The organism is Eggerthella guodeyinii, assembly GCF_009834925.2.
GTDB lineage: Bacteria > Actinomycetota > Coriobacteriia > Coriobacteriales > Eggerthellaceae > Eggerthella > Eggerthella guodeyinii.
This window is the reverse complement of the sequence record NZ_CP063310.1, coordinates 1,780,723-1,838,055: the sequence shown is the minus strand read 5'-3', so window position 1 is coordinate 1,838,055 and position 57,333 is coordinate 1,780,723. Positions and strand designations below refer to the sequence as shown.

Genomic DNA, 57,333 nt, shown 5'->3' with positions numbered 1-57,333 from the left:
TCGGTCCCCGTCGAGAAGGACGCCTCCGCCGTCGTGCTGCCCGGCGCGCCGCTGGGCGACCGGACGAACATGGCGTTCGCCACGGCCATCGTCACGGCGGGCCGCGGCGCGGGCATCGTGGTGGCCACGGGCATGGGCACCGAGGTCGGGCACATCGCCGGCATGCTGGAAGGCGACGACGAGCTGGACACGCCCATCAAGCGCAAGCTGGCCTTGTTCGGCAAGATCCTCACCATCGTGGGCGTGGCGGCGGCGCTGGCCGTGCTGGCCATCGGCCTCGCCTACGGCCGCCCGTTCGCCCCCTTGCTGCTGCTGGCCGTGTCGCTGGCCATCTCGGTGATCCCCGAGAGCCTGCCGGCCACGGCCACCATCACCATGGCGCTGGGCGTGCAGCGCATGGCGCGCCACGAGGCGCTCGTGCGCCGCCTGCCGGCCGTCGAGACGCTGGGAGGCGCCACCGTCATCTGCACGGACAAGACGGGCACCCTCACCGAGAACCGCATGAGCGTCGTGCGCGTGGCGCTGGGCCCCGACCTCGACCGCGACGAGGCGCTCGAGCCCGCAGCCGCCCTCGAGGAGCACCCCGACCTGTTCGGGTACCTCGCGTTCACCGCCGTGCTCTGCAACGACGCCGCGTTCGCCGCCGACGACGCCGACGCGCCGGGCGCGCCCGCCTTCATCGGCGACCCCACCGAGGGCGCGCTGCTCGTGCTGGCGCGCGACAACGGCATCGACCCCCTCGCGCTGCGCGCCTCCTACCCGCGCCTGGCCGAGCGTCCCTTCGACTCCGACCGCAAGCGCATGTCCACCGTGCACGAGCGCGACGGCGAGACCGTGGTCGCCGTGAAGGGCGCGCTCGACTCCCTGCTGCCTCGCTGCGCCTTCATCATGGACGGCAGCGGCGCGCGGCCGATGACCGACGAGGACCGCGCCCGCGCGCTGGCCGTGGCCCAGCAGCTCTCCGACGAGGCGTTGCGCGTGCTCGCCTTCGCCACCCGCGCCCTGCCCGGCGTGCCGGACGAGGGCGTCGACATCGAGCGCGACCTCGTGCTCATCGGCCTCGTGGGCATGATGGACCCGCCGCGCCCCGACGTGCGCCAGGCCGTGGAAACCTGCCGCACCGCCGGCATCCGCACCGTCATGATCACGGGCGACCACGCGTCCACCGCGCGGGCCATCGGCCGCGAGCTGGACATCTACCGCCCCGGCGACCTCGTGGTCACCGGCGAGGAGCTCGACGAGATGGACGACGCGGCGCTCGACGACGCGGCCCGCACCACCTCGGTGTTCGCGCGCGTGTCGCCGCTGCACAAGCTGCGCATCGTCCGCGCGCTGCAGCACGCCGGCGAGGTGACGGCCATGACGGGCGACGGCGTGAACGACGCGCCCGCGCTCAAGGCCGCCGACATCGGCGTGGCCATGGGCATCACGGGCACCGACGTGGCGAAGGACGCCTCCGACATGATCCTCATGGACGACCGCTTCACCACCATCGTCTACGCCGTGCGCGAGGGCCGCCGCGTGTTCCGCAACATCCAGAAGGTGGTGGCCTTCCTCGTGGCCGACAACGTGGCGCAGATCGTGGTGCTGCTCACCGCCGTGCTGCTGAACTGGAACGCGCCGCTCACCGCCGTCATGATCCTGTGGGTGAACCTCGCCACCGCGTCGCTGCCCGCGCTGGCGCTGGGCGTGGAGCCCGCCAGCCGCCACATCATGGAGCATGCGCCCATGCGCGTGAACAACCTGCTGGACGGCCGGCTCGCCCGGCGCGTGATCTTTCAGGGCGTGTTCATCGCGGCGCTCGCGCTCGTCGCCTTCGTGGTTGGCCAGAACGCCGGAAGCTACGCGCTGGGCTGCACGATGGCGTTCGGCGTGCTGGGATTCTCCCAGGTGCTGCGCTCGCTCAACCAGCGCTCCACCACCGACCCCATCTGGGACCGCGAGGGCGCGCGCAACCCGCAGCTGGGGCTCGCCGTGGCTGCCAGCTTCGCGCTCATGCTGATCGTGCTGCTGGTGCCTCCCTTCGTGGACGCGTTCGGCGGCACGGTGATGAACCTGTGGCAGTGGGCGCTCGTGCTCGGGTTCGCCCTGCTGTCCGTCGTGCAGACCGAGGCGGCGAAGGCCATCGGGCGCTTCCGCGCGCGGCGCTAGGCGCGCGGGTCGCGCCGCGCCGGCGGACGGGCCCGGCGCGGCGTGGAGAGTTTGCGCGGCTGCAAAGCGCGCCGGCCCCGTCCGTCCCCGGAAGGGCTACTATCGTTTCATCGCTGAAACGTTTTCCGAGGGACGGACGAGGAGGAGCATGGACGCCGCCGCAGGCATGCACGATGCGCACGACGAAGGGGATCTGAGGCTCGACTCGACGTTCTTCGTCGCCTTCGACCTCACCCATCGCGCGCTCAAGAGCGGGCTGGCCCAGGCGAGCGACCTCAACGTGACCCAGTACCGCATGCTCGTGAAGCTGCTGGCCGCGCGCCCTGACGGGGTGGCGCAGTCGAGCCTCGGCAAGCTGCTCGACCTCAAGCCCAACGTGGTGACGCAGGCGATGAACGCGCTGGTCGCCGCCGGGTTCGCCACGCGCAGCGGCGACGGCGCGGACGGGCGCGTGCGCACCGCGCGCATCACCGAGGCGGGCGTGGGCCACGTGGCCGAGGCGAACGCCTCCATCGTCGAGCGCCTGTACGCGCTGTTCCCCACCGAGGACGCGGTCTACCGCGGCATCCTCGAAGCGTCCATCGCCGCCGGCGCCAGCATCGACCCGCCGCTGTCCGGCGACGCGTCGTCGCGCTACGCCGCCTCGCGCGCGCTCGTGTCGCTCGAGCTGGTGAAGCGCGGGATGGAGGACGCCCTGCGCGCCACGTGCGGCGCGTCGCTCAACGAGTGCCGCGTGCTCCAGCGCCTCGGCGAGGTGGACGAGCCGCTGCGCATCGGCGACCTCGCCACCCAGCTGCAGATGACGGCCGTCACCGTGGCGCGCGCGGTGGACCGCCTCGTGGAGCAGGGCTGGGCGGTGCGGTTGGCCAGCCCGCGCGACCGCAAGGCCGTGTTCGCGGCCGCCACCCCCCAGGGCGAGCGGCAGCAGAGGGTCGTCGCGCGCACCGTCGACCTGCTCGCCCGCACCCAGCTGTGGAGCCGCCTGGACGGCGAGCAGCGCCGCGCGCTCGCGCGCACCTGGCGCGTCGTCATCGCCGACGTCCAAGCCCGCAAGGAGGCCGACCGCAAAGCCGCCCTCGGTCAGCTGCACCCTATTGAGTAAGGAAGCGGGCCCGGCACGGCACGGCCCGCGGCGCGGGGAGAGGCACGCGGCTCGGCAGGCCCGCCCCTCTCGCCTCCTCCTTCATTTTTACCGCCAATGGCGGTAAAATATTGGCGGTAAAACTAAAGGAGGAATCCCATGCCGTACGAACCGCCCTTCGAGTCCACCGATGAGATCACCGCAATCGCCTTGGATATCGCCGAGATGGTGGGGCGGCTCGCTCCCGATTCCGCCCTATCGTCTTCGCCCGTCCTGCACCGCAAGCTGCGTATCCAAACCATTCATTCCTCCCTGGCAATCGAGCAGAACACGCTCACGATGGATCAGGTGACCGATATCATCGACGGCCAGCGCGTCCTCGGTTCGCCCGACGAAATCCGGGAGGTTCAGAATGCCAAGCGAGCGTATGATCTGCTTCCTGCCTGGGATCCGCGCAGCATGGACGACCTCCTCGAGGCCCACGGCATCATGATGGAAGGCCTGCGCAAGGACGCAGGAACGCTCCGGATGAAAAACGCAGGCGTGTACGACGGAGATCGTCTGATCCATGCAGGAACCCCCGCATCCTACGTGCCCGAAGTCATGGCCGACCTGTTCGGATGGATAGGCTCGACGGAGCTCCATCCGCTTTTGGCCTCATGCGTGTTTCATTACGAATTCGAATTCATCCACCCGTTCTCCGACGGAAACGGTCGCGTCGGAAGGCTTTGGCACACGCTATTGCTAGCACGCTGGCGCACCGTACTCGCCTGGCTACCGGTCGAAAGCATGATCCGCGAACGTCAAAGCGAGTACTACGCCGCATTGAACGAATCGAACGCAACCGGATCTTCGACGGCTTTCGTCACCTTCATGCTCTCGGTTATCCATGATGCGATGAAACCTTTCTGCACGCAGGAAAGCAGGGAGGAGGCGCTAGAACGCAGCATCTTGAGCCTCATAGCCGCTCATCCCTCGGCCACCGTCGCCGAAATCGCCGAAGCCGCAGGGATGGCGAGACGCACGACGGAACGCACGATCGCCTCGCTCAAAGAAAGCGGACGCGTCCGGCGCGTCGGTAGCCCGCGCGCCGGACGCTGGGAGATCCTTTAAGAGAAGCAGGAGCGAGAAGCACCCGCCCCGCAAAGGACGATTCCCGATCAGGCCTTCTTCGCCAGCGCGGCCATCCCGAACATGATGGCCAGGTTCGCGACGACGTCGGCGGCGAACCAGCCGCCCACGGCCGCCAGGCTGATCGACGCCGCGTTGATCGCCGAGAACGTGCCCACGGTGAGCACCATGACCACGAGGCCGCACACGAGGGCCGCCAGCACGAGGTTCCAGCCCGCGCGCTTCTCGTCGCGCGCCCGCGCGAGGCACGCGCACACCGTCATGGACGCCGCGCCCAAAAGCGTGCCGAGGAACGCCGCGAACCCCACGAGCGCAAGCACGAGCACCGGCGCGGACGGCAGCTTCGAGCTCATGGAGCCCACCTGCACGGCCGACAGGATCCCGCTCACGGTGACCAGCAGGCACACGATGGCCACGAGCGCCGTCGCCCAGCCCCACAGAAACGCCGTCGCGGGCCTGCCGGCGCCGTCGCTTCGGCGCGCGAACAGCAGGCCGTACAGCGCGACGCCCGCCGTGGACACGACCATCGCCAGCGACGCCGCGTACATGAACGCCACGAGCGCCGACCCGGTGAGGATGGAGCACACGACGTCCAGGATGGGCACGTCGGCCGCCGAGATGTAGTCGTAGGAAAGCGTGCCGGTCAGATCCATCACGGCCAGCCCGATGCGCCCCACGACCGTCACCGCGAGCGCGATCAGGAACAGCATCGCATAGGGGCGGGCCATGCCCTTCAAACGCTGCATCATGCTACTCCCCTCCCTTCATCTCGTTGGCGACCGCGTACGTGCCGCACAGGTACCCGCCGCAGAACGCCAGGCTCACGTCGCCCAGCAGCGATCCCAGGATGGGGTCGCCGATATAGCTGTTCTCGCCGCACGCGCCGCCGGCCGTGTGCCACCCGGCGTACAGGCCGGGGATCACGGTGCCCTTCGTGGATACCACCTGCATCTCGTCGTTGATCAGGAGGCCCGCCTTCGTGCCGTACAGGTTGCCGCCGATGCGGCAGCCGTAGAACGGCGGGGCCTTGATGGCGTGCAGCCACTCGGGCGGCATGGGGTACAGGTAGTCGTCCTCGCCGCGCTCGCACGCCTCGTTCCACCTCCCCACGGCCTCGACCAGCACGCCGGGGGCGAACCCCAGGTCGCGCTCCAGCTCCTCCAGCGTGTCGCGCTTCTTAAGCACGTCGGCGTCGATGGCGTCCTGCACGCCGTGGTGCCAGTCGCGGTAGTGCTCGGGCACCTTGTCGATCTGCTCGAGGTCGGGCGTGATGAGCTTGCGGCAATGCTCCTGCGCGAAGCCCGCCAGGTGGTCCTCGTAGTGCGCGTCGAAGATGATGTAGGAGCGGTGCCCCGGCGGGGTCATCTGGATGGTGGCCAGGTCGCCCAGCGCGTAGATGGCGTTCGCGCCGTCCTCGCCCACGCGGCTGTCCATGTAGCGTAGGCGGTTGCCGCAGCGGTCGACGGTGAACCACGGCTGGCGCGACAGCTGCGTCATGCCGTCGTACAGAAAGCGCGCCCACTGGCCGCCCTCGGCCTCCCAGTCCACGCCGCCGTCGAAGCTCGCCGAGCTGTTGAAGCCCGACACGTCGGCGTTCACGCCCAGGCCCATGCGGAAGCACTCGCCCGTCTCGCCCGCCGTGAGGTAGCTGCTGGCGCAGCCCATGGCCGCCGTGGGGATGTAGCGCTGCAAGAGCGCCTTGTTGTTGCAGAACCCGCCCGCCGTGAGGATGACGGCGCGCTCGGCGTGGATGTACTTCTCCTCGCCGTAGCCCTCGCGCACTGCCACGCCCACGATCCGCCCGTCGCCGTCCTGCACGAGCGCCTCGGCCGGGCTTTGGAAGAGGTACTGCACGCCGTGCTTCTGGCCGAAGCTGAACATGGCGTCGGTGGCGTCCTTCATCTTCAGCACGTGGTGGTCGAGCGTCGAGTTCTTCGGCGCCACGTACACCGGCACCTCGCCCAAGCGCCAGCGCACGCCGCAGTCGCCCATCCAGTCGATGCACGTGCCGCCCGCCTCGGCGATGCGGTAGATGAGGTGCGGGTCGGCCGCGTAGTGGTACTCGTCGATGGCCCAGTCGGCCAGCTTGCGCGCGTCGAACGGGTAGGACGGGAACGCGAAGCGCTTGGACTCCTGCAGCTTCGAGCCGCCGAGGATGGCGCACATGCCGGCCTCCTGGGCGTTGCCGCCGTGCAGGCCCATGGCCTCGACGCAGATGGTCCGCGCGCCCTGCTCGGCCGCGCGCGCCGCCGCGTTCAGCCCGCCGCCGCCCGCGCCCACCACGCAGATGTCGCACTCGTAGTCCCAGGCCGCGGGCACGGCCCGCGGAGGTATGGGGCTCGCGTCGTCGGCTGGGAAGGCCGCGCCGTTGTGCTCGCGGTACGTGCCGTCCGACCACGAGGCGTTCGTGGCGGCGCTGTCGGGCACGGCCACGTCCTTCGAGCCGTCGGCCGCCCAATCGCCGATCGCGCCCTCCTGCACGGCGTACGCGGCGCTCGGCATCGCCGCCGCAGCCGCTGCGGCGCCCATCGCCGCGCCCGCCTTCGTCAAGAAGTCGCGCCGGGACAGCGCCGCGTGCGCGCGTCCCCGCTCAGGTGCCTGCTCCGTCATCGGGACCCCTCCTCATCCTGCGTTGCGCCCGCGGCTTCCGCCTGCGAAAGCGCGTCCTCCACCGCCTGCCTGACGCCCGCCGTCGTGATGGTGGCGCCGCTCACCGCGTCGATGTCGGCGCCCTGCGCGGCCTCGATCATGGCCGCGAACCTGCCGTCGCGGACGGCCTCGTAGCCGCCGCGGCTCTGGCTCTCGCCCTCCTGGGTGGTTTCCAGGCAGGCGATGCGGTTGTCCTGCACGAGCAGCGTGACGGTGATGGAGCCTTCCATCCCCTTGCCCGTGCCCGTGTACACGCCGTCGGCGAGGGTGCCCTCGGCCTTCGCGGCCGGGTCCGCCTGCACCTCCTGCGCCCACGGGTCGTCCAGGCGCATGGCCAGCTGCTCGGCGCTCGCCGCATCCTTCGAGCCCGATCCCTCGAACCCCGCGCCGCAGCCCGACATGCCCGCCGCGAGCACGGCGGCCCCGCATACGGCCGCTGCCGTCTTCTTCATCATCGTTCCTCCTTCTCGCGCCCTACCGGGGGCTTTCCCAGCCGTCGGGCACCGCGTAGTCGTGGCAGGCGTTGCAGTACATATACGACGACCCGTGCGCCCCGTGGCAGTTGCTGCAATCGATGGCCTCGCCCTGGTGCGATGCGTGCGGGTTCACGCCCGCCTCGCCGCCCCAGTCCTCGGTGGCCGCCTTCACGTCCTCCCACTCGTGGCAGCCGGCCGTGGCGCACATCGTCTTGTCGGCCGTCACGCCCTGCACGGTCAAGCGCCCTGTCTCGTCGGTGGCGAAGTCGCCGCGCACCCAGGCCAGCCCCTCGGCCACCTGCTCCTCGACCTTCGCCTCGTGGCACTCCAGGCACGTGACGTCGGCGCGCTCGTGCGCGTTCGCCATGAGCGTCGCGTCGTCGAAATAGCCGTCCACGTAGGCGTCCATCGGGTCGTGGCAGATGGCGCTGCAGAAGCTCGGCTGCTCGTGCCACGTCCAGAACCCGACGCCCGCCGCCAGCACCACCACGGCCGCGACGCCGACGACGATCGGCCAGCGCCTCCGCTTCCCGCTCCGCTTCGGCTCCCCGGCGGCGCGCTCTGCGTTCGCGTCGGCCCCGTGCGCCTCCGTTCCCGTCTTCTCCTCCATGCGTCCCTCCTCCGTTCCGCGTCTTTTACTTCACTTGTGTTTCTTTTTTATTTCATTGTTGAACTTCTTGTGCATGCTAGCATCTTTCGCCGAAGGGCGAAACCCGCCGTTGACACCGGCTGACGTTCCGTCAACGAAAGCCCGCCTGCCTATCCCCTCGCCGGGGGGCGTCCTCTGCCAAGTCCTTGAGTTATGCACCCTTTCGGAAGCAGAAACCCCCATTAAACCCTCGGTTCCCGAGTTATGCACCCTTTCGGAAGCGTCCGCAGAGCCAACGACGCATTTCGTCGGATTCCCACCAGGGGATTTGCATGTCCAGCACCTTCATCGGTTCAACGAGCAGCTTCTTCGCCTGCCACGAGGGTGCAAAACTCGAGAACCCGGAAAGGAGGGCGCTCAACGGCGCACAAGCAGGCGATGCAGCGCTATGCGTCGCTCGGCCCATCTATCCCATTCCGAACCGAACTTCTTGCCAAGGGCGTCCGCCACCAACAGGGCCACGCGTTCGAATTCGTAATAATTCCTCGCCTGTCCCCACGTCAGGCTCACGACGCGTGTTCCCAGATGCTCTATCCCGTTGCGGCGGACGGCGTCTTCCGCCATCTTCCGCTCGCCTCGGTGATGCTTGTCGCTTTCATACTCGACGGAGATATTCGCCTGCGGCCAATACAGATCAGGAAGATACGCCGATTGCGGCAATGCTCGCCGGTCCTTTCGCGCGACCTCGAACCGACGGTTCAACTGGGGCCTCGCAAGCCCGAAGCCTCCCATGCGCGGATCGAGGACCATCGTCTCGGCCGCGTCGGTTTCCATCGGGGACAGGGAATCGTCGCACACGTAGCGCACGGCGCGCTTCAAGGCGGCCGCACCGCGCAGCCCTTGAGCCCGATCCGCGAACGAAGCGAGGGACGCGACGCTCGCGGCAGGCGGCATCGCCACCGTTTCGCCGGCTCGCCCCCGGGGCAGCCGGTAGTGGCCGCACAGTTCGTACAAGAGCTCGACGAACAAGGGAAAGCTGGTCGAGCTAGCCGCTTGGACGCAAGCGAGCTCGGGCGAGGATACCATGACGTCGCGCGACGCGCGCACGAACGACCCTTCCGGCAGTGCGCGCGAACACACGTGGAAGGCCGCCCGAGGACACCGCCTCCTCGACAGCGCACGAGGCACGAGAAGGTGGACGGGCAGCGAAAGCCAACCCAACCCCGCATCCGCGAGCGCGGCGAGATCGGCGACGCGAAACCCGGCGTCCCCAACGTCCGGCGAGCCGAAGGGCAAAACCGCCCGCGCACGGCGCGCACGGGTGGGAGGACAGGTTCTCCAGTATTCCAAAGCAGACGCTCCGGCAAGGTAAAGGGTCACGGCGCCATCCTTCCGCGAGATGTTTTCATTCGTGGCATTTTACCTGTTCATACGTCATTTTTCTACCATATCACGCGCTGGATCCGCGCTGGATCGACGTCGAAAACGCGCTGGATCGACGTCGGAGCCGCGCGAGGAAATCGTCAGATCCGCGCTGGATCCGCATCCGATGCGCCGTGCGTGGCGCTTGCAGCCGCTCCACGCACCTCGGTTCCCGAGTTATGCACCCTTGCGGCAAGCGTAAAATCTCCCCGAAACGCTGCATGAGCTGCAACGCTGGCCAAACTCGCAGGTCGAGCATGCGCCAATCTTCAGCAATGCTCGCAACCCTGATGAAAAAGGGTGCATAACTCTCGAACAAGGCGAAATTAGGGCCGTTTCGCTGTCAGCAGGGTGCATAACTCGGGAACTTGTCGTCAACCGGGAACGATGCGCAAGAAGCCGCGCTCGACAGACACCGTTCGAAAGACGCCGCGTAAGGAACGCCCTCCTCCGCGGCGGCCGAGCGCGGCGCCGACGCGTTCTCCCTGTTGACGGATTGTCGAAAGTGTCTATTGACGCTCTGTCAACGAGGGGCGTATGCTGCGCTCATCAGGGGATCGAAGGCAAGCGGCAAGGAGGGCAGCATGGAAACCGCAAGCGACCGAGCGCGCAACGCGGCGTCGGCCGAACGGCGCGCCGACATCGTGGCCGCCGCCCGCGAGCTGTACGAGGAGCAGGGGCTCTCGAAGACCTCCGTGCAGGACATCACCAACCGCGTGGGCGTGACGCGCTCGCTGTTCTACCACTACTTCCCCGACAAGGACGCCGTCACCTCGGCCGTGCTCGACGACTACGTGGCCGACTTCCTCGAGGCCACGCATTACTGGAACGCGCAGCGCCATCCGGGCGACATCGAGAGCGCCCTCACGAGCGTCGTGAAGCTCATGCGCCTCGGCGTGTTCGAGCACGACGCGTTCCGGCGCTCGCTCGCCTCGCGCGAGAACGCGGCGCTCTACATCGACTTCGTGAACCGCGTGGCCGACCGCATCGCCACCTACATCGTGGAAACCACCGTGCGCGACTACGGCGCGCTGCACGAGATCCGCATCGAGCACGTCTACGAGACGTTCTACGTGCTCATCCTGGGGATCGTGGGATACCTGCGCATGCACCCGGACGCCGACGACGAGGTTCTCAAGGACATCATCGCCCAGACGCTGCACATGGACCGCGGCGCGGGCCGGAGGGGCGCGGCCGAAGGCGGCTAGAACCCGCGCGGAAGCGATCCGCGCACGGCGGCACCAACCATCTCATCTGCGGAAAGAGCAGGCCGGAAGGCGGCCTGTGCGAAGCATACTCTACATAAGGAGGGTTTCCATGTTGTTCCAAGTCTACGGGGAGAACGCCCTGTACCAGTGGCTCGGATGGGCCATCGTCTTCATCGGGTTGATCCTGGTGAACGAGATCGCGCGCCGCACGAAGGCAGGCGGCGTGTTCTGCTTCATCGTGCTGCCCATCGTGCTGACCGTCTACTTCGTGGCCATTTCCATCGGCGCCGGCGTCGGCCAGGAGTGGGCGCTCAACAACCCCACGCACGTGCACATGAACAGCTGGTTCCATTACGCGAAGCTCTACGCGGCCACCATCGGCTGCATCGGATTCATGGCCATCAAGTACTCGTGGGGGAAGATCGGCAAGGCGCACTGGTTCAAGTGCTTCCCGTTCGTCATCGTGGCCATCAACATCCTCATCGCCGTGGTCAGCGACTTCGAGAGCGCCATCCGCGCCTGGGGCACCACCTGGGTGTCCACCGAGGGCATCACGCTGTACGGCGGCTGGCACAACGTGTTCAACGGCCTGGCCGGCATCATCAACATCGCGTGCATGACCGGCTGGTTCGGCATCTACATCTCCAAGAAGCGCCAGGACATGCTGTGGCCCGACATGACGTGGGTGTTCATCATCGCCTACGACCTGTGGAACTTCTGCTACACGTACAACTGCCTGCCCACCCACGCCTGGTACTGCGGCCTGGCCCTGCTGCTGGCCCCCACCGTGGCGGCGTTCTTCTGGAACAAGGGCGGCTGGATCCAGAACCGCGCGTTCACGCTGGCCTTCTGGTGCATGTTCGCGCAGGTGTTCCCCGCGTTCCAGGACTACAGCGTGTTCAGCGTGCAGTCGGTGAACAACCCGAACGTGAACCTGGCCGTGTCGGTCATCGCGCTGCTGGCCAACATCGCCGCGTTCGCCTACATCATGTACCGCGCCAGGAAGCTCAAGGTGAACCCGTACATGAACGAGGTGTTCGTGGGGACGAAGGACTACGACAAGGCCATGGCGCGCCGCGCCACCCCCGCGGAGCTGGCCGAGAGCTAGGGGCTCGTCCGCAACCCGCACGCACCGCGCATCCTCGAACGGCCCGCCTCGGCGGGCCGTTTTCGGCTCCGGCACGAAATCGCCGCCGCCTCTGCGACCCGCGATCCGCCGTGCCAAGGGGAGGGGCTCCTGCTACAATGGAACGTCGTGCAACCGTACGCCGTTTCGCGAGAAGGAAGCCATGCAGTCCATACCCCAGCTCGTCACCGACCTCGCCCTGCTGCTCGCCGTGGCAGCCGTCGCCACCATCGTCTGCAGGCGCTTCAAGCAGCCGCTCGTGCTGGGCTACGTGGTGGCCGGGTTCCTCGTGAGCCCCGCCATCGGCTGGATCCCCAACATCGTGGAGACGGCCGACGTGTCCACCTGGTCGCAGATCGGCGTGATCTTCCTCATGTTCGGCCTGGGGCTGCAGTTCAGCGTGGTGAAGCTGACCACCGTGGGGCGCTCGGCGCTCATCACGGCGGCCGTGGAGATGTCGCTCATGATCGTCGCGGGGTTCGCCTGCGGCACGCTGCTGGGCTGGTCGGCGTCCACGAGCCTGTTCCTCGGCGGCATGCTGGCCATCTCGTCGTCGAGCATCATCGTGAAGACGTTCGGCGAGCTGGGGCTGCGCACCAAGGCCTTCGCCCAGCTGGTGTTCGGCGTGCTCGTCATCGAGGACATCGCGGGCGTGTTCCTGCTCGTCGTGCTGTCCACGGTGGCGGTGAGCGCGGCGGTGGACGGCGGCGCGGTGGCGGTGCACATCGGGCGCATGGCGCTGTACCTCGTGGTGTGGTTCGCGCTCAGCGTCATCCTCGTGCCGAGCGCCCTCAAGCGCCTGCGCTCCGAGCTCAACGACGAGATCCTGCTCATCGCGTCCATCGCGCTGTGCCTCGGCATGGTGGTGCTGGCCGACGCCATCGGGTTCTCCTCGGCGCTCGGCGCGTTCCTGGCCGGGTCGATCCTGGCCGGCACCGTGCAGGCCAAGCGCGTCGAGGCGCTGTTCAAGCCCATCAAGGACCTGTTCGGCGCCGTGTTCTTCGTGTCGGTGGGCATGCTGGTCACCCCGTCGGCCGTCGTGGGCAACCTCGGCGCCATCGCGGCCATCTCGGCGGTGGCCCTCGTCGGGCGCTCGCTGTTCTGCGGGCTGGGCGCCCTGCTGTCGGGCGCCACGCTGAAGACCTCGGTCATGAGCGGCCTCAGCCTGGCGCAGATCGGCGAGTTCTCGTTCATCATCGCCTCGCTGGGGTCGGCGATGGGCGTGACGCCGAGCTTCCTCTACCCCGTCATCGTCACCGTGTCGGTGGTGACGACGCTGGCCTCCCCCTTCCTCGTGAAGAACTCCGAGCGCGTCTACCTCCTGCTGGTCCGCATCCTGCCCGACCGGCTGTTCGCGCTGCGCCGCAAGCATCTGGGACGCGCGCAGGAGGACGAGGGCGAGCCGAACCTGTGGGTGGACTACCTCAAACGGTGGGCGCTCAAGCTGGGGCTCGTGGTGCTGGCCGGCGTCGCCTCGGTGGAGGTGCTCATGAAGGTGGCCCTGCCGCTGCTGTCGGGCTTCGTGCCCGCGGCCGTGCTGAACCCGCTGCTGGCCGCCGCGGGCATCTTCGCGACGGGGCTGTTCCTGTCGAACCTCTTCTACACGGGGCGCAAGAACGAGTTCGGCGTGCTGTGGATGAAGAGCCGGCGCAACCACGCGCCGCTGGCCGCGCTCATGCTGGCGGGCGCGGCGGCCTCCTGCGGCGTGGTGGCCTACATCGTGCATGCGGCCGGCGCGCGCCAGTCGGTGTGGATGTTCGCGCTGGCGGCGATGTGCTCGCTCTTGCTGGCGCGCTCGCGCACGCTGCACTCGTGGTTCCTCAAGCTGGAGACGAGCTTCGTGGGCAACCTCAACGAGTCCATCCTGGCCGAGCGCCTGGCGAACGTCGACGACGAGGAGCGCGCCCATTGGGTGGAGGAGCGCCTGTACGTGGTGGAGGTGGAGGCGTCGCGCACGCTGCGCCGCCTGGGAGCCGAGCGCTCGAGCGACTTCCTGTTCGGCATCGCGCACAACCTGGACCTCATGGCCATCGAGCGCGACGGCGCGCGCATCGGCGCGCAGGCCCTCGCGCGGCTCACCAAGGAGGAGCTGACGCGGCGCATCAACGACCCGGCCGACCCGCTGGGCATCCGCGAGGGCGACGTGCTCACCTTCCTCGGCACCGAGGACGAGGTGGACGCCTACCTGCAGACGCTGCTCAAGGAGGACTCCATCGACGAGGACGACGCCGTGAGCGCCCCGTTCGAGGAGTACGCCGCCGCGCACCCCGGCAAGCTCGACCTCGCGTGCGTGTCGCTCGACGTGGAGGCCGGCTCGCCCTTCGCCGGCAAGACCATCGCCGCCGTGGACTTCAAGGACGCGTTCGGCTGCCTCGTGGTGGCGCACGAGCACGAGAAGCTGCTCAAGATGAAGCCGAGCCGCAACACGCGCCTGTTCCCCGACGACCGCATCTGGCTCGTGGGCGAGACGGCGGCCGCGCGCGCCCTGGCGGAGCCGACGCAGGCCGCGAAGGCCGCCGAGCTCGCGCGCCCGGCGTCGGAAGCCGTCGCCGAAGAGGCCGTCGCCTCGGCGTCCTGAGCGACGCGGGCGCAAAACGGCGCTCAGGTGTCCGGCACCGGCTTCGTCTTGCCGCACACCACCTTCACGCCCACGGGGAGCCCGTCGTTGTCCACGGTGCCCGCGCCGTCGCCGCCCTCGGCGTCGACGGTGGCGTACGGCCACGACTCGATGCCGCCGAAGTCGCGCACCTGGGCGTAGCCGAGCGCGGCCAGCTTCGCGCTCGCCTCGGCCGAGCGCACGCCGGTGCGGCAGTACACGAGCACGAGCGCGTCCTTGTCGGGAGCCGCAGCGGCGGCCGACTCGGCATCGATGGCGTCGTGGGGCAGCAGGCGCGCGTTCACGATGTGCGACGCGTCGTACTCCTGCTGCGTGCGCACGTCGAGGACGACCACGCGGTCCGACGTCATGAGGTCGTGCGCCTCGGCCGCCGTGACGGCCTGCACGGCCGGCGCCGCCTCGCCCTCGCCCGCATCCGCGGCGCAGCCGGCCAGCGCGAGCGCTCCCGTCAGCGCGAGCGCCGCCGCGCACGACGCGGCCGCCGCCCGGCTACGCACCGGCGCGCTCCGCCTCGGCGCGGCGCGCGGACGCGAGCATCGTGGACATCGGGAACGTCGCGCCGCGGCGCACGGCCGTGATCTCGGCCATCACCGACAGCGCGATCTCGGCCGGCTCGCGGCCCTTGAGGTCGAGCCCGATGGGCCCGTACACGCGGCCGACGGCCTCGTCGTCGTAGCCCTCGCACACGAGCTGGCGGTAGCGCGCGAGCTGCGTGGTGTAGCGCCCGAGCGAGCCGATGTAGAACGCCGGCGAGTCGAGCGCGGCCGCCAGCGCGGGCACGTCGATCTTCGGGTCGTGCGTGAGCGCGCACAGCGCCGTCGACGCGGTGAGGCGCAGCGTTTTGAACGCCTCCTGCGGCCAGGCGTGCACGAGCTCGTCGACGAAGGGGAACCGCTCCTCGGTGGCGAACGCGCCGCGCGGGTCCACCACCACCGTGCGGTAGCCCAGCATCTTGGCCATGCGCGTCAGGTGGATGGAGATGTGCACGCTGCCCACGCACACGAGCTGGGGCTGCGGGTTCGCGCGCGCGAAGAAGAACGTGCCGGCGCCCGTCCGCACGAGCCCCGCGCCCTCCGTCGGCGCGCAGGCGCACGCGCCCCGGGCCGCCTCCGCGAGCGCGTCGCGCCCGAGGCGCTCCTCCGCCTCGCGCGGCGCGACCACGCGCCACCCCTCGCAGCCCGGCGCCGCGAAGGCGCGCAGGCCCACGCGCCCTTCGGCCGCGGCCGCGTCGGGCGACACGAGCAGGAAGCTCGCGCCCGCGCCCCGCGAGGCGGGGCCGCCTGCGCCCGCGCCGTCCTCGTCCGCCGGCTCGACGAGGCTCACGCGCACGTACGGGCGCTCCGCGTCGAGTTCGGCGCATTCGGCCTCGAACAGCGCCCGGTCCAAGCGCGACACGAGCACCTCGATGTTGCCGCCGCACGACAGCCCCGCTTCCTGGGCGCGCGCCGTGGAGGCGTGGAAGCGCTCGAGGCCGGCGTCCTGCGCGCCCTCGAGGCAGTCGAGCGCCGCCTGGACGACGCTGCCCTCGATGCAGCCGCCCGACACCGACCCCGCGATGCCGCCGGCCGCGCTCACCGCCATCACCGATCCCGGCGCGCGCGGCGAGGACCCCCAAGTCTTCGTCACCTGGGCCAGGGCCACGTCGCACCCCACCTCGAACCACCGTGCCACGTCGGAGCGTATCTCGCGCATGGCGACTCCTTTCTTCTCGTCCGACGCCGCCGCGAGAGGCATCGCCCCTCGCGGCGGCGCGAAGCCGACCGCCCTACCGCTCGGCGTGGCAGGCGGCGCATTCCTCGTTCGCCAGGTTCTGGCCTGCATGGCTCGACGGCTGCTGCGCCGCGGAGCTCGAGCCGTCGTGGCAGCTCAGGCAGTCCGACCCGTTGTTGCCGTGGCCCATGGCGGGCGGCTCGCCCACCATGCCGAAGTTCGGCACGTAGTCGCCGTCGCTCGCATCCACGATGCCCTCGAGCGGCTCGAGGTTCTGCGAGGTCACCGCGCCCACGCTGCCGCCGGCGATGCGCTCCTGCTGCAGCTCTTCCTCCTCCGAGCCCTCGATGGCCTTGCCGTTCGTGTGCTCGGCCTCCACCGCGGGGTCGAACGCCTGGTACGCACCCTCCACCGCCGTGTCGTTCGTGGCCGGCGCGCCGTTCGCAGCGTCCTCGCCCGCGCCCTGCGGGGCGCAGCCGGCCGCCGCGAGCGCCAACACGAGCGCGCAGGCAAGCGCCCCGAGGCGCGCGGCCCGGTACTCTCTCGTTGCTTTCATGGTTCCTCCGTTTCTAGCGGGTTCTCATCGATGTCCCGATCGTCCAATGTCTTCGCGATGTCCGCGAGCTTCTCCTCGTCGAACCCCACCGTCCGCCGCTCGATGGGCGCCACGGCTTCGTCGTCCAGCAGCCCGGGCGCGAACTCCCCGGACGCGTCGAACGTGATCACCTGCACGGGCCGCCGCGAGCGCGCGGCGTTGATGCGCTCGACGAACGCGCTCACGTACGCGGGATAGCTCATGTCGTGCGGCTCGAGCACCTCGCACATGAGGTCGATGGGCGTCTGCACGCGCTTCTGCCTGTCGACCGTCACCGCCACGTCGTCCACGCTGCCCAGACGGTACAGCAGCAGCACGCGGTGGCCCATGAGGCCGGCGGTGTTGCCCCCGGCCGAGCTGTCGCGGCGCCGCTCGATGCGCACGCCGTAGTAGTCCAGCTCGCGCGCCGCCTCGCTCTTCATGGCGAACACGCGGCCGTCGGCCGTCTCGAACACCGCCTCGGGGATCCGCCGCTCCGGCGACGTCACCTGGGAGGCGGCCCGCACCTCGTCCGTGCGCACGGCGCGCACCTCCTCGGTGTCCGACGACAGCGTCGCGTAGAACCTCGTCGGCTCGAGCGCCGCCACCACGCCGAGATAGGCCCACGCCTCGTAGGCGTTGCGGAACAGCGACGAGCAGAACGGCGGCAGCGCGCGACGCGCGGCCGCCTCCAGCTCCTCGGGCGACGACCCCTGCCCTACCGCGTCCAGCACGAGCGCGAACGCCGGCTTGGCGAGGGTCTTGTCCGCATCGCTCATGAGGCTCTCCAACGTGGGCGCGAGGTGGAACGCGGCGAGGCCGCTTCGGTCGAGCACCCGCCCGCGCATCGCGGCGCAGCGCCGCGCGGCCTCGCGCACGCGCTCGGCCTCCGGCCCCAGCACCGCCTCCGCCAAGCCGCCCTGCACCTGCTCCACCAGCTCGTAGAACCCGGGGCGCGCCTCGGGGGGCACCGTCAGGCTCCTCGGAGCCAGCCGGATGCCCTCGTGCGCCGCCGCGTAGTCCCGCAGCCGCCCGTAGGCGTCGCGCCACCCGCGCTCCGACGCGCGGGCGCCGCCGTTGCCTTCGTCCATGTCGCACCTCCCGTCGTGCGCCGCTTAGGCGATGTCCATGAGCGTGCGCTTCACCAGCGTGCGCGCGATCTCCACCTTGTAGGCGTTCTTGCCGAGCGGCTTGCACGCCGCCACCGCGGCGTCGCCCGCCTGCGCGGCCGCCTGCTCGCTCACGCCGCCGGCCACCGCGGCCTCGGCCTCGGCCGAGCGCACGGGAGCCGGGTACACGCCGCCCAGCACCACGCGCACCGCGCCGTCGCCGCCCTGCGCCACCGCGCAGTTCACCACGGGGAAGTCGATGGACTTGCGCAGCGCGAACTTCTGGAACGCGCTCTTGGCCGCCTTCGGCACCTTGAACTCGGTTACCACCTCGCCATCCTCCAGCACGTTCGAGCGCGTGCCGTTGGCCTTGAAGAACTTCTCGGCAGGCACCTCGCGCTTCGTGGTGACCACGGTGGCCCCCAGCGCCACGAGCGCCGGCGCCGTGTCGTGCGAGCTGGCCGCGTAGCAGCCGTCCTGGTCGCCGAAGATGGAGTGGTAGCGGTTGTCGCCCACGCGCGCCGGGCACCAGTCGCCGCCCTTGCGCTTGCAGTGGAAGCGGTCGTCGGGCGTGCGGAAGTACCAGCAGCGGTGCATCTGGCACGCGTTGCCGCCGATGGTGCCCATGTGGCGGATGGTGGGCGACGCGGCGCGGGCGCAGGCCTCGGCCAGCGCCGCGCAGCCGTTCTTCACCGCGTCGCTGTCGGCCACGTCGGCCAGCTTCGCCAGCGCGCCGATGCGCACCGCGTCGCCGTCCTCGGCGATGCCGTCCATGTCGGGGATCGTCTTGAGGTCGATCACCGTGTCGGGGTACGTCGGCAGGATCTCGTCCTTGAGCGTGCCCAAGAGGTCGGTGCCGCCCGCGATGAGCGCGGCCGTGCCCGACGCGGCGCTCGACGCCGCCTCCTTGGCCGAGGCGGCCTGCTGATGCTTGTAGTGTTTCATAGGTGCTCCTCCTCTACTGCTCGATCTTCCCGAGCACGGCCAGCACCTTGTCGGGCGTGTAGGGAACCATGTCGATGAAGTCTCCGCCGGTGGCGTTCTGGATGGCCTGGCCCACGAGGCCCGGGTTCGCGTGCGCGTGCGCCACGCCGGTGGAGCCGTACGCGCCGCCGCCGCAGCGGGTTTCCACGGGCACGGGCTCGATCTTGGGCTGGTCGAGGATGGTGGGCACCTTGTAGTCGTACATATTGCCGTTCAGCAGCACGCCGGTGGCCTCGTCCCAGATCAGCTCCTCGCGCAGCGCGCGGCCCGAGTTCATGGTGATGGCGTTCTCGATCTGGCCGAGCGCCGACGAGGGCCGGATGACCTTGCCGAAGTCGTGCGCCACCACGTAGTCGAGGATCTCCACGAGGCCCGTCTCGGGATCGACGGCCACCTCGCACATGTCCACGTTCATCGTGCGGATGACGTCGTTCTGGAACGGCACCTTGGGCTTGCCGCAGTACCCCACGGCCAGCTGGCCCATGCCCACGATGGGCATCTGCTTGGTCGGGTCGGCTTTGAGGGTGATGAGCGAGTCGACGAGGTCCACCTCGTCGGCCGTCACGCCCATGGCCGCCGCGCCCGTGGCCAGGATCTGCTGCTTCAGCAGCACGGCCGCCTCCTTCGCCGCCCACGTGCACGTGGAGCCGCGATCGGCCGCGTCGCCCTCCTGCCAGTTGTTGTAGTTCGGGGAATAGTAGACGATGACGTCTTCCAGCTTGCATCCCAGCTCCTCGGCGATGACCAGCTGCACCGCGTCGGGCCAGTACGTGCCGATGAGGGCTTCCGCGTAGGGCATGTAGATCTTGCCGTCCACGCCCATGCGCAGGTTGATGTTGTACGAGATCATGCCCCAGGTCTGCGAGGCGGCGTAGCGGCACGACACGCCGTGCAGACGACCGTCCTCAAGCGTGCGCTCGCCGGCGAGATGCCACTTGCCGGCCCAGTCGAAGGCCTCGCGCGCCGCGTCCATGCAGGCGGTGAGCGACGGGTCGGTCACGCGCACGTTCTTCATGATGACGTCGCTCACGTCCATGCCCAGCACGTCGGCCATCTTGGCGAACGCCAGGTTCACCGGCTCGTACTGCGGCTGGCCGGGGTCGGCCGTGGTGCAGGCGCCGTTCGTCACGTAGTAGGCCATCTCCGAGTACACGTTGGGGCTGACCGTCTGCTTGAAGCCCTGCGCGTTCGGCGGCAGCACGAGGTGCCCGTGCGTCTTGTCGCCGTAGCCGCCGCGCGCGCCCGTCTGGTGCACGTTCTCCGACTGCACCGCCACGAGCGTGCCGTCGTCCTTGAAGCCGATGCGCACGGTGAGGTAGGTCTGGGGCACCGCCGCGTCGAACGACTCGCGCCGCGACTGCACGTAGCGCACGGGCGTGCCGCCCAGGCGCTTGGACAGCACCGGCGCGAACTGCGCGCCGCGCTTCTCCACGAAGTCGCAGTAGCGGGCCGCCATGTAGGGCGACAGGGCGCGGTACTTGTCGGCGTGCGAGCCGGCGCCCATGAACGCCGACACGATGGGGCCGTTCGAGGGGAAGTGCGCGTGGTTCGTCACGTAGCACATCTTCTCGCCGTCGGGGTTGCCCCACGGGTCGTCCGCCCAGTAGGAGAAGTACGCCGGCGGCATGGGGCGGAACTGGCTCCACATGGGGCGGCCGTAGTCGACGACCTCGATGTGGTCGGCCTCCTTGAAGCCGTCTTCCACGCAGCCCTGTTCCCACTCCACGGCGGCGCCGAACGTGTTGCCGGTCATGTTGGAGTCGGGGTTCATCTCGGGGCGCAGGATGGGCGCGCCGGGCTTGGCCGCCTCGCGCGCGTCGAGGATGAACGGCAGCACCTCCCACTCCACCTTGATGGCGTCAAGCGCCTGCTTGCACACCTCCTCGTTCACGGCCACCACGACGGCGCCCACCTCGTCGCCCTCGAACTCGGCCTCGTCGCCCAGAAGCGGGCTGCCGCCGAACTCGAAGTACGCCGGACGGTATTTCGGCATGCTCGCCAGTTCCTCGTCCTCGTAGGTCAACACGAGCTTGACGCCCTCGATCTTCTCGGCGTCGGCGATGTCGAGGCTCTTCACCTTGGCATGGCCGTAGGGGCAGCGCAATGCCATCGCGGTCAGCGTGCCCTCCATCCACAGGTCGGTGGGGTACTTCGCCGCGCCCGACACCATGTCCCACGACTGGCGTCCCGGATGGTCCCAGGTGCCCACCACCTTGAAGTCGGTGCGGTCCTGGTTGGTGCCCTCGGGCTCCCACACGCTCGTCTCGCCCATCAGTTGCCTCCTTCGATCGCGGCGGCCGCTTCCTGGATCGCCTGCACGTGGCGCGAGTACGTGCCGCAGCGGCAGATGTTGCCCGCCAGCTCGGCGCGGATCTGCTCGTCGGTGGGCGCGCCGTACTTCTCGATGATGTACTTCGCCACGGTGAACTGGCCGGGCGTGCAGTAGCCGCACTGCGCGGCATCGTGCTTCGCGTACGCCTCCACGAGCGGGCGCCACTTCGCGTCGGCGGCGATGCCCTCCGACGTCTCGATGCGCTTGCCCTCGCACTCCACCGCGAGCGTCGTGCAGGACAGCGCGGGCACGCCGTCGACGAGCACCGTGCACGACCCGCAGGCCCCGCGGTCGCACATCTGCTTGGCGTTGCCGGTCAGGCCCACGGCCTTCAGCAGCGTCTCGCGCAGCGTCCAATGGGGCTCCACCTGCACCTTGACGTCCGTCCCGTTGATGGACAGCGCCGCGCACGTCGGCACGGCCGCCTGCGGGTGGGTCTCCTCGAAATGCTTCACGAGGGCGTCGTAGTCGGTGGTCTTCTGCCCGCACAGCGGGCAGGTGTACACGAAATCGGTGACGGTGATCGCCTCGGCATGAGCCTCGGCCGGAGCCCCCAGGATCGAGCCGATCCCGAGTCCCGCCGCCCCCGCCGCGAAGCCGGCGAACCCGCCGACCTTGAGAAAGTCACGGCGCGACACGTCGTTGCCCATGAGCCTCTCCTCCTTCTGTCGTTTCATACGTCCCTTGCAACCGGGCGCACGAGCGCATACCCCCCTCCTGCGCGCCTGGCCTTCCAACGATGACAAGGCTACCGGGCGGCAGGGGGAGGCGCCATTACGCGAAGGGGTAAGGAGCGGGGGTATATCGGGGGAAGTCGAGGCCGAGGGGGCGCGGGAGGCGCCGCCGAGCCGAGGGGGCGGGCAGGCGCCCCGGCGGCGCGCGGCGGCGGGGTGGGCTAGACGACGCCGGCGTCGCGCAGGAGGGCGACCGCCTGCATCTTGGAGTGCACGCCCAGCTTGCCGTAGATGTTCGCCAGGTGCTTTTTCACCGTCTCACGCGAGACGAACAGCTTGTCGGCCGCCTGGGCGATGGTCAGCCCCGCGGCGATGCAGCGCATCACGTCCGCCTCGCGCTCGGTGAGGCGCGAGGCCTCGCCCGCGTCGACGTCGGAATCCAGCAGGCCGCGCACGTAGCCCGCCAGCGCCGGATCCTCGGCGCGCGCGAGGAAGCGCTGCGCGGCGGGGCGCAGGAACGCGAGGTTCTCGGCCAGCGCGCTGTCGAGCCGCGAGGCTCGGGCGTGGCGCGCGGCGCGCTCGAAGTAGGCGTCCGCGCGACCGAGGCGCGCCACCTTCTCGGAGAACGCGCAGGCCACGGCCGAGGCGCGCACGTACACCGAGCGGTCTTCCTCGTCCGCCGCATCGGCGAAGGCGCACGCATCCTCGTAGCGGGCCACCATGTCGAGGCAGTACGCCAGCATGCCGCGGAACACGCCCGTGGTGCGGTTCTCGAACGGCAGCGCCGCCTCCTCGAGGGCGCGCGTGCGGAACGCCCGGCACCAGTCGAGCGCCATGGGATACGAGGGACCCGCCAGAACCGCGCCCTCCTCGTCCATCGCCATCGCCGCGAAGAACTCCTCGCGCGCGCCCGGCGCGCCCGTGCGGTAGCGGATCTTCGCCAGCAGCAGCGCCTCCTCGGCGGCGCTGCCCGGCACGACGCCCTCCGACGACACCACCAGGTAGGTCTCGTGCTCGCGCAGGGCCCGCTCGAGGTCGCCTTCCTCGTAGGAGCACAGCATGATGGACAGGTAGGCGTAGCCCAGCATGGGCTTGAAGCGGCGCTCCTGCTCGGGGTACAGCGCGAACGCGCGCTCGGCGTAATGGCGCGACTCCTGCACGTGGCCGAGGTTCGCGCAGATGCGCGACAGGTTGCAGAAGGCCGAGCTCGACAGGCACTTGTTGCCGTAGTCCAGCTGCATGGCCAGCGATTTCGCGAACGCCGCCTTCGCGCCCAGCAGGTCGAACGCCGCGCTGGACGACGCCTCCACCTGCAGCATCATGCTGCGCAGGTAGAACTCCTCCTGCGGCAGGTACTTCAGCGCCTGCGTCGCGAACTGGCGCATGCGGCCCCAATCGTTCTTGAACGACGCCATGAACGCCTTCTGCACGAGGCACAGCGCGAACAGGAAGTCCTCGTCGTCGTGCAGGCGCGCGATGGCGTTCTCTAGGTAGGCGTTGGCGCGCTCGGACTCGCCCTTCAGCGCGAACGGCATGGCCAGCACCGCGCACAGGAGCGGGCTCGCCATGATCTCGGCCTCGGGGAGGAACGACGCCCAGCGCAGCACGGTGTAGTGGCTGTCGCTCATGTACAGCCGCTTCCAGTTGTCCACGATGATCTGGCGCACGCGCGCGTGATCGCCCCGATCGGCCGCCACCTCCACCGCCGAGTCGAAGTAGCCGTGCTCCTCGAGCCACGCGCACGCGGCGGCTCCCAGCGCCCCGGCGTCGAGGTCGTCCATGCGGTCGAGGCGCTGATGGAGCAGGTCGGCCAGCAGCGGGTGGTAGCGGTACCAGTCCTCGCCTTCCTTGCGCTCGAACCGCTCGATGAACAGGCCGTTGCGCACGAGGTAGTCCACCTGCCCGGCCGCCTCCTCGCGCGACAGGCCCGTGATGCGCTCGGCCAGGGGCAGGCAGAACGACCCCACCACCGACGTGGCCGCGAGGAACCGCCGCCGCTCGGCGGGCAGCACGCTGAACACCTCCTCGAACAGGTAGTCGTTGATACTGACGCGGGCGCAGGCCAGGGCCTCGTCCACCTGCGTCCGCGACCCGTCGCCGCACAGCAGCGCCACGAGCCGGATGCCCGTTGCCCAGCCGGCCGTCGCCTCGTGCACGGCGCTCGCCTGCTCGGCCCCCAGGCGCATGCCCATGCCCGCGAGCAGCGCGCCCGTCTCGTCGGCGGACAGGCGCAGGTCGGCCTCGCCCACCTCGTTGAGCGCGCCCTCCACGCGCATCTTGGCGGTGGGGAACCTGAGCGCCTGGCGCGAGGTCACCACGAAGTGCGCGTTCGGCGGCAGGTGCTTCAGCAGGTAGTGCACGCTCTCGTGGACTCCTGCGTCCCCGTGCACCTCGTGGAAGTCCTCGAGCACGCACACGAAGTCACGCCCGTACTCGGCCATCTGGATGATGAGCGCGTCCAGCGCGGGGCGCAGCTTCGAGAACTCGTCGGGCAGGCGCACGTCGTCGAACGACTGGCAGATGCGCTCGTCGGCGCGGCGCAGCGCGGTGACGAGGTAGAGCCAGAAGCGGTCGAGCGCGGCATCCTCGGCGTCGAGCAGGTACCAGGCGCACGGCACGCCGTCCAGCGTGCGCAGCCACGACACCACCGCCGTGGTCTTGCCGAACCCCGCGGGCGACACCACCGCGGTCAGCGGGCACGAGATCGCCGCCGCGAGCTTCTCGGTGACCGCCGGGCGCTCCACCACGTGCGCGGCCCGCGACGGGACGATGATCTTCGACGGCAGCAGTACGATGTCGCGCATGCCGTCGGCCGGCTCGCTCTCGCCCATGTTCTCCCCCTTTTGCCCCGCCGCCTGCCGGCGGCGCCGTGCATCCCCTGGCAGCCTATTGTAGCAAACTCGCCCGCGGGCGTTCGAGCGCGGTCTCGAGCGCCCGCTTGAACACCGAGACCGGCAGGTCGACGCAGCCCCTGCGCGTGCGGCCCACCTCGAGGCCGCCCCACCAGCGCAGCACGTCGTCGCCCGTCAAGGCGGCGGCCTCGTCCGCCGACATGCCCGCCGCGCGCTCCATGAGCACGTCGGCGCTCGCCGTGCACAGCGAGCACGCGTAGCCGTCGAACGCCGCGCGGGCGACCGCCATGCCGCCGTCGCGGCGCTCGAGGGCCACGCGCACCTCGAGGGCGTCGCCGCAGAACGGGTTGTCGCCCGACGCCGCGCCGTCGTAGGCGCCCTCGAACCCCTTGCAGCGCGGGCGGCGGTACCGTTCCACGATGCGCTCGTCGTCGATGCGCACGGCCCTCACGCCCCCCGCTCGACGAGGCGCGCCGCGGCGCGCAGCAGCGCGTCCACGTCCTCGTCGCTCGAGTAGCCCGCGAAGCTGGCGCGCACGCTGGCCCGCGCGCCGAGGGCCGCATGGAGCGGCTTGGCGCAGTGATGGCCGGCGCGCACGAGCACGCCCTCGGCGTCGAGGGCCGCGCTCGCGTCGTGGGGGTGCACGCCGTCCACCGTGAAGCTCACGAGCGAGGCGCTGGCGGGCGACGTCCCGCCCAGCACGCGCACGCCCGGCAGCGCCGCGAGCCCGCGCTGCGCGCGGGAGGCCAGCGCGGCCACGTGGCGCCGGACCGCCTCCATGCCCGCTTCCTCCAGCATGCGCAGCGCCTCGTCCCAGGCGACGGCGGCGGCGATGGCGGGCGTGCCCGCCTCGAAGCCCTGCGGGCCCGGCGCGACCGCGTAGCCGCGGGCGTCCACCTGCGCCACCATGCCGCCGCCCCCGAGCGCGGGCCGCATGCCTTCGAGGGCGCGCGGCGAGCACGCGAGCGCGCCGATGCCGGTGAGCCCCAGCATCTTGTGCGCCGACAGCGCGTAGAAGTCGACGGGCAGGGCGGCGAGGTCCACCGCCTCGTGGCCGACGGCCTGCGCGCCGTCGAGCGCCGTGAAGGCCCCCGCCAGGCGCGCGTCGTCCAGGATGCGGGGCAGGTCGGGCTGCTCCCAGCCGACGACGTTCGACTGCTGCGCCAGCGCCACCAGCTTGGGGCCGCGCTCGGCGATGCGCTCCCACGCGGCGCGGTCGAGCCTGCCGTCCGTCCCGACGGGTATCCAGGCCACTTCCACGCCGCGGCGCTCGGCCAGCATCTGCCAGCACACGATGTTGGCGTGGTGGTTGTCCTCGGCCACGGCCACGACGTCGCCCGGCCCGAGCGCATGCTCCGCCCAGCACAGCGCCGCCAGGTTGAGCGACTCGGTGGCCCCGTGCGTGAACACGACGCGCGCCGCATCGTCCACGCCCAGGTGGGCCGCGAGGCGTTCGCGCGCGCACTCGTAGGCGTCGGTGGCCTCCTCGGCCAGCGTGTGCGCGCCGCGGTGGATGTTGGCGCAGCTCGTGTGCAAAAAGCGCGTCACGGCGTCGGTCACGCGCAGCGGCACGAGGGAGGTGGCCGCGCTGTCGAGGTACGCGAGCGGGCGCGCGCCGTCGCGCCCGATGCGGCGCTCGAGCACGGGGAACTGCGCGCGGTCGAGCGGCGGCGCGCCCGCCGGGCGCCTAGCGTCCACGGAGGATCGCCTCCTCGATGCGGGCGAGCTCGTCGGGCGTGTCCACGTCGTCGAGCACGCGCGCGTCCGCCGCCGGCACGGCGCGCACGGCAAGCTCCGGATGCGCGCGCAGCATCGAGCGCGCGCCCTCGTCGCCCTCCAGCTCCTCGAGCAAGGGGAAGCACGTCCGATCGAACAGGCACGGGTTGCCGCGGCGCTGCGCGCCCTGCGTGACGCAGGCATGGGCGCCGCCCGTCGCGTACGCGCGCAGCAGCGCGTCGAGGTGCGCCGCCTCCACGTAGGGCTGGTCGGCCACCATGACCAGCAGCAGGTCGTAGCCGCGGGCCGCGGCGAAGCGCGCCGCCGTGCGCACCGAGGTCGACTGCCCGCGCTCCCACGAGGGGTTGAACGCCTCGCGCGCGCCCAGCTCCTGCGCCGAGCGCGCGACGGCGTCGCGATGGGCGCCCGTCACCACGACCGTCTCCGCCGCGGCGCACCCGCGCGCGGCCCGCAGCGCCCGCTCGAGCAGCGTCGACCCCGCGAACGGCCGCGTCAGCTTGCACGTCCCCATGCGCGTCGACGCGCCCGCGGCCAGCACGGCCGTGCACGCGTTCGGAACCCGCTCCATCCGCTTCATACGCCCTCCTTCGTCTCGCCTCCACTCTAGCGCGAGGAGGCGGGCGGGCGCATTCCCCGAACGGGGTATTCCGCGGCGCGCGCGACGCTTCCCCTTCCCCCTCCCCCAAGGGGGTATGGTCGGGCGCGCCCGCGGGGAGTAGCGTTGCAGGCGTCGCCGGGAGCGACCGCGGAAGGGGTTGCCGAGAACCCGGGATCGTCGAGAGAGAGGCCGCGCATGCGCATGAGCAGCTGGACGCCGGACGTCATCCGGTTCATGGAGGACGCATCCTCCCACACCCCGTACTTCGACGAGATCGCCGCCGCCGTGCTGCGCCATGCCGGGTCGACCGCGCGCGTCTGCGACGCCGGGTGCGGCATGGGGCAGCTCGCGTTCGCGCTGGCCCCGCACGCGGGCCGCGTCGACGCCGTCGACCGCTCGCCCCGCGCGATCGCCTACGTGCGGGCGCAGGCGGAGGCGCGGGGGCTGCGCACCGTGCGCCCGCAGAGGGCGGACGTCGCCTCGCTGTGCCCCGCCGAGCCCTACGACCTCATGGTGTTCAGCCTGTCCGCCTCGCTCGAGGACGCCTGGGCGGCCGCGCGCGGCCGCTGCCGCGGCACGCTCGTCGTCATCAACAAGATGCACGGCGCGCCGCCCGACCCCGACGCGCGGCGCCCGCGCGTGCACGGCCTCGAGCGCAGCCTGCGCGGCTTGCGCGCGCTCGGCGTCCCCTGCGCCGGCGAAGCGCTCGACCTCGAGTTCGGCCAGCCCTTCCGCTCGCTCGAGGACGCGGCCGCCTACTGCGCCCTCTTCCGCACGCGCGACTTCCCCGCCGGCCCCGCGCCCGCCGACCTCGCCCGACTGCTCGACGAGACGGGCGACGAGCGCTTCCCGTACTACCTGCCCGTGCGCCGCCGCCTCGCCCTCGTCGCCCTCGACCTGGGCGCCGAGCGCGCCGAGCCCTCCCGCACCGCGCTCACGGCGTGAGGCGGGCGCTCCGCCAGGCGGGCGTTATCGGCGCAACTGGACGGCGAAGGCCGTTTGCAGCAGGCCGATGACGAGGTAGCCCGCCGCCAGGGCGTTGCGGAAGAGCAGCAGCTCGGCCGCGCACCATACGACGAGGAACGCCCCGGCGACGAATCCGGCAGCCGCCACTGCGCGGGGCGGGCGGCCCAAGCACGCGAGCGCTGCCGCCGCCGCGCTCGCAACGCCGTTCGCCAGCATCGGAGCCAGCCTCGACCAGGACATCCCGTCCGTGGGCCCGAGCAGCATGAGCACGCTGGCCGCGAGCGCGCACGCCGCGCCCACGGCGCAGATGGCCACGAGGACGCGGTACGTCCCCTTGTCGCACGCGCACTCCGACGCCCCGCGCGCCCTCGCTCCCGTTCCCGCTTCCATCCGCATAGCCGCCGCCTTCCTCGCATCGTTTCCCCGCAGGATACCGATGCCGGGGCGGTTGCGCCAGAAGCCAGGGGTTGCGTTTCCCCCGCAACCGGAACGCGCGCCCGCAACCGGGCCGCGCGGCGGGGTGCAGGCCGAGCGATTCCCGAGCCCCGGCCGCGGAGCCCCATCGCTCGACCGGGACGCGATCCTGCGAGGGCACGCGAATCGCCGAGTTCCAAGCAATTTTGTCGTTTTGCGAACGTTCACGGCGCAAAATGCGGGAACGCCCGAACAGGTAGCTGCAAAACCGCAGGTCGGACGATCGCCGTCCGAACATGCAGGTCGATCGGGCACGTTTTCCCACTCCAAACGTTCGCAAAACGACAAAATTGCTTGGGAACGACGATTTCCCGCGCCTCATCCTCGGCAACGACGACGCGCGTCTCGCAACCGGGCCGCACGGCGGGGCGCCCGACCCTTAGCGGCCCGGAAGGTCGAGCGCCCCGTAGAGCCCGCGCGGGACGCAGTCGAGCCAGAAGGCGACGTACTCGTCCACGCCGCCGAAGTCGTTGGGCTTGATCCAGTAGCGGATGAGCTCGGGAACGAGGTTGGAGTACACGACGGCCTCGAGGCGCAGCGCCGGCGTGAGCCCCCTCCCGTCGCGCCGCTCGAGCGTCTCCTCGATCGCCGCGACCCTGCGCGCGTTCAGCGGCCAGTAGTAGCTTCCCCGCTTCTGCACGAGGTCCTCGTAGTCGACCAGGAAGAACGCGCGCTCCTGCTCCACCAGCTCGAGGCAGGCCTTGACGCCCTCCCGCCAGCCGAGGTCCCGCCCGATCCGGTACAGAGACACCGAGAAGCAGAAGTCGAGGTACCAGTACATGATGTCGTACTTCGAGTCGAACAGCGTGTAGAACTTCTTGCGGGAGATGCCGCACGCCGCGCAGACGGCGCTCACCGTCATGCTGTCGAGCGGCCGGTCAACCGCGTGCAAAACCGCGATCTTGTCCTGGAAATCGGCCGGCACGTCGGCCAACGGTATCTGCATGGGCGTCCCCTCCCCGATCTCGGCCGCACCCCTCGGCCTTCGCCGCCCATTTTGCAGAACGGGGCGGCCCCGTGTCAAGGCGTCAAGGGAACAAACGGCCCGATCTGTTTCCGCGGCGACCCCTCCTCCGCGTCCCCGTTCCTTGGCGGGCCCCCGCCGCCCACCCTACCATGGAGCCGTCGACATTCGCCAACGCAAGGAGGGAAAACATGAGCACGACGAACCGAGAAGACCGCACGCCAACCGGCCGCGCCCTGTCGAGGCGCAGCTTCCTGAAGGGGCTGGGCATCGTCGGGGCCGCCGGCGCGGCGAGCGCCGCGCTGCCCGGATGCGCCGCCAGCCCGTCGTCCAAGGCGGACGCGGAGAAGGCGGCCGCCCCGACGGACGCCGCGACCCAGCGCCTGCTCGAGCGCGGCGTGGCCGGGGCGTCGCTGCCCGACGCGGCCCCCATCGCGCCGGTCGAGCCGCCCGAGACGTGGGACGAGGAGGCCGACGTCATCGTCGTGGGCATGAGCGGCGGCGGGCTCGTGACGGCCGGATACCTCGCCGAGCAGGGGCTCACGGTCATCGGCATCGAGAAGCAGTCGTCCGTGGGCGGGTCGTGCCGCCACGCCTGCTCGTTCGTCAACCCGTTCGGCGGCGCGAAATCGCAGCTGGAAGCCGGGTTCGAGGGCATCTGCAAGGGGGACAAGAAGGCCGGGATGCGCCGCTACCAGTCCGATTGCGGCTACTCGGTGGACGACTCCCTCATGAGCACGATGTTCGATTACGGCGGGGAGGCGTGCGACTGGGTGGTGGAGCAGCCGGGCATGAACCTCGTGTGCCTGGGGAACCGCTGGCACGACAAGGACGTCGTCGAGGGCAAGCAGAACCGCGTCCTCGGCTTCACCAACCCCATCGACACGCTGGAGAAGAACGCGCGGGCCGCGGGAGCCGCCATCGAGCTGAACACCGCCGCCGAGACGCTCGTGCTCGACGACGGCCGCGTCGTGGGGCTGCGCGTGTCGGGCCAGGAGGGCACGAAGCACCTGAAGGCCTCGAAGGGCGTGATCTTCCTGGCCGGCGGCATCGGCATGAACAAGGACCTCATCAAGGCGTACCTGCCGAGCGCCGCCGAGGGCGCGGTGCAGGGCGGCCCCATGCCCTACCACACCGGCGAGACGTTCCGCATGGGCCTCGGCGCGGGCGCCGACTTCTCCGGCTACGACTCCTGGTGCTGCTGGGAGTCGGGCATCGACGAGAGCATCGCGGGCGGCGACGGCCAGTTCTGGCACTACTTCTGGCACGGCGAGCGCCAGCTGTTCCACAACCCGTGGCTCATCATCGACCGAACCGGCACGCGCCAGCCCTACTACGCGCTCACCCGCGAGGAGTACGCGCCGCTCAACCCCGGCGGCGGCATGGGCGACCTCACCAACTCCACCCGGTGGATGTCCGCCGTGGGGCACCACGTGTACAACATCTGCGATTCGAAGTTCCCCGAGGAGATCTTCAAGAAGAACACCACGCCGGAGGCGACGCACGACAAGTGCCGCATCCCCCTCACCGACCCGAGCGTGCTCGTGGACAACGCCGGCCTCGTCTCGGCCGACTGGCTCTCCGAGGTGGACGACGCCGTCGCGCGCGGCGCCGTGAAGAAGGCCGACACCCTCGACGAGCTCGCCGAGATGCTGCTGCTCGACCCCGACGTCGTCAAGGGCGCCGTGGAACGCTACAACGAGCTGTGCGCGAAGGGCGAGGACGACGAGCTGGCGTTCCCTTACGACCCGTCGTGGCTGAGCCCCCTCGACACGCCGCCGTACTACGCCGCCATCATCGGCGGGCAGATCGGCAAGACGCTCTGCGGCCTGCGCGTCAACGGCGACTTCCAGGTGATCGACGAGAAGGGCGCGGCCATCCCGGGGCTGTACGCCGGGTACTCCACGGCGGGCGGCTTCATCGGCGACGGCACCGCCGGCGGATTCTGGAACGGCACCATGTACGGCGGCGTGGGCAGCTCGCTGGTCACCGGCTACATCGCCGCCAAGAAGCTCGCCGAGCTGGAGTAGCGCCGCGGGCGATCGGGGCGGGCGCGACGCGCGCCCCGATCGCCGCGTAAGCCCCTCGCCGCGAGGCGGCGCTTACGCGTTGCGGCGCCTCGCCGCCGCGAGGGCCGCCGCTCCCGCGGCGAGGCCGAGCAGGGCCGCCGGCGCCGCGGGAACCCCGTCGCCGGTGGCGGCGAGCGCGGCAGGGGCCGCGGGCTTCGCGGGCAGCGGCGCGGGCTGCTGCGGCTCGGGATCGGGCTGCGGCAGCGGCGCGGGCTTCTCGGCTTCCGCGACGGCCTTTTCGAAGTCCGCGAGCGCGGCGACGCTGACCGGCGACACGAACGCATCGCTGCGATACGCGTCCGGCACGGCCGCGTAGAGCGCCTGCGCCGCATCGAGCGCCGTGCGGGCGCCCGCATCGGTCGGCTTCGGCAACGCGGCCACGGCGGCCTCGAACGCGTCGATGGCGGCCAGGGCGGCGGTCCGCTCCTCGAGCGTCGCCCGCTCCCCCTCGCTCAGCAGGTGCAGCTGGTTCGCCAGCCGGGGGTCGGCCGCGAGGCGGGCGCGCAGCTCGTCGGCGGCGCGCAGGTCGACGGCGTCCTGCGGCGCTGCGCCCAGCGCCGCGCGCAGGTCGGCCAGCAGCGCGACCGCCGGGTCGTCGGCCGCCGCCAGCTTGAGGGCGGAGCCGTCGAACACGGCCCCTGCGGCGTCCTCGCGCCCGACGAGCGGAAAGAGGTTCGCGTTGGAGGCGTCGAGCCCCGAGACGAAGGCCTCGCCGACGGCCATCGACTCAGACGTCTGCGTCGCGATCGGCTCGCCGCGATAAGGCGCAGGGGCCGACGCGCCGTCGTTGGCCGTCACCGAGGCGCCCGAAGCGCAGAGCAGCCCGCACGAACCGCTTCCATCCGCAAGCTTTCCGGAAAGCGTCGGAGAACCTGAGAGGTTGAGACGCGCCCCCGACTCGACACGCACGGCTTGCGCCACCTGAGCAGTCAGCGTGCCGCCGCTGATCGACGCACGCAGGTTGCCTTGTCGCCCATCGAGGTACAATGCACCGGCCGACCCGGCCGACGCCGTAACGGAGCCGCCGGACATGCTCACCGTGCCGTCCCATGCACCAATCGCCAAATCACCCGACGACGTAACGGAGCCGCCCGTCATCGTCAACGAACACGAGTAATCCACCTGCACCGCCCAGCTTGCGCCCGAGTCTATCGCGCCGCCCTCGATCGACAGCGCAGCCGCATCGCTGCCGTCGGGCGTATACCCCAGCATGAAGAGCGCGTACCCCTTTCCCGGCCCGTTCACCAGCGCGCCCCCGGAACCGGAATCCTTCACGGTCATACGAGCCGTATCGCTCAATATGAAGGTGACCGGCCGCTCCGCCGTGGCCGTATGCCCGTTCAAGTCCAACGTGACCGATGCGGCCTCGTCGAATATGAATGCGCCGACGTTGCTACCGAAACGATCCATGCCTTTGAAACGCGTGTCTTCGAGCAAGGTGATCGTGCACGCGTCCTCCTGCCATGTCTCCGCCTCCCGCAGGCAGTAGTCGAGCGTGCCGACGACAGACGTTCCGTTGCCGAAATCAGCTCTCGCCGCCGGCTCATCGGACAAGGTAGCGATGCCGTAATCGGCCGCGGCCTCCCGAGACGCGGCCCCCGGCGCCACCCGCTCCGCAGCGAGCGCGCCGTCTTCCGCATCCGCCCACGCCGCCTGCGCGCCCGCCAGGGCCAGCGCAGCCGCCATGGCCGCCGCCAGCGCCAACCGGCGCGCGCGGCGCCCCTCCACCGTTCCGACCGTCACCATACGCGTTCGCTCCTCGTCTCGTCCGGACCCCCACCCCCGCCCGAAAAGGAAAGCACCTGCGCAGGCCCGACGGCCCCTCGTGCAGATGCTTCGTTTCGGTGGCGGGGATATTCGATTCAGCCCAGTGTAGCGAAGCGGCCTTTCCCCGTCTCCCGTTTCGCGGAACCGGGCGCCTGCGCGTCGAAACCGGCGCCGCGACGAGGCCCGCCGGAGCGCGGGACGCCTCGGACGGCGCTTCTTCGAACGATGCGCCCTCGAACGGCGCTCCCTCAAGACGCCCCCCCCCTGCACGCAGAAGGGCCCGCAGCGCGTGCTGCGGGCCCATCGATCATGCACGTGAGAAGCGGTCGGCTACTTGTCGCGGCCGGCGTCCATCTTCTCGGCCAGGGCGGCCTGGCCGGCGGCCAGACGGGCCAGCGGCACGCGGTACGGGGAGCAGCTGACGTAATCGAGGCCGATCGTGTGGAACATCTTCACGGAGTCGGGGTCGCCGCCGTGCTCGCCGCAGACGCCGCAGACGAGGTCGGGGTTGCCCTTGTGGCCCAGCTCGACGCCCATCTCCACGAGCTTCGCCACGCCGGGATCGATGGTGGCGAAGGGGTTGTAGGGCAGCAGGCGCTCGGCCAGGTACTGCGGGACGAACTCGGCCTCCACGTCGTCGCGGCTGAAGCCGAACGTCGTCTGGGTCAGGTCGTTCGTGCCGAAGCTGAAGAAGTCGGCCACCGAGCCGATCTCGTCGGCCGTGACGGCCGCGCGCGGCAGCTCGATCATCGTGCCCACGGGGATGTCGAGCTCGACGCCCTGCTCGGCGGCGACCTCGGCGATGGTGTCCTCGGCAACCTTGCGCAGCTTCTCGAGCTCGGCCACCACGGACACGAGCGGGATCATGACCTCGGGCTTCGGATCGAGGCCCTCCTTCTTGAGCTCGGCGCAGGCCGTCGCGATGGCGCGCACCTGCATCACCGGCAGGATGGGGTACACGATGCCGAGGCGGCAGCCGCGCAGGCCCAGCATCGGGTTCGACTCGCTCATGCCGTCGATCTGCTCCATGAGCATGCGCTTCTCGGCGATGAGGGCCTTGTCGCCGCCCGTGGCCTCCAGCTTGGCGATCTCCACGTCGAGGGCGCGGGGGCTCTCGAGGAACTCGTGCAGCGGCGGGTCGAGCAGGCGCACGATGACCGGCAGGCCGTCCATGGCGCGGAACATGCCGAGGAAGTCGCCCGTCTGGGCCTCCAGCAGCTCGTTCACGGCCTTCTCGCGCACGGCCGGGTCCTCGTTGAGGATGAAGGTCTGGATGATCTGCTTGCGGTCGCCCAGGAACATGTGCTCGGTGCGGCACAGGCCGATGCCCTCGGCGCCGAAGCCGCGGGACAGCTCGGCGTCCTCGGGGTTGTCGGCGTTGGCGCGCACGCCCAGCTTGCGGAACTCGTCGGCCCACTCGAGGATGGTGTCGAGGTCGCCCGTCATCTCGGGCAGCACGAGCTCGACCGCGCCCAGCACCACGGAGCCGGTGGTGCCGTCGATGGAGATCATGTCGCCTTCCTTGATGACGATGTCGGTGCCCACGACGCTGGCCTGCTTCTTCTCGGCGTCGATGCGCAGCGCCTCGACGCCGCAGACGCACGGGGCGCCCATGCCGCGGGCGATGACGGCCGCGTGCGACGTCTTGCCGCCGTGCGAGGTGAGGATGCCCTCGGCGGCGATCATGCCGGCGAGGTCGTCGGGGTTCGTCTCCCAGCGCACGAGCACGCACTTGCGGCCCGCTTCGGCCACATCGACGGCGTCGGCGGCGGAGAACACGGCCTCGCCCACGGCGGCGCCGGGGGACGCGTTCAGGCCCTTGGCCACCACGTCGTAGGAGGCGTTCTTGTCGAACTGCGGGTGCAGCAGCTGGTCGAGCTGCTCGGGGTCGACGCGCATGACGGCCTCCTCCTTCGAGATGAGGCCCTCCTTCTCCATCTCGATGGCGATGTGCAGCGCGGCGGCCGCGGTGCGCTTGCCCACGCGGGTCTGCAGCATCCACAGCTTGCCCTGCTCGATGGTGAACTCGATGTCGCACATGTCGCGGAAGTGGTTCTCGAGGGTGACGAACACCTCTTCGAGCTCGCGACCGGCCTCCTCGAGGCCCTCGACGTTCTTGAGGTCGGCGATGGGGCTCGTGTTGCGGATGCCGGCCACGACGTCCTCGCCCTGGGCGTTCACCAGGTAGTCGCCGTAGAACTCCTTCTCGCCGTTGGCGGGGTTGCGCGTGAACGCGACGCCGGTGGCCGACGTGTTGCCCTTGTTGCCGAACACCATGGACTGCACGTTGACGGCGGTGCCCAGGTCGTCGGCGATCTTGTTCTGCTTGCGGTACAGCGTGGCGCGCGGGTTGTTCCAGCTGCCGAACACGGCCTCGATGGCCAGCTGCAGCTGCACGCTCGGATCCTGCGGGAACTGCACGGTGCCGTCCACCACGAGGCTCGGGTACGCCTCGGCGTCGACGTTCTCGGCGAAGATCTGCTTGAACTCGCTCACGAGCTCCTGCAGGTCCTCGGCGGTGAGGTCGGTGTCGGACGCGACGCCGCGGGCGTGCTTCATGGCCGTGATGGCGTTCTCGAACAGGTCGCCGTCGAGGTTCATCACCACGTTGGAGAACATCTGGATGAAGCGGCGGTAGGAGTCCCAGGCGAAGCGCGGGTTCTCGGTCTGCTTGATGAGGCCGTTGATGGACTGGTCGTTGAGGCCGAGGTTCAGCACGGTGTCCATCATGCCCGGCATGGACATGGGGGCGCCGGAGCGGACGGACACGAGCAGCGGGTCCTCCGCGTCGCCGATCTTCTTGCCGATGCGGGCCTCGAGATCGTCGCGGTACTCCTGGATGGTGTCGAGCGCGCCCTCGGGCCACGTGTTGTCCGCATTGGCGTACTCCATGCAGGTCTGGCACGTGATGGTGAATCCGGGAGGCACCGGCAGCCCGATGTTGGCCATCTCGGCGAGGTTCGCGCCCTTGCCGCCGAGGATCGCCTTCATGTTCGTGTTGCCCTCAGTTACGTTGTTGCCCTGCGCGTCTTTGCCGAACGCATACACTCGCTTGACTTCTTCAGTCACCTTTTTCTCCTTAACCCGACGTACCGACTTTACAAAACTTGGGAACCTTGGTCTCAGGCTGAGCCTATCATATCAGCTGATGGAGGATGAGCCCGCTCATAGTAGCGCAAAATTTCCTGCGCCGTTTCCTCAACGGCACGATTTTCGGTGTGAATGACAATACAGCCCAGTTTGCGCATGAGCGCACGGGCGTCCTCGAGATCCTGGTACACGTACTCGGGGTCGGCGTAGCGCGACGCGACGGCGCTCGCCCGCCCCAGGCGGCGCTGGCGGATGCCGATGAGCACCTCGGGCGTCGTCATCAACCCGAACAGCCGCGTGCGGTCGATCTGGGCGAGCTCGGCGGGCGGTTCGGTGGTGGGATCGAGCGGGATGTTCGCCACCTTGTAGCCCTGCTGCGACAGGTAGATGGACGTGGGCGTCTTCGACGAGCGCGACACGCCCAGCAGCACGATGTCGGCCTGGTGCAGCTCCTGCGGGTTGCGGCCGTCGTCGTGGGCGATGGTGAACTCGATGGCCTCGATGCGGCGGAAGTAGTACTGGTCGGCCACGTGGAGGCCGCCCGGCTTCGTGGAGGGCTCGCGGCCCGTCATGCGCGCGATGGCGCCGATGGCGTCGGTGACGAGGTCGACGGCCACGATGTCGGCGCGGCCGGCGGCGTAGTCGGCGAACTGCTGCGACAGGGCGCGGTCCACGAGCGTGTAGAACACGAGCATGCGCCCGTCGCCGGTGTTGCGCTTGTGCACGGCGCTGTGCTCGTCGATGAACTCTTTGATCTCCTCGAAGGTGCGCACCTTCGGCAGCACCTCGATGACGGGGTTCGTGACGCCGAACTGGGCGGCGGCCGCGCGGGCCACCGCCTGGGCCGTCAGGCCCACCGAGTCGCTGATCACGTGGATCGTGGGCAACTCGGTGGAGCTTCCGTAGGCGATGAATTCGTCCATGGCTACTTGGCGCCCTTGGCCATCTTGCCGAAGTCCGCCACGTGGGCGAACACGGCGACGAAACGGTTGAGCAGGCGCAGGCGGTTCTCGCGCAGGGCGCGGTCCTCGTCCATGATGAGCACGTCCTCGAAGAACGCGTCGATGGGCGCGCGCAGGGCGGCGAGCGCCGCGAGGGCGGCCGCGTAGTCGTCGGAGGCGAGGGCGCCCTCCACGCGCGCCGCCGCCTCGTCGGTGGCGGCGAGCAGCGCGCGCTCGGCGTCGGCCGCCAGCGCCTCGTCCACCTCGACGCCCAGGGCGGCGTCGCGCAGGTTGTTCGCGCGGGCGTAGGCCGTGGCCAGGTCGGCGAACGTGTCGGGGTCGTCCACGCGGGCGGCCTCGAGGGCGCGGGTGCGGGCGATGATCTGCGCCGGCTCCTCCACGCCCGTGGCCAGCACGGCCTCCACGGCGTCGGGGGCGCAGCCGCCGTCGCGCAGCATGACCTTCGTGCGCGTCACGAAGAAGTCGGCCACCTCGGCGCGGATCGCGTCGCGGTCGTAATCGATGCCGGCGTTCTCGTAGGTGCCGAGCGCCGCGTCGATCGCCGCGGCCAGCGACACGGGCAGGCCCGCTTCCAGCATGGCCACGATGCCGATGGCGCTGCGGCGCAGGGCGAACGGGTCGGACGAACCGGTGGGGCCCTGGCCCGCGGCGAACAGGCCGCAGATGGTGTCCAGCTTGTCGGCCATGGCCACGATCCGGCCCACGTCGGACGCGGGCGGCTCGTCGCCGGAGAAGCGCGGGCGGTAGTGGTCGGCGATAGCGCGCGCCACCTGGTCGTTCTCGCCGCAGGCGGCAGCGTAGTACGAGCCCATCACGCCCTGGACGCTCGTGAACTCCACGACGGCGTTCGTCACGAGGTCGGCCTTCGCCAGGTACGCGGCGCGCTCGGCGTCGGCGGCGTCGGCGGCGTCCAGCCGCGCGTCGGCGGCCAGGTGCTTCGCCAGCGCCACGATGCGGTCGGCCTTCTCCTTCATCGTGCCGAGGGCCTCCTGGAACACCACCTCGTCCAAGCGCTCGACGTACGTCTCCAGCGGGTGCTTGAGGTCCTCCTCGTAGAAGAACTTCGCGTCGGACAGGCGGGCGCGCACCACGCGCTCGTTGCCGTCGATGATGGTGTCGGCGTGCGCCGGGTCGCCGTTGGTCACGACGATGAAGTTGTTGGTGAGCGCGCCCGCCTCGTCGTACAGCGGGAAGTAGCGCTGGTGCATGAGCATGGCGTCGACGATGATCTCCTCGGGGACGCGCAGGAACTCCTCGTCGAAGGCGCCCACGAGCACGGTGGGCTGCTCGCAGAGGTTCGTGACCTCCAGCAGCGTCTTCTCGGGCAGCTCGGCGCGCGCGCCCGTCCGCCGCTCGGCCTCGGCCACGCCGGCGCGGATGACGGCCTCGCGGGCCCGCTCGCTCGTCACCACGTGCGCGGCCTCCACGACGCCCAGCAGATCGGCGGCCGTAGGCACCTCGTGGGGGCCGGGGGCCAGGAAGCGGTGGCCGCGCGTGAGGTTGCCGGCCTCGAGGCCCGCGAACCGCACGGGGATCACGCGCTCGTCCAGCAGCGCCACGAGCCAGCGCACCGGGCGCGAGAAGTACTCGCTCGTGGTGCCCCAGCGGCACGACTTCGGCCACGAGATGCCGGTGATCACGCCTTCCAGCACGCCGGGCAGCAGCTCGGCCACGTCGCGCGCGGCGATGCTGCGGGTGGCGAACACGTACTCCACGCCGCCTTCCTCGCGGCGCTCGAGCGCGTCGACCTCGACGCCCTTGCCGCGCGCGAAGCCGAGGGCGGCCTTCGTCGGGTTGCCGTCCGCGTCGAACGCGATCTTGGCGGAGGGGCCGCGGAACACCTCTTCGAGGGCCGCGGTCTCGTCGGCCACGTCGGCCACGAGCGCGATGAGGCGCCGCGGCGTGGTGTAGACCTCCACGGCGCCGTGCGGGATGCGCACCTGGTCGAGCGCCTCGCACACGAGCTTCTCCAGCTGCTGGGTTGCGCGGTGCAGGTCGAACGCCGGGATCTCCTCGGTGCCGATCTCGAACGCGAGCGTATGCAGGCTACTCACGGCCGGCCTCCTTCCCCGCTTCGGACTTCGGCGCTTGCGCGCCGTCCTCCGCCGCGGCGTTCTCCTCGGCGGGCTTGATGCCCACCACGTGCTCCATGTACGAGGCGCACACCGCCTTGGCGATGGTGCGCACGCGCAGGATGTAGGCCATGCGCTCGGTGGCGGAGATCACGCCGCGCGCGTCGAGCAGGTTGAAGGCGTGGCAGCACTTGAGCACGCTGTCGTAGGCCGGCAGCGGCAGGTTGGCCTCCAGCGTGCGCAGGCACTCGGCCTCGCGGTCGTTGAACTCCTGGAACAGGAAGTCGGTGTCGGCCACCTCGAAGTTGTAGCGCGAGTACTGGCGCTCGTTCTCGAGGTACACGTCGCCGTAGGTGAAGTTCACGCCGTCGGCGCCGCGGCTCCACACGATGTCGAACATGCTGTCGACGCCCTGGATGTACATCGTCAGGCGCTCGAGGCCGTAGGCGATCTCCACGGGCACGGGGTTGCACTCGAAGCCGCCCACCTGCTGGAAGTAGGTGAACTGCGTCACCTCCATGCCGTCGATCCACACCTCCCAGCCGAGGCCCCACGCGCCGAGCGTCGGGCTCTCCCAGTCGTCCTCGACGAAGCGCACGTCGTGCGCGTCCACGTCGATGCCGATGGCGCGCAGGGATCCCAGGTACAGCTCTTGGATGTTGTCGGGCGAGGGCTTCATGAGCACCTGGAACTGGAAGTAGTGCTGGGTGCGGTTCGGGTTCTCGCCGTAGCGGCCGTCCGTCGGGCGGCGGCTGCCCTGCACGTAGCAGGTGCGCCACGTGTCGGGGCCCAGCGAGCGCAGCGTGGTAGCCGGGGCGTTCGTGCCGGCGCCCACCTCGTTGTCGTAGGGCTGCAGCACGACGCACCCCTGGTCCCCCCAGTAGCGCTGGAGGTTCATGATGACGTCCTGGAACGTCGGCGGGAGCTGGCTTGCGGCCCCCTGCTCCGCGGCGGCGGATGCATGTTCGGTTGACATGGTTCTCCTTGTCTCGATCAAACCCGTACCCCTCGACCGAATGAGCTAGTCGAGCAGGCTGAAATCGTTGAGCGGCCAGTACACGAGCGCCCCCCTGCCCGTCACCGAGGAGACGGGTATGGCGCCGAAGAATCGAGAGTCTTGGGAGTTCGTGCGGTTGTCGCCCATCATCCACAGGTACCCCTCGGGCACCGTGTAGGGGTAGGTGACGTCGCTGGCCAGCGTGTAGCTGGGCTTCCCGTCGGTGTAGGGCTCGGACAGCGCCACGCCGTCCACGTACACGAGGCCGTCCTCGTCGTTGATGTCCACCGTCTGCCCGCCCACGGCGATGCAGCGCTTGATGAGCACGCGGCCGGGGATCTCGGGGTCCTGGAACGTGACGATGTCGCCCGGCTCGGGGTCGCGGAAGTAGTAGCTCACCTTCTCGGAGAACACCATGTCCCCCACCATGATGGTCTCCTCCATGGAGCCCGAGGGTATCTCGTAGGCCTGGAACACGTACGTGCGCAGCACCCACGACAGCCCGAATACGAAGGCCACCATGACCAGCAGGCTGACGAAGGTTCTGAGTATGCCCGGGCTCTGGCGGTCGGCGTGCTGTCCGGAATCCATGAAGTCTGTCTATCCTTTCGAAGCGGGCGCGTGGCGCCCGAATGAGATCACGAGCGTATATGATAGCGCGTCTGCACAACGCGTTCGGCGCGTTCGACAAAGTTTGCAGAAATTCCCGATCATCGGGCGAAAGACGAAAACCGCCGGCGCATCGCAGGCGTCGGCGGTTTCCAGCATCGGCTCGGGAGGGCTCGAGCGGCGCCGCGCGGCGCTCGCCCGCTCAGCGTCGCGCGGGGAAGCTGATCGCGCGGGCCGGGCAGTTGACCGCGCAGTCGCGGCACTTCGAGCAATCGTGCAGGCCCTCCTCGAAATGGGGGTCCAGGCCCTCAGGGCACAGATCGGCGCAGACCGTGCAGTCGACGCCCTTGCCGCGCAGGCACTTCCCCCCGTCCACCTTCGGGCGGAACAGGCGGTTGGGCCTGCTGAGCAGCGAGACCAAGGCCCCCAAGGGGCAGAACCGGGAGCACCACTTCCGCAGCACGGTCAACTCGAGGACGAGGAGCAAGGGGAACGCCACGACGCCCCACGACAGCGTTTGGATGCCGAACAGCTGCACGAGCGCGATGATGCTGGCGAACGTCAGGCCGATGGGGCACACGAGGCAGAACACCGGGAACCCGAACACGGCGGCGCTCAGCAGCGTGCCGCCCAGCACGATATGGCGCGAGTCGAGCGCGGCGCGGGGCTCCTTCGAGCAGCTCGCGCACGCGCCGCAGCTCCGGGCGCGGCGCGGGGCGGGCCGCACCACCCCGAGCCCCACCGCCTCGCTGCCGTCCTCCCGCCTCGTCTTCGTCGACGCGATGCGCGGGACGTTGCGCACGACGGCGTCGAAGCAGGAGCGGATGCTCGGCACCGGGCACACCCACGAGCAGAAGAACTTGCCCAGCACGATCGCCGCCACGACGACGATGAGCAGGAACGCGAGCGCCTGCGGGATGAGCAGCTTCGCCGCCACCATCGACTCCAACGCCCCGAGCGGGCAGATCGAGGCGATGGACTCCCAGCCGAACGACGAGAGCGCGCCCGTGCCGCCCACGTTGAGCACGATGGCCGCGCAGGCGGCCAGGAAGACGGCCCCCACCGCCACGCGGCGCGCGAGGGGCTTCTTCACCGGGCGCTCGTGCAGCGCGTCGTCCGCCGGCGCGGCCTCGGGCGCCGCGGCCGGCGCAGCGGCATCCGGCGCCTGCTCCAAGCCGAACGCCGCCTCTTCCGGATCGGCCGCGATGCCGTTCGCATCGACCATGATCGACCCCCTTCCTCGCGGCGTCACGCCTCTGCGTCCGCCGCGCGTCGTACGATATTGATGCCGCGCGGAAGTGCGCCGGTCTGCCGGTAGTAGGCCAGCGAGCTCGCATAGGACGCCTCGCCCGCCTCGGCCCGCTCCTGCAGCGTGGCCACGCCCACGAGCTGGCGGTACGACGCGCTCGGGCACACGGCCTCGCACTTGCCGCAGCCGTTGCACTTCTCGGCCAGCACCTCGGGACGCTGCTCGTCGTTCATGACGACGGCCTCGTAGGGGCAGGCGTCCACGCACAGGCGGCATCCTGTGGGCGTCTGTCCCAGCTGCGGGAAGTTGATGCAGTACACCGGGTCGATCACCGCCTCGCCGATGCGCTCCCGGCTCTCGTCGAAGGCCTGCAGCGCGCCGGTCGGGCAGTTCGCGATGCACCGCTTGGTCTGCCCGCCCACGTGCTCCGGGTCGCAGAAGTTGCAGTACCCGACGTCCGCCTCGTGGTACTCCGTCGTTCCCAGCGTGCGCTCGAGGGCGTGGTTGCGGAAGTTGAGCCGGGGCGTGCGCACGTTCAGCAGCCCGTCCTCCACGCCCGTGCTCTCGATGGCGCGCATCGGACAGGCCTGCCGGCAGCGGTCGCAGCGGATGCAGGCGCTCAGCAGGCGGTCTTCGTCCTGCCCGCCGGGAGGCCGCAGGAACCGCCGCTCGGTGGCCCACGCGTAGCGCCCCGCGCCGCCCAGCCCCAGCAGCGCCGCCGCGGCCACGCCGCCCGCGATGAGCGAGCGGCGCGAGATCACCGGGCCGTTCATGCTCACCGCACCTCGGCCTCGAGGTCCTGCAACGTGCGCAGGTCGAGCTCGAGGTAGCCCTGCGTGATCTTCAGCACCCCGCGGTAGAACCTCGTCTGCAGCATGGCCAGGGCCAGCTCCATGAACTGCGGGAACCACGTCAGGATGTGCTCCTCGATGAAGCGCCGGGAACGGTCGAGCTTCCGCAGGGCCTCGTCGGGCTCGCCCGCCCGCAGATGGCGCGCCGCCTCCTCGGAGAGCACCGCCAGAAACTCCAGCTCGAAGGACAGATGGCTCTCCGGCATGCCGCTGTTGTCGGCGAGGCGCAGGCACTGCTCCCCGTAAACGCGGCTCACCTCGTTGCGCGGCGCGCCGTAGGTGAGCCCCGCATCGTCCAGGAACACCGAGGCGTTCGGCACGCAGTAGCGCCCCTTGTAGGCTTCGGCGCCGCCGAACGTGGACGTCCATTCGGTGGCCAGGATGCGCCGCGTGCCCGTGTGCCGTTTGCGCAGGACGCGGCGGATGTCGTCGAACCCCTCGTCGAGCAGGGTCTCCCCCACCGCGTAGCGGCCGTAGTCCTCCTCGGCCATGCGGTCGATCTGCTCCTGCGCGAGCGGCTTGAAGTACAAGCCCGCCAGCATCAGGTAGAACCCGGATCGGCTTTCCAGCACGTCGCACATCTCTTCGAGCAGCTCGCTTTCGAGCGTTTTCTCAGCTTGCATACCGCATCGTCCTTCCTATGCCCGAGCCGCGCTCGTCGCGTCGGCTGCCACCTTGAGGCCGGCTTCGGTCGCCTGCCAGCCGCCGTCGTAGAACAGCGCCCCGGCGCGCTCCAGCTTGTCCACGAACACCGAGGGCTGCACGCCCCCGTCGCCCGCCTCGCGGCTGAGCCCGACCACGGCCTGCCCGCGCAAGAACGCATCGACGTCCGCGAACGAGTGCTTGTCCCGCAAAAAGCCCACGATGGAAAGGTAGGCGTCGCGACGCGCGGGCGCGTCGTCGAGCAGCGCGCGGAAGCGCCGCTCGGGGTCGAGCCGCTCGGCGGCCTCCTTGCCCACCGCGGTGATCCGATAGGCGAAGCCCGCCACCAGATCGTCCACCTCGTTCTCGGTGAGGCCCGCCTTGTCCGCTTCGAGCACGGGGTTGCCGGCCTCGTCGAGCTCGAAGAGCTCGAGGCCGTGATGGTTCGCCAGCTCGGTGATCAGCGCGAACTGATCGCGCGTAGCCGCCTTGAACGCCGGCCACGAGGCGATGCGCTCCTCCAGCTCGGACAAGCCCACGCGCTCGGCGCAGCTGACGAGGATCTGGTAGTCAAGCTCGCGGATGAGCGGTTCGAACTGCATGAACCTCACCAGCCGCTCCACCTTCTCCTCGAAGGTCAAGTCCGGCTCGGCCTTCTTCTCGGCGATGTCTTTGTTCGCGGGTTCGTCCGCGTGGGTCTTGTCCGACATGGGATTGCCTTTCTCGAATCAGAACAGGTACAGGCCGCGGTTGACCGTCGCTTCCCAGATGAAGTTGAGCTGGTAGGCGGCAACCGCCCACATGAGCAGGCGCACGCACAGCGCGCCGCCGACCCCCGCGAGCACGCCGGCGACGGCGAGCGGCAGGGTGGGCGCCTTGAAGGCGAACCATGCGGCCGCGCCTGCCGTGGCCAGCGCGAACGCCAGCGACAGCACGGCGAACAGCACGGCGTCGCCCTCGAGCAGCCCCGCGCCGCCCAGGCCGGCCGCGTAGACGGCGTCCGCCACGACGGCCAGCACGGCCAGGCCGCACGCCGCCTTGCCGACCAGGCGCAAGCCCGCCTCGTTCTCGGCCTTGCCCGAGGCGATCGCCGCGTAGGCGAGCGCGCCGAGGGCGAGCGAGGTGAACAGGTAGCAGAACGCGAGCGCGATCTGATGCCAGCCCGGCTGCGCGGCCACCTCGAAGTACGCGTAGCCCTGCAAGAACGAGGCCACGACGCCGATGAGGACGGAGCACGCCGCCAGCACCTTCTCGGCCGCCTTGTTCTCCATCGACGCGACCAGCAAGAACACGAGGGCGGCCACGCCGCCGAACGCCAGGCCCAGAAGCTCCAGGGCGATGCCCGAGAACGAGAGCAGGTTCGCGATGGCGCCCATGAAGCGCTCGGGGTGCGCGAGGTGGAAGACGCTCATCAGGCCGCCCACGCCCAGCAGCGCGATCGCGCCGATCAGGGCGATCTGCTTGGTCTTCTTACCCGGCTCTGCGGCCAGCTGCGCGAGGCCGGCGGTGGCCAGCAGGCCGAATCCCGCGCCGGCGATCAACGTGAACAGCACCAAGGGCCATTGGATTCCGATTTCCATGATGGTCTACAGCTCCTTCCATTGCGCGACGGACGGGGACAGGATGTAGCGGCACGTGGGATGCGCGCCCGACGGGTCCGATAGGGCGTGGACGTTCTCCGAGCCCTCGCCGCCGGCCGCCGCGAGCGCCTTCGACGCCGCGGAATCCGGGTCGTCCAAGTCACCGTAGTAGCGAGCCCCGCAGCAGCAGTTGTGCACGCAGGGCGGCACGGCGTGCTCCTCGTCGAAGCTGTCGTTGATGTTCTCCACGCCGTCGGACGCGGCCGTGAGGTGGTTGCACAGCGTGCACTTCTCCACGACGCCCTCGTCCTCGTTGAACTGGCGCACGCCGAACGGGCAGGCGTACATGCAGTACTGGCACCCGATGCACAGCTCCTTGTTGATCATCACCACGTTGTTGTTCGGATCGCGGTACGATGCGCCCGTGGGGCACACGCTCACGCAGGGCGAGCTCTCGCACTGCTGGCATTGCATGGGCATCCAGTACATCTCGATGTCGGGGTACGCGCCCGTGGGCCCGATGGCCATCACGCGGTTCCAGAACGATCCGAGCTTGATGTTGTTCTCGTACTTGCACGCCACCGTGCACGAATCGCAGCCCGAGCAGCGGTTCAGATCGATCACCAAAGTTCGTCTTGCCATGGTGCGCCCCCTAGTTCTTGAAAGTCTCGTTGGTAAACGTGTGCGCTTCGTCGAACGTGACCACCGGCGTCCAGCTGGCCGCGGGGTCGCTCATCGTCTCTGCGAACGGATGCGCGTCGACGTACTGGTTCTTGTTCGTGTACATGAGCGGCTGGAACTCCTCCGGCTCCACCCACACGCGCGCCGGCTTCTCGGCCTTCTCCACCTTCACGCAGAAGCCGCGGTTGGTGTAGGAGCCGTAGCACTCGTTGAACGGCGCGGTGTTCTTGGTCAGGATGTTCACGTTGCACTCCTGCCAGCCGCCGCTCTTCGTCTCCTGCGACGAGTCGAAGCACTCGGGATTCCAGAAGCGCTCCATCCACACCACGTTCTCGTGCATGCCGTCGGTGATGTACACGCGCGCGTGCGTCGAGCCGCGGCGCGAGGTGACCTTCACCCAGTCCATGTGCGCGAGCCCGTACCGCTCGGCCGTCTTGCTGTTCATGCGCAGGTCGGGCGCGGGCCAGATCTCGCGCATGTAGGGCGCCTGGCGCTGCGTGCCGTGGTGCGTGTAGTACACGCGGCCGCTCGTCAGCGTGAGGGGGTACTCGGCGTCGTAGCCCTCCGTGCCCTCGAGCGGGCTTTCGGCCGGCTCGATGTGCTGGCAGATGGGCGCGTAGGTGCCCTCGTAGTCGCCCTGCCCGATGGACGGGTCGACGTCCACCTGCGCGCGCGGATAGCAGCAGGGGAAGCCCGTCTTCGCCAGCTGCACGAGCATCTGCGCGTACACCTCGAACTTGCGGCTCTCGGTGCCGAAGCCGGCCTTCAGGCCGTCGACGGCCACCTTCTCGTGCTGCCCGTACGTCCAGAAATCGTCCGGCGAGCTCCACCAGCGATGCGTCCCGTCCGCCTGCAGCTTGCCGCCGCCCTCGCCCGCCACCGGCGTCTGGTACCGCTCGGGGTCGGCATGCAGGGCCTCCATGTCCGGCGCGCCGAAGCGCTCGGCGAACGACTGCTGGATGCGCTCGTCCGACTCCTCGCCGAACATGATGCCAGGAGGCAGGGGGAAGCGCAGGTTGAACTTGCTGCGGTCGATCTCGTGCAGGTACGAGGCGCCCTTCGACGTGGTCAGGAAGCCGTCGACGGCAACCGTCGGGTTGTCCTGGTACGTCTTGTTGGTGGCCTGCCCCACCGCGCCCAGCACGATGTCCTCGCCGGCTTCCAGCTTGGCGTTCAACAGCTCGGCCACCTTGCCCGTCACCTTCTTGGGCGCCACGAAGTTCGACACCGTCTCGCCCAGGTGCAGGATGGGGAACATGCCGAACTTGAAGTTGAGCTGGCCCGTGTCCGTCGTGTCGGGCGAGGGGTCCTTGATCTCGCCCTCGGTGGTGATGTCGCGCCCGTCGTGGCTCGTGACCTCGAGCCACTCCTCGATGGGGAAGATGAGGTCGGCCACCTCGGCCTGGAACGAGGTGATCATCGGATGCTGGCAGATGCAGAAGTCGATCTCGGGGAACACGTCGTACCACGACTTCGCGTTGCCCAGCATGGCCAGCTTGTTGCCCGACATGTCGAACCACACGCGCGGCTTGTAGGGCTCGCCGGTCTTGATGGCCTCGAGCACCGAGGGGATATGGCTGTGCTCCCAGTGGTACAGGCCCTTGTGGTTCTTCATGCCCAAGCGGTCGAGGCGCAGCTGGTTCGTGACGTACAGCAGCTCCGCGGAATGCGGCGTGGGGAATCCGTCGGGGTCGGGCGCGAACGCTTCGAGGCGCGCGGCGTTCTCCTCGGGCGAGTTGCCCACGATGTAGCCCACGCCGCAGTCGTGCACGATGTCCACGTTGCGGTACTGGAAGATGGTGGTCGGGCGCAGCACCTCGCCCGCGTCGTTCGTTTTCGCCGGCGCGTTCTGCGTGAGCGTGCAGCCCGGCTTGTTCACGTAGCCCATGATGGCGTCGAGGCCGCACAGGCCCACGGGCAGCTGGTGGGCGATCTGCTCCATGTCGGAGGACACGCCGTGGCAGATGCCGCCGCACTTCCCCTCCTTGAGGGGCTCGGCGTACAGCAGGATGGCCTTCTCGTTGACGTCAGCCGGCACCCAGGCGACCTTCTCGGTCTGCTCGAGCGTCCATACCGCGGCGGCCTCTTTGTAGATCTGCCCGGCGCTGCGGGCCTTCACACCCAGCTCGTCGATGGTGCCGCTCCAGAAGATCTCGGGATCCACGCTCTCGTCCTGGTACTCGAAGGGAACGAGCGCGCCGCTCTTGGCGTCGAAGCACACGTAGGCCGGGGTATCGGCGGGCGTGCTCTGCACGTAGTCGGGCCAGACGTCGGTGGCGCGGTACGGCAGCTTCGTGTCCTCGTCGATGATGAAGGGCAGGTTCGTCCACTGCTTGGTGAACTCCTCGTCGAACAGCTCGTGCTCGATGATGTAGTTCCACCACGACAGCGCGAGCGCGCCGTCGGCGCCGGGCCGCACGCGCAGCCACACGTCCGCCTTCACGGCGTCGGGGCTCATGTTCGGGTCCACCACCACCGTCTTGCAGCCGGCGTCGCGCAGCTCGGCCATGCCGCGTCCCGACTGGGCCGTCTGCGACACCGAGGGCTGCGCGCCCCACAGCACGAGCATCTTCGTGTCGATCTCGTCGGCGTAGCCCTTCTTGTTCTCGTCGTCGATCTGGTCCCACACGCCCATCTTCTCGTACCAGCGCTTCGCGATGCCCTTGAACGGCTCCTGGGCCGCCGCGTCGGCGATGGACTGGTCGGCGCCGCCGTACATGAAGAGCGCCACGGAATAGCGCGGCAGGTAGCACTGCGCGCAGCCCGGCTCGAACACCGTGGGAGAGCCCAGCGAATGGCTCATGGTGATGGCCTGGCGCATCGCGTAGGATCCGCCGCCGCCCACCGAGGTGAAGAACGAGTACGTGCCGTACTTCTCGATGGATTCGGCGATCTTGGAGGCCGCGAGGTCGATGGCCTCGTCCCACGAGATGCGCTCCCACGCCATCTCCTCGGCGCCGCGCGGGCCCGAGCGCTTGAGCGGGTACAGCACGCGGCGCGGGCTGTAGCAGTTGTTGATCTGGTTCATGCCCTTCATGCAGAAGGCCCCCAGCGACGTGGGCGCGTAGGGATGGCCCTCGATCTTCACCACGATCCCGTTCTCCACGTACACGCGGCAGGGGCAGGCCTGGATGCAGCCGCGGCACGTCGAGACGTACGTCTTGCGCTGGCCGGCGGCCGCGGCGTCGGCGGCCCACGCCTTGTCGGTTTTCTGAAGCTTCCCCCCGTACTGCGTGCCCAGTGCCGCAGCGGCGCCCGTCAGGGATGCCGCCTTGATGAAGGAGCGTCTGGTCAATCCCTCACTCGTCATAGAACTTCCTTTCTTTGGCAGATGGCATAACGCTACGAGCGGCATTATTGCCACTGCCGAAGATCGGAACAATGATCCCGAAGGATGATGTTTCGAAGGCGAGGGGGCCTCACCCGCTGGGTGATGCGGGGCGTTCGAGCCTCATCCGCGCAGGTGATGGGCTCGGAGTCGAGAGAAGGCGGGCGGCGGGCCCGATGCGGCCGCTTTACGGGCCCTGAATGACGTCGATGAACTCCTGGCGCTTGTGCACGCCGAACTTCGCGTAGATGTTCCTGATGTGGGTCTTGGCGGTGTTGCGCGACATGCACAAGCTGCCCGCGATGTACTCGGAATCGCGGCCCGCCTTCATCAGGGCGAACACTTCCAGCTCCCTCGGCGACAGATGCACGTCGCCGAAGCCCTCGTCCTCCGCGGGCGCGCGGTCGCTCGCGGCGCCCGCATCGCCGTCTTCGCGAGGAGCGTCGCCCTGCACGAGGATGGAGGAGATGTCGACTTGGCGGATGGCCACCGCGCACAGCAGCAGGATCGCCACCATGACGATCACGATGGCCGGCAGGGTTTGGGCCAGGTCCACGTCGGGCAGCACGTACACCCCGATCAGGCAGCCGAGCAGCGATCCGGCGGAGTACGCGCTGCGCCCGTACCCGAACACCTGGATCGGGGAGAAGTAGCGGCTGTGCCCGAGGTAGGACATGAACACCCAGACGTACGACGAGAACAGGCAGTACACCAAGAACGTCCCGCCGATGGCGATCGGGTTGCCGAAGTCGAACAGGTAGGCCGCCACCACGAACGCGATCAGGCAGAAGGTGATCGGGCGGTACAGCCGCTCGAACTGCACCCGCTGGACGAACCCGAAGAAGAGGGCCAGCACGAACGACACCATCACGAGCAGGCTCACGCCCAAGGTCAGGCCGCTGTTGAGGCTCTCCTGCGGGAACCAGGAGTTGCCCAGCCCGTTCTGCAGGAAGGCGACGGCCGCGATCAGGAAAACCGCCACGAGGAAGCGCGTGAACGAGCGCAGGGGCAGCTTCCCCGATTCGACGGTCGCCGCGCTCACGGCCACGTCGTCGCCCGAAGGCGCGGTCATGACGATCATGAGCGCCGACAGCAACGGCAGGATCACGGCGACGAGCAGGCACACGATGGGCCAGGTGCCGATGCAGAAGAAGAACACGAGGCCGGCCGCCACGTCGCTGAGCAGCGTGCCGATCACGGCGGTGTTGACCCGTACGGCCGAGTATATCTGACCGGCCCTGATGGCGATGGGAGCGGTTCCGATCCCCGTCAGCGCACCGCCCAGGAAGAAGAGCCAGCTTCCCGGATCGCCCCACAGCACGAGGGAGGCGAATTCCATCAGCACCCCGACGCTGGCCGCCGCGCCGAACGCCACCATCATCCCCTTCAGGGAGAGGATCTTGACGGATCTGACGTGGAACACCGAGAGCGCGACGGAAGCCGCAATGAAGCACACGGTGGAGACGTAGTACATGCTCAGCCCCGGGTTGGCGCCGTCCGGCAGCACGAACGTCAGCCAAAGCGGCGAAGAGTACATGACCAGGAACCATGCGCGCCAAAAGGCGTAGGACAGGTATTTCGCAGCCGACCAGCTGGTGATGTATGGCGCTTCGCTCGAGTGGTTACGCATGTCCCGCCACTCCCCCCTTGACCGTATCCCGTCGCCATGAACGCGCCGATCCCCCTGGGCCGTTCGGCAGGATCATTCTAGCATGGCCCCCGACGCTACTCCAGGAAGCCGAGGTCATTCAAGGGCCAGAGGACGGCCACGCTGCGGGCCTCGGCCGACGAGGCGGGCACGGCGCCGAAGAAGCGCGAATCCTGGGAGTTCGTGCGGTTGTCGCCCATCATCCACATCATGCCCTCGGGCACCGCGTAGGGATAGGAGACGCCGTTGGCCAGCGAATACGTGGGGAGGCCGTTCGTGTAGGGCTCGGACAGCGCCACGCCGTCCACGTACACGAGGCCGTCCTCGTCGTTGACGTCCACCGTCTGCCCGCCCACGGCGATGCAGCGCTTGAGGAGGAGCCGGCCGGGAACCTCCGGGTCCTGGAACATCACGATGTCGCCCGGCTCGGGGTCGCGGAACCGGTAGCTCACCTTCTCGGCCAGCACGTGGTCGCCCGTCATGATGGTCTCCTCCATGGAGCCGGAGGGAACCGCGTAGGCGTGCCCCACGTAGGCGAACGTCAGGTACGACATCAGCGCGACGAAGCCCAGCCACACGAGCAGGTTGAGGAAGCGGCGCAGCAGGCCGGGCTCCTGGACGGCGGCGTGCTCTCCGGAGTTCACAGGCCCAGCTCCTCGAGGCGGGCGCGGTCGGCGGCGCTCAGCTCGACGGCGTCGAGCAGGTCGGGGCGCAAACGGGCGGTGCGCTCGAGGCTCATGGCCCGGCGCCAGGCGGCCACGGCCGCGTGGTTGCCCGACAGCAGCACCGGCGGCACGTCCATGCCGCGGAACGTCGCCGGGCGCGTGTACTGGGGGTACTCCAGCAGGCCGTCGGCGAAGCTCTCGCCGAGGGCGCCCGTCTCGGCGCCCAGCACGCCGGGCAGCTTGCGCACGGCGGCGTCGATGACCACCATGGAGGCCAGCTCGCCGCTGGTCAGCACGTAGTCGCCCAGCGAGATCACGCGGTCGGCCAGCGCGTAGGCGCGCTCGTCGATGCCCTCGTAGTGGCCGCACACGAACAGCAGGCGCTCCTCGCGCGACAGCTCGCACGCCACGGCGTCGGTGAAGGGCTCGCCGCACGGCGAGAGGAACACGGTGGTCGGGCGCGGGCCCTCGCTCGCGATGGCGTCGTGTGCCTCGAAGATGGGTTCGCACTTCATGACGAGGCCGTCGCCGCCGCCGTAGGGGTCGTCGTCGGTGGTGCGATGGCGGTCGTGGGTCCAATCGCGCAGGTCGTGCGCCTTGAACGTCAAGATGCCCTTCTCCTGGGCGATGCGCATCATGGAGGAGCCCATGACGGATGCGTACATGTCGGGGAAGGTCGACAGCGTTTCGATGATCACGGGCGGGTCCTTTCGGGTGCTTGCACGGCGGCGGCGCGGCCCGCTACAGCTCCAGCAGACCGTCCGGCAGGTCGACGTCGATGCGGCGCGCATCCTCGTCGAGATCGACGACGAGCGCGTCCACGAGCGGCACGAGCACGGGCTGGCCCCCGTCCGCGCGCGCGACGCTGAGCAGGAACTGCCCCGGGTTCTCCACCACCGACTCGACGGCGCCCACGAGGCCCGCACGCGCATCGTGCACCTCGAAGCCCACGAGCGTGTCGGCCTCGGCGGCCAGCGCGTCCTCGGGCAGGTCGGCGCGGCGCGCGAGGCAGCTGCAGCCCACCAGCAGCTCGGCGACGCCGATGGAGTCGACCCCGTCGAACGCCACGAGGTAGGCGCCCTTCCCCGCGTCCTGCACCGACTGCACGCGCGCGCGGCGCGGCGCGTCGTGCTGGGGCGGCACGAAGGCGACCTCCATGCCCTCCTCCAGCAAAAAAGGAAGACCCGGCGCGCAGCGCGCGACGAGCCCTCCTGTCAAGGTCTTCGTTTTAGATAGCTCGGCTACGTTCGCCCACGTGCGCATCTAGTCGAGAAGCTCCACTTCGACATGGGTGTTCGTACGCGATGCAGCGGCGCGGGCCAGCGTGCGGATGGCCTTGATGACCCGCCCCTGGCGACCGATGACCTTGCCGGCATCTTCTTCGTTCACGCGAACTTCGACGAGAATAGAACCGTCCTCGGCGTCGCTCGACGTGATCTCCAGCTCGTCGGGAAACTCGACGAGCGGGCGCACGACGGACTCGACGAGACCGACGATGTCTTCCGTCTGCTCGGCCATGCTGCTTACGCGTTCTCGCGAGCGCGCTTCAGCAGGCTGGCGACCGTGTCGGTCGGCTGCGCGCCGTTCTTGATCCACTGGTCGACCTTCTCCAGATCGAACTGCACCATGGCAGGCTCGGTGCAGGGGTTGTAGCGGCCGACTTCCTCGATGAACTTGCCGTCGCGCGGGCAGCGGGAATCGGCAACGACGATGCGGTAGTACGGGCGCTTCTTGGCACCGTGGCGGGCCAGGCGAATTTTAACTGCCATGAAGATGAACTCCTTTTGCTTCTTACCTTCGATTCGATGCGTGCAGCGCGTATGCGGTGCAGCGAAAACAGCAATTGCTTATGATACGGCGTAATCGATCGTTTGACAAGCGATTACCAAGCAGAATTGTAGCCCGAGGAGCCCCCGAGCGCATCCCCGACCTCCCGCATCCTCGAAAATCCCACGTTTGGCGGCGGAAGGCGAGCCTCCCGCGCACCGTGCCGCAGCGAACGCAAGCTTGACGTTCAACCTGCGATGTAGTACCCTGCCGAACCAACCGAATAGGATATCTGCCGCCGGGTAGATCAAGACGCGAGCATGCGCACTTCCATCAGTAGGCCTGAGAAGATGGAGGAGGCGGCATGCTTTTTTGTTGGGAGGAACCATGAATTGGGTTATCTTGGTCATCGCCGGTTTGTTCGAGACGTTCTGGGCGTACGAGCTCAAGCTTTCGGAGGGCTTCACGAAGCTCGTCCCCAGCCTGCTCACCGTCGGCGGCATGATCGTCAGCTTCGGGCTTTTGTCGCACGCGCTCAAGACGCTGCCGCTCAGCGTCGGGTACGCGGTGTGGACGGGCATCGGCATCGTCGGCACGGCCATCCTCGGCATGGTCGTGCTGAAGGAGCCAGCGAGCGCGCCCAAGATCATCTGCATCGCGCTGATCGCCGCGGGCATCATCGGCCTCAACCTCACGACGCACGAAGGATAGCAACGACACGATGAAGGAGAAGGACATGCAGAAGTTCGTCGCAGAAGAATCGTTTTGGGAGCTGTTCCCCGAGGCCGCCATCGGCATCATCGTCGTGCGCGGCATGAAGGGCGCCCGCGACGTGCCCGAGGCCGACGTCGCCGAGATCGCGGTGCTCCTGCGCGACGCCAACGAGCGCGCGAACGCCTACCTCACGAGCAACGTCATCTCGGAGAACGAGCCCGTGAAGGTCTGGCGCGCGGCCTATCAGAAGTTCAAGACGAAGAAGGGCGCGCGCTGCTCCATCGAGAACCTGCTCAAGCGCGTGCTGAAGGGCAATCCCGTGGGCTCCATCACGCCCTCGGTGGACATCTACAACGCCATCTCGCTGAAATACGCGCTGCCGGTGGGCGGCGAGGACCTCGACGCCTTCGTCGGGGACTTCCGCCTGGGGCTGACCGCGGGCGGCGACGCGTTTTTGCCCATCGGCGAGGAGGAGGACGACCCCACCCTCCCCGGCGAGCTGTGCTACCGCGACGACGCCGGGGCCGTCTGCCGCTGCTTCAACTGGCGCGACGGCCAGCGCACGGCGCTCACGGACGATTCCGGCAACGCTATCCTCGTCGTCGAAAGCCTCGATCCGGCGCGCCGCGATGATCTGGAATCCGCGCTCGACGAGTTCGCGCAGCTCATGGAACGCTACCTGGGCGCCGAGGTGGTCGCGCGCACCGTCGTGGACCGCGCGCACCCCGAGACGGTCATCGCGGAATAGCGGGCGAGGCGAGGAACCCGGGCGGGCTACCCCACGCAGTCCTTGTAGTAGATGTGCATATCCTCGTAGGCGCCCATGTTGTCGCAGAAGCCGCGGGGCACGGTGCCCACGTGCGTGAAGCCGAGGTCCTCGTACAGGTGGATGGCGCCCTCGTTCGAGGCGACCACCGCGTTGAACTGCAGGCCGCGAAAGCCCTTGCGCGCGGCCTGCTCGAGCGAGTCCTTCACGAGCTCGCGGCCGAGGCCCAGGCCGCGAGCGCTCGACACCACGGCGTAACTGGCGTTCGCCACGTGCGCGCAGCGCCCCACGTTGTTCGGATGCAGGATGTACAGGCCGAACAGCTTGGCGTCCACCACCGCCACCGTCGTCAGCGTCTGCTCGGCGAAGAACGCGCGAGCCTCCTCAAGCGACAAAGGCATGACTTGGGGAAACGCATTGCCCGCCTCCACCACTTCGTTCCACACCTTGCACATGCCCGCGAGGTCCTCCTCGCGGTACGGCCGTATCTCCAGCGCCATGCGCGCCCCCTTCCGTTGCGATCGTCGTGCGCAGTATAGCATCCCGAGGCGCCGGGCCCTACTCCTCCACCAGCTCGCGCACGTCCACGCGCTTCACCTTGCGGGCCGAGACGTACGCGGCCACGAGGAACACGAGCGCGAGGCCCACGGCGAGGGCCGCCACCGCGAGCGGGCTCGCGTCGAGGGCGAACCGCGTCAGCCCGAACAGGCCGAACAGCCGGCTGATCAGCCACCCGCCGCCGAGCATGGACGCCACGGCGCCCAGCGCGCACCCCGCGAGCGCCACGCAGAAGAACCGCAGCGCGAACTGCACGCGCAGCGCATGGCAGGTGAACCCGAGCGCGCGGTACGTTCCCAGGTCGCGGCGCTCGGCCGAGAACAGGCGGCCGATGATCAGCGACACGGCCAGGAACACGAGCGCCCCCGCGACGAGCGCCATGCCGTAGGCCAAGGTGACGAACAGGCCCTGGATGAGCACCACCATGTCGCCCGTGTCGGCGAACAGCCCGCTCGGCCGCGCGTCGATGCCGTCGCCGAAGCGCTCCTCGAGCGCGGCGCGCACCTCGTCGGCCTTGCCCGGGTCGGCGAGCTCGTACTGGCGCGGCGCGTCGTCGGCGGAGGAGGGATCGCTTCCCGCCAGGTCGCGCACGCCGTCGAACGTCAGCACGCAGCCGTACCCCGCGTTCAGCATGCTCGACAGCTTCCCGCACACGAGGTAGACGCGCTCGCGGCCGTCGTTGCCGTCCACGGCGAACTCGTCGCCCACCTCGATGCCCATGAGCGCGGCCAGGTTCGACCCCACGAGGACCTCGTTGTCGTGCAGCGGCGCGCGGCCCTCCGAGACGTTCGTCACGAGCGAGGTGTCCGAGAGGCCCACGAACGAACGGCTCTCGCCGTCGAGGTTGACCATCGTGAACGATTCCCTCCACGACCGCTCGATGGGGCTCACGCCCTCGATCACGCGCTCCACCTCGTCGAAATCGACGTCGGGCGAGAGCGCGGCGGCGGTCGCGTCGCTCCTCCACATGCCGAACGTCTCGTAGGCGGCGTCCGGCTTGTTGAGCGTGCCGCAGATGCCGAACACGAGCACCACGAACGCGCTGAGCAGGAAGGCGCAGGCCGCCAGGCCCACGTAGTGCCGCTTCGCCGAGACGACGGCGCGCAGCGCGAGCTGCAGGTTGAGCCGCGCGCCGGTGATGGGCCGTGACGCGCGGCTGGCGAAGCTGACGTCCGCCGCGCCGCCGCGCAGGGCCACGAGCGGCGAGATGCCCCCGAGCTTGCGGGCGCGCCAGAACACGACCGCCGCCACGAACGCGAGGAGGGCGCCCAGGACCGCGAGGGCCGCCGCGGGCACGGCGTCGTTGCTCGCGAGAACGCCGGTGAGCTGGGCGAAGAACGGCAGGGCGAGCGGCACCGCCGCCATGGCCGCGGCGAATCCCAGCACGAAGCCCGCAAGGCTCACGCCGGCGTACTCGACGACGAGCACCCGCGCCAGCGTGCGCCGGTCGATGCCGACGGCCTTGAGCGTGCCGTAGTCGGCGTAGTGCTCCTCGATGGACGACGAGATGGTGTGCGTGCAGATGACGAGCGCCACCACGAACAGCAGGCAGGCGAACACGCCCATGACCGCGGCCCCGATGATCACCACCATCATGGCGTAGCCCGCCAGCGTCGTCGAGCTGAACATGCCCGGCGTCGTGGCGCCCCACGCCGTGTTCTCGGAGAGCGCCCGCGTCAAATCGGACGGCTGGGCCCCGCGCGAGCGCTCCTCGTCCGACAGGAACGCGTTGATCTCCACCAGGCGGTACGTGAACGACCCGGTGGAGTAGATGTCGATCGGCTCGCCCTGCGCGGAGGCGGCCTCGTCCACGTCGCGCGCGAGCTCCTCGTAGGTGCCCGGCGCCACCTGGTAGCGCTTGAGCTCCATGAACGACGTGCCCATCTGGGGGTCC

49 protein-coding genes (2 of these 49 cut by a window edge) are annotated in these 57,333 nt (G+C 69.6%); 10 read left to right on the top strand and 39 right to left on the bottom strand.

The window, feature by feature from the left end; genetic code table 11:
- The 3 genes from GS424_RS07610 to GS424_RS07600 all read left to right on the top strand — a co-directional run.
- On the top strand, positions 1–2,151 hold the 3' portion of the coding sequence (locus GS424_RS07610; protein WP_160941707.1) for a cation-translocating P-type ATPase. The gene continues 540 nt to the left of window position 1, outside the view; only the last 2,151 of its 2,691 coding nucleotides appear in the window; the start codon falls outside the window, past its left edge; its stop codon occupies positions 2,149–2,151.
- Between the two features lie 148 nt (positions 2,152–2,299).
- Positions 2,300–3,253: a MarR family winged helix-turn-helix transcriptional regulator gene (locus GS424_RS07605; RefSeq protein ID WP_244977708.1), complete on the top strand. Its 954-nt coding sequence runs from the start codon at positions 2,300–2,302 to the stop codon at positions 3,251–3,253.
- A 138-nt stretch (positions 3,254–3,391) separates the two neighbouring features.
- Positions 3,392–4,345 (top strand): Fic family protein, encoded by a 954-nt coding sequence (locus GS424_RS07600; RefSeq protein WP_160941708.1) that lies wholly within the window; start codon positions 3,392–3,394, stop codon positions 4,343–4,345.
- A 47-nt stretch (positions 4,346–4,392) separates the two neighbouring features.
- Here the strand turns inward: GS424_RS07600 and GS424_RS07595 are convergent, their stop codons facing one another.
- The 5 genes from GS424_RS07595 to GS424_RS07575 all read right to left on the bottom strand — a co-directional run bounded on the left by GS424_RS07595 (position 4,393) and on the right by GS424_RS07575 (position 9,457).
- A complete protein-coding gene (locus GS424_RS07595; RefSeq protein WP_160941709.1) occupies positions 4,393–5,112 on the bottom strand; it encodes a hypothetical protein in 720 nt (239 codons plus the stop codon).
- A gap of 1 nt (position 5,113) precedes the next feature.
- Positions 5,114–6,973 (bottom strand): FAD-dependent oxidoreductase, encoded by a 1,860-nt coding sequence (locus GS424_RS07590; protein WP_160941710.1) that lies wholly within the window; start codon positions 6,971–6,973, stop codon positions 5,114–5,116.
- The gene (locus GS424_RS07585; RefSeq protein WP_160941711.1) at positions 6,970–7,467 is read right to left on the bottom strand and encodes an FMN-binding protein; all 498 of its coding nucleotides are present in this window, start codon (positions 7,465–7,467) and stop codon (positions 6,970–6,972) included. The genes GS424_RS07590 and GS424_RS07585 overlap by 4 nt, the downstream gene beginning before the upstream one ends.
- Before the next feature lie 19 nt (positions 7,468–7,486).
- Complete coding sequence (locus tag GS424_RS07580) at positions 7,487–8,098, bottom strand: cytochrome c3 family protein (protein WP_160941712.1); 612 nt, start codon at positions 8,096–8,098, stop codon at positions 7,487–7,489.
- Between the two features lie 396 nt (positions 8,099–8,494).
- Positions 8,495–9,457: a hypothetical protein gene (locus GS424_RS07575; RefSeq protein WP_160941713.1), complete on the bottom strand. Its 963-nt coding sequence runs from the start codon at positions 9,455–9,457 to the stop codon at positions 8,495–8,497.
- 626 nt (positions 9,458–10,083) lie between these two features.
- Here GS424_RS07575 and GS424_RS07570 point away from each other — a divergent pair.
- From GS424_RS07570 to GS424_RS07560, 3 genes are all read left to right on the top strand, one after another.
- Positions 10,084–10,707, top strand: coding sequence for a TetR/AcrR family transcriptional regulator (locus tag GS424_RS07570; protein ID WP_160941714.1), 624 nt, complete (start codon positions 10,084–10,086; stop codon positions 10,705–10,707).
- A 109-nt stretch (positions 10,708–10,816) separates the two neighbouring features.
- On the top strand, positions 10,817–11,815 hold the full coding sequence (locus GS424_RS07565; RefSeq protein ID WP_160941715.1) for a DUF5692 family protein: 999 nt from the start codon (positions 10,817–10,819) through the stop codon (positions 11,813–11,815).
- A 181-nt stretch (positions 11,816–11,996) separates the two neighbouring features.
- Positions 11,997–14,411 (top strand): cation:proton antiporter domain-containing protein, encoded by a 2,415-nt coding sequence (locus GS424_RS07560; protein ID WP_244977707.1) that lies wholly within the window; start codon positions 11,997–11,999, stop codon positions 14,409–14,411.
- Between the two features lie 23 nt (positions 14,412–14,434).
- Here GS424_RS07560 and GS424_RS07555 read toward each other — a convergent pair whose 3' ends face one another.
- The 11 genes from GS424_RS07555 to GS424_RS07505 all read right to left on the bottom strand — a co-directional run bounded on the left by GS424_RS07555 (position 14,435) and on the right by GS424_RS07505 (position 26,999).
- Complete coding sequence (locus GS424_RS07555) at positions 14,435–14,947, bottom strand: rhodanese-like domain-containing protein (RefSeq protein WP_160941716.1); 513 nt, start codon at positions 14,945–14,947, stop codon at positions 14,435–14,437.
- Entirely contained in the window at positions 14,940–16,142 is a 1,203-nt protein-coding gene (locus GS424_RS07550; protein WP_160941717.1) for an XdhC family protein, read from the bottom strand. The genes GS424_RS07555 and GS424_RS07550 overlap by 8 nt, the downstream gene beginning before the upstream one ends.
- A gap of 73 nt (positions 16,143–16,215) precedes the next feature.
- The gene (locus tag GS424_RS07545; RefSeq protein ID WP_160941718.1) at positions 16,216–16,716 is read right to left on the bottom strand and encodes a hypothetical protein; all 501 of its coding nucleotides are present in this window, start codon (positions 16,714–16,716) and stop codon (positions 16,216–16,218) included.
- Entirely contained in the window at positions 16,713–17,825 is a 1,113-nt protein-coding gene (locus tag GS424_RS07540; protein WP_160941719.1) for a hypothetical protein, read from the bottom strand. Before GS424_RS07540 ends, GS424_RS07545 begins: the two co-directional genes overlap by 4 nt.
- A 24-nt stretch (positions 17,826–17,849) precedes the next feature.
- On the bottom strand, positions 17,850–18,788 hold the full coding sequence (locus GS424_RS07535) for an FAD binding domain-containing protein (protein WP_160941720.1): 939 nt from the start codon (positions 18,786–18,788) through the stop codon (positions 17,850–17,852).
- A gap of 13 nt (positions 18,789–18,801) precedes the next feature.
- Positions 18,802–21,099, bottom strand: a complete 2,298-nt coding sequence (locus GS424_RS07530) for a xanthine dehydrogenase family protein molybdopterin-binding subunit (RefSeq protein ID WP_160941721.1) — start codon at positions 21,097–21,099, stop codon at positions 18,802–18,804.
- Positions 21,099–21,836, bottom strand: a complete 738-nt coding sequence (locus GS424_RS07525; RefSeq protein WP_218958891.1) for a (2Fe-2S)-binding protein — start codon at positions 21,834–21,836, stop codon at positions 21,099–21,101. The genes GS424_RS07530 and GS424_RS07525 overlap by 1 nt, the downstream gene beginning before the upstream one ends.
- A gap of 218 nt (positions 21,837–22,054) precedes the next feature.
- Positions 22,055–24,664 carry a helix-turn-helix transcriptional regulator gene (locus GS424_RS07520; protein WP_160941722.1) on the bottom strand — a complete coding sequence of 870 codons (2,610 nt, stop codon included), beginning with the start codon at positions 24,662–24,664 and terminating at the stop codon, positions 22,055–22,057.
- Positions 24,665–24,719: 55 nt separating this feature from the next.
- A complete protein-coding gene (locus tag GS424_RS07515) occupies positions 24,720–25,136 on the bottom strand; it encodes an iron-sulfur cluster assembly scaffold protein (RefSeq protein ID WP_160941723.1) in 417 nt (138 codons plus the stop codon).
- Complete coding sequence (locus GS424_RS07510; RefSeq protein ID WP_160941724.1) at positions 25,133–26,383, bottom strand: aminotransferase class V-fold PLP-dependent enzyme; 1,251 nt, start codon at positions 26,381–26,383, stop codon at positions 25,133–25,135. The genes GS424_RS07515 and GS424_RS07510 overlap by 4 nt, the downstream gene beginning before the upstream one ends.
- Positions 26,373–26,999: a nucleotidyltransferase family protein gene (locus GS424_RS07505; protein WP_160941725.1), complete on the bottom strand. Its 627-nt coding sequence runs from the start codon at positions 26,997–26,999 to the stop codon at positions 26,373–26,375. The genes GS424_RS07510 and GS424_RS07505 overlap by 11 nt, the downstream gene beginning before the upstream one ends.
- Before the next feature lie 216 nt (positions 27,000–27,215).
- Here GS424_RS07505 and GS424_RS07500 point away from each other — a divergent pair, with 216 nt between their 5' ends.
- Entirely contained in the window at positions 27,216–27,965 is a 750-nt protein-coding gene (locus tag GS424_RS07500) for a class I SAM-dependent methyltransferase (protein ID WP_160941726.1), read from the top strand.
- Positions 27,966–27,989: 24 nt separating this feature from the next.
- On the opposite strand, the gene GS424_RS07495 is transcribed toward GS424_RS07500, so the two are convergent.
- Both GS424_RS07495 and GS424_RS07490 read right to left on the bottom strand, forming a co-directional pair.
- Entirely contained in the window at positions 27,990–28,382 is a 393-nt protein-coding gene (locus tag GS424_RS07495) for a hypothetical protein (protein ID WP_160941727.1), read from the bottom strand.
- 457 nt (positions 28,383–28,839) lie between these two features.
- Positions 28,840–29,406, bottom strand: a complete 567-nt coding sequence (locus tag GS424_RS07490) for a hypothetical protein (protein ID WP_160941728.1) — start codon at positions 29,404–29,406, stop codon at positions 28,840–28,842.
- Positions 29,407–29,615: 209 nt separating this feature from the next.
- Here GS424_RS07490 and GS424_RS07485 point away from each other — a divergent pair, with 209 nt between their 5' ends.
- Positions 29,616–31,454, top strand: coding sequence for an FAD-binding protein (locus GS424_RS07485; protein ID WP_160941729.1), 1,839 nt, complete (start codon positions 29,616–29,618; stop codon positions 31,452–31,454).
- Between the two features lie 72 nt (positions 31,455–31,526).
- Here the strand turns inward: GS424_RS07485 and GS424_RS07480 are convergent, their stop codons facing one another.
- The 19 genes from GS424_RS07480 to rpsP all read right to left on the bottom strand — a co-directional run bounded on the left by GS424_RS07480 (position 31,527) and on the right by rpsP (position 53,403).
- Positions 31,527–33,239 (bottom strand): hypothetical protein, encoded by a 1,713-nt coding sequence (locus GS424_RS07480; RefSeq protein WP_160941730.1) that lies wholly within the window; start codon positions 33,237–33,239, stop codon positions 31,527–31,529.
- A 351-nt stretch (positions 33,240–33,590) separates the two neighbouring features.
- Positions 33,591–36,329 carry a pyruvate, phosphate dikinase gene (gene ppdK / locus GS424_RS07475; RefSeq protein WP_160941731.1) on the bottom strand — a complete coding sequence of 913 codons (2,739 nt, stop codon included), beginning with the start codon at positions 36,327–36,329 and terminating at the stop codon, positions 33,591–33,593.
- 53 nt (positions 36,330–36,382) lie between these two features.
- On the bottom strand, positions 36,383–37,273 hold the full coding sequence (locus GS424_RS07470; RefSeq protein WP_154333974.1) for a pyruvate, water dikinase regulatory protein: 891 nt from the start codon (positions 37,271–37,273) through the stop codon (positions 36,383–36,385).
- A 2-nt stretch (positions 37,274–37,275) separates the two neighbouring features.
- Positions 37,276–39,366 (bottom strand): glycine--tRNA ligase subunit beta, encoded by a 2,091-nt coding sequence (glyS, locus tag GS424_RS07465; protein WP_160941732.1) that lies wholly within the window; start codon positions 39,364–39,366, stop codon positions 37,276–37,278.
- Positions 39,359–40,360 carry a glycine--tRNA ligase subunit alpha gene (locus tag GS424_RS07460; RefSeq protein WP_160941733.1) on the bottom strand — a complete coding sequence of 334 codons (1,002 nt, stop codon included), beginning with the start codon at positions 40,358–40,360 and terminating at the stop codon, positions 39,359–39,361. The genes glyS and GS424_RS07460 overlap by 8 nt, the downstream gene beginning before the upstream one ends.
- Positions 40,361–40,405: 45 nt before the next feature.
- A complete protein-coding gene (lepB, locus tag GS424_RS07455) occupies positions 40,406–40,972 on the bottom strand; it encodes a signal peptidase I (RefSeq protein ID WP_154333976.1) in 567 nt (188 codons plus the stop codon).
- A 220-nt stretch (positions 40,973–41,192) separates the two neighbouring features.
- Positions 41,193–42,215: a 4Fe-4S binding protein gene (locus GS424_RS07450; protein ID WP_160941734.1), complete on the bottom strand. Its 1,023-nt coding sequence runs from the start codon at positions 42,213–42,215 to the stop codon at positions 41,193–41,195.
- A 23-nt stretch (positions 42,216–42,238) separates the two neighbouring features.
- Positions 42,239–43,012 (bottom strand): 4Fe-4S dicluster domain-containing protein, encoded by a 774-nt coding sequence (locus GS424_RS07445; protein ID WP_160941735.1) that lies wholly within the window; start codon positions 43,010–43,012, stop codon positions 42,239–42,241.
- Between the two features lie 2 nt (positions 43,013–43,014).
- Positions 43,015–43,713: a TorD/DmsD family molecular chaperone gene (locus tag GS424_RS07440; RefSeq protein ID WP_160941736.1), complete on the bottom strand. Its 699-nt coding sequence runs from the start codon at positions 43,711–43,713 to the stop codon at positions 43,015–43,017.
- Positions 43,714–43,728: 15 nt separating this feature from the next.
- A complete protein-coding gene (locus GS424_RS07435; RefSeq protein WP_160941737.1) occupies positions 43,729–44,442 on the bottom strand; it encodes a hypothetical protein in 714 nt (237 codons plus the stop codon).
- An 18-nt stretch (positions 44,443–44,460) separates the two neighbouring features.
- Positions 44,461–45,312: a DmsC/YnfH family molybdoenzyme membrane anchor subunit gene (locus GS424_RS07430; RefSeq protein ID WP_160941738.1), complete on the bottom strand. Its 852-nt coding sequence runs from the start codon at positions 45,310–45,312 to the stop codon at positions 44,461–44,463.
- 6 nt (positions 45,313–45,318) lie between these two features.
- Entirely contained in the window at positions 45,319–45,954 is a 636-nt protein-coding gene (locus GS424_RS07425) for a 4Fe-4S dicluster domain-containing protein (protein WP_160941739.1), read from the bottom strand.
- Between the two features lie 10 nt (positions 45,955–45,964).
- A complete protein-coding gene (locus tag GS424_RS07420) occupies positions 45,965–49,303 on the bottom strand; it encodes a molybdopterin-containing oxidoreductase family protein (RefSeq protein WP_160941740.1) in 3,339 nt (1,112 codons plus the stop codon).
- Positions 49,304–49,508: 205 nt separating this feature from the next.
- Positions 49,509–50,951 carry a helix-turn-helix transcriptional regulator gene (locus GS424_RS07415; RefSeq protein ID WP_160941741.1) on the bottom strand — a complete coding sequence of 481 codons (1,443 nt, stop codon included), beginning with the start codon at positions 50,949–50,951 and terminating at the stop codon, positions 49,509–49,511.
- Between the two features lie 95 nt (positions 50,952–51,046).
- Positions 51,047–51,613, bottom strand: a complete 567-nt coding sequence (gene lepB / locus GS424_RS07410) for a signal peptidase I (protein ID WP_160941742.1) — start codon at positions 51,611–51,613, stop codon at positions 51,047–51,049.
- Entirely contained in the window at positions 51,610–52,332 is a 723-nt protein-coding gene (gene trmD / locus GS424_RS07405; RefSeq protein WP_160941743.1) for a tRNA (guanosine(37)-N1)-methyltransferase TrmD, read from the bottom strand. Before trmD ends, lepB (GS424_RS07410) begins: the two co-directional genes overlap by 4 nt.
- A gap of 43 nt (positions 52,333–52,375) precedes the next feature.
- A complete protein-coding gene (locus GS424_RS07400) occupies positions 52,376–52,792 on the bottom strand; it encodes a ribosome maturation factor RimM (protein ID WP_244977706.1) in 417 nt (138 codons plus the stop codon).
- Positions 52,793–52,897: 105 nt separating this feature from the next.
- The gene (locus tag GS424_RS07395; RefSeq protein ID WP_101722295.1) at positions 52,898–53,152 is read right to left on the bottom strand and encodes a KH domain-containing protein; all 255 of its coding nucleotides are present in this window, start codon (positions 53,150–53,152) and stop codon (positions 52,898–52,900) included.
- Between the two features lie 5 nt (positions 53,153–53,157).
- The gene (rpsP, locus tag GS424_RS07390) at positions 53,158–53,403 is read right to left on the bottom strand and encodes a 30S ribosomal protein S16 (protein WP_009304490.1); all 246 of its coding nucleotides are present in this window, start codon (positions 53,401–53,403) and stop codon (positions 53,158–53,160) included.
- Positions 53,404–53,788: 385 nt separating this feature from the next.
- On the opposite strand from rpsP, the gene GS424_RS07385 reads away from it, so the two are divergent.
- Positions 53,789–54,112 carry a DMT family transporter gene (locus tag GS424_RS07385; protein WP_160941745.1) on the top strand — a complete coding sequence of 108 codons (324 nt, stop codon included), beginning with the start codon at positions 53,789–53,791 and terminating at the stop codon, positions 54,110–54,112.
- 25 nt (positions 54,113–54,137) lie between these two features.
- Positions 54,138–54,863 (top strand): B3/B4 domain-containing protein, encoded by a 726-nt coding sequence (locus tag GS424_RS07380; RefSeq protein WP_160941746.1) that lies wholly within the window; start codon positions 54,138–54,140, stop codon positions 54,861–54,863.
- A gap of 26 nt (positions 54,864–54,889) precedes the next feature.
- Here GS424_RS07380 and GS424_RS07375 read toward each other — a convergent pair whose 3' ends face one another.
- Both GS424_RS07375 and GS424_RS07370 read right to left on the bottom strand, forming a co-directional pair.
- On the bottom strand, positions 54,890–55,381 hold the full coding sequence (locus tag GS424_RS07375; RefSeq protein ID WP_160941747.1) for a GNAT family N-acetyltransferase: 492 nt from the start codon (positions 55,379–55,381) through the stop codon (positions 54,890–54,892).
- 58 nt (positions 55,382–55,439) lie between these two features.
- Positions 55,440–57,333, bottom strand: partial view of an ABC transporter permease gene (locus GS424_RS07370; protein ID WP_160941748.1) — the 3' portion only. It continues 545 nt past the right edge of the window; the window shows 1,894 of its 2,439 coding nt (coding positions 546–2,439); its start codon lies off the right edge, out of view; its stop codon occupies positions 55,440–55,442.

Excerpts from the sequence above, each read along its gene's own strand:
- GS424_RS07500 (WP_160941726.1), top strand. The coding sequence starts at position 27,216 with ATGCGCATGAGCAGCTGGACGCCGGACGTCATCCGGTTCATGGAGGAC.
- GS424_RS07495 (WP_160941727.1), bottom strand. The coding sequence starts at position 28,382 with ATGCGGATGGAAGCGGGAACGGGAGCGAGGGCGCGCGGGGCGTCGGAG.
- GS424_RS07470 (WP_154333974.1), bottom strand. The coding sequence starts at position 37,273 with ATGGACGAATTCATCGCCTACGGAAGCTCCACCGAGTTGCCCACGATC.
- GS424_RS07435 (WP_160941737.1), bottom strand. The coding sequence starts at position 44,442 with ATGTCGGACAAGACCCACGCGGACGAACCCGCGAACAAAGACATCGCC.
- GS424_RS07450 (WP_160941734.1), bottom strand. The coding sequence starts at position 42,215 with ATGGTCGATGCGAACGGCATCGCGGCCGATCCGGAAGAGGCGGCGTTC.
- GS424_RS07520 (WP_160941722.1), bottom strand. The coding sequence starts at position 24,664 with ATGGGCGAGAGCGAGCCGGCCGACGGCATGCGCGACATCGTACTGCTG.
- GS424_RS07460 (WP_160941733.1), bottom strand. The coding sequence starts at position 40,360 with ATGTCAACCGAACATGCATCCGCCGCCGCGGAGCAGGGGGCCGCAAGC.
- GS424_RS07485 (WP_160941729.1), top strand. The coding sequence starts at position 29,616 with ATGAGCACGACGAACCGAGAAGACCGCACGCCAACCGGCCGCGCCCTG.
- GS424_RS07540 (WP_160941719.1), bottom strand. The coding sequence starts at position 17,825 with ATGGACGAAGGCAACGGCGGCGCCCGCGCGTCGGAGCGCGGGTGGCGC.
- GS424_RS07525 (WP_218958891.1), bottom strand. The coding sequence starts at position 21,836 with ATGAAACGACAGAAGGAGGAGAGGCTCATGGGCAACGACGTGTCGCGC.
- GS424_RS07375 (WP_160941747.1), bottom strand. The coding sequence starts at position 55,381 with ATGGCGCTGGAGATACGGCCGTACCGCGAGGAGGACCTCGCGGGCATG.
- GS424_RS07595 (WP_160941709.1), bottom strand. The coding sequence starts at position 5,112 with ATGATGCAGCGTTTGAAGGGCATGGCCCGCCCCTATGCGATGCTGTTC.
- GS424_RS07380 (WP_160941746.1), top strand. The coding sequence starts at position 54,138 with ATGCAGAAGTTCGTCGCAGAAGAATCGTTTTGGGAGCTGTTCCCCGAG.
- GS424_RS07600 (WP_160941708.1), top strand. The coding sequence starts at position 3,392 with ATGCCGTACGAACCGCCCTTCGAGTCCACCGATGAGATCACCGCAATC.
- GS424_RS07415 (WP_160941741.1), bottom strand. The coding sequence starts at position 50,951 with ATGCGTAACCACTCGAGCGAAGCGCCATACATCACCAGCTGGTCGGCT.
- GS424_RS07580 (WP_160941712.1), bottom strand. The coding sequence starts at position 8,098 with ATGGAGGAGAAGACGGGAACGGAGGCGCACGGGGCCGACGCGAACGCA.
- rpsP (WP_009304490.1), bottom strand. The coding sequence starts at position 53,403 with ATGGCAGTTAAAATTCGCCTGGCCCGCCACGGTGCCAAGAAGCGCCCG.
- GS424_RS07550 (WP_160941717.1), bottom strand. The coding sequence starts at position 16,142 with ATGCGCGAGATACGCTCCGACGTGGCACGGTGGTTCGAGGTGGGGTGC.
- GS424_RS07445 (WP_160941735.1), bottom strand. The coding sequence starts at position 43,012 with ATGAACGGCCCGGTGATCTCGCGCCGCTCGCTCATCGCGGGCGGCGTG.
- GS424_RS07545 (WP_160941718.1), bottom strand. The coding sequence starts at position 16,716 with ATGAAAGCAACGAGAGAGTACCGGGCCGCGCGCCTCGGGGCGCTTGCC.
- GS424_RS07535 (WP_160941720.1), bottom strand. The coding sequence starts at position 18,788 with ATGAAACACTACAAGCATCAGCAGGCCGCCTCGGCCAAGGAGGCGGCG.
- GS424_RS07570 (WP_160941714.1), top strand. The coding sequence starts at position 10,084 with ATGGAAACCGCAAGCGACCGAGCGCGCAACGCGGCGTCGGCCGAACGG.
- GS424_RS07490 (WP_160941728.1), bottom strand. The coding sequence starts at position 29,406 with ATGCAGATACCGTTGGCCGACGTGCCGGCCGATTTCCAGGACAAGATC.
- GS424_RS07395 (WP_101722295.1), bottom strand. The coding sequence starts at position 53,152 with ATGGCCGAGCAGACGGAAGACATCGTCGGTCTCGTCGAGTCCGTCGTG.
- GS424_RS07565 (WP_160941715.1), top strand. The coding sequence starts at position 10,817 with ATGTTGTTCCAAGTCTACGGGGAGAACGCCCTGTACCAGTGGCTCGGA.
- GS424_RS07430 (WP_160941738.1), bottom strand. The coding sequence starts at position 45,312 with ATGGAAATCGGAATCCAATGGCCCTTGGTGCTGTTCACGTTGATCGCC.
- GS424_RS07420 (WP_160941740.1), bottom strand. The coding sequence starts at position 49,303 with ATGACGAGTGAGGGATTGACCAGACGCTCCTTCATCAAGGCGGCATCC.
- GS424_RS07560 (WP_244977707.1), top strand. The coding sequence starts at position 11,997 with ATGCAGTCCATACCCCAGCTCGTCACCGACCTCGCCCTGCTGCTCGCC.
- GS424_RS07530 (WP_160941721.1), bottom strand. The coding sequence starts at position 21,099 with ATGGGCGAGACGAGCGTGTGGGAGCCCGAGGGCACCAACCAGGACCGC.
- GS424_RS07385 (WP_160941745.1), top strand. The coding sequence starts at position 53,789 with ATGAATTGGGTTATCTTGGTCATCGCCGGTTTGTTCGAGACGTTCTGG.
- GS424_RS07400 (WP_244977706.1), bottom strand. The coding sequence starts at position 52,792 with ATGGAGGTCGCCTTCGTGCCGCCCCAGCACGACGCGCCGCGCCGCGCG.
- GS424_RS07480 (WP_160941730.1), bottom strand. The coding sequence starts at position 33,239 with ATGGTGACGGTCGGAACGGTGGAGGGGCGCCGCGCGCGCCGGTTGGCG.
- GS424_RS07505 (WP_160941725.1), bottom strand. The coding sequence starts at position 26,999 with ATGAAGCGGATGGAGCGGGTTCCGAACGCGTGCACGGCCGTGCTGGCC.
- GS424_RS07590 (WP_160941710.1), bottom strand. The coding sequence starts at position 6,973 with ATGACGGAGCAGGCACCTGAGCGGGGACGCGCGCACGCGGCGCTGTCC.
- GS424_RS07440 (WP_160941736.1), bottom strand. The coding sequence starts at position 43,713 with ATGCAAGCTGAGAAAACGCTCGAAAGCGAGCTGCTCGAAGAGATGTGC.
- lepB (WP_154333976.1), bottom strand. The coding sequence starts at position 40,972 with ATGGATTCCGGACAGCACGCCGACCGCCAGAGCCCGGGCATACTCAGA.
- GS424_RS07605 (WP_244977708.1), top strand. The coding sequence starts at position 2,300 with ATGGACGCCGCCGCAGGCATGCACGATGCGCACGACGAAGGGGATCTG.
- GS424_RS07585 (WP_160941711.1), bottom strand. The coding sequence starts at position 7,467 with ATGATGAAGAAGACGGCAGCGGCCGTATGCGGGGCCGCCGTGCTCGCG.
- GS424_RS07425 (WP_160941739.1), bottom strand. The coding sequence starts at position 45,954 with ATGGCAAGACGAACTTTGGTGATCGATCTGAACCGCTGCTCGGGCTGC.